The organism is Klugiella xanthotipulae, from assembly GCF_006716695.1.
GTDB lineage: Bacteria > Actinomycetota > Actinomycetes > Actinomycetales > Microbacteriaceae > Klugiella > Klugiella xanthotipulae.
The window spans coordinates 403,012-460,161 of sequence record NZ_VFPN01000001.1 but is presented as its reverse complement, the minus strand read 5'-3'; the positions used below and the strand labels follow the sequence as shown (position 1 = coordinate 460,161).

General features: G+C 63.9%; 52 protein-coding genes and 1 pseudogene (1 of these 53 only partly in view). 29 read left to right on the top strand and 24 right to left on the bottom strand.

The genetic code is table 11. From position 1 onward, the window contains the following. Window positions 1-304 carry the end of a hypothetical protein gene (locus tag FB466_RS02025; protein WP_141915427.1) on the top strand. 488 nt of this gene lie to the left of the window's left edge, so 304 of the gene's 792 nt are visible here — the last part of the coding sequence; its start codon lies beyond the left edge, outside the window; its stop codon occupies window positions 302-304. On the opposite strand, the gene FB466_RS02020 is transcribed toward FB466_RS02025, so the two are convergent. Beyond that, window positions 255-899: a biotin transporter BioY gene (locus FB466_RS02020; RefSeq protein WP_141915425.1), complete on the bottom strand. Its 645-nt coding sequence runs from the start codon at window positions 897-899 to the stop codon at window positions 255-257. The genes FB466_RS02025 and FB466_RS02020 overlap by 50 nt on opposite strands. Window positions 900-1,005: 106 nt before the next feature. Here FB466_RS02020 and FB466_RS02015 point away from each other — a divergent pair, with 106 nt between their 5' ends. After that, window positions 1,006-1,590: a TetR family transcriptional regulator gene (locus FB466_RS02015; RefSeq protein WP_141915423.1), complete on the top strand. Its 585-nt coding sequence runs from the start codon at window positions 1,006-1,008 to the stop codon at window positions 1,588-1,590. 3 nt (window positions 1,591-1,593) lie between these two features. Here the strand turns inward: FB466_RS02015 and FB466_RS02010 are convergent, their stop codons facing one another. Then, the gene (locus FB466_RS02010; RefSeq protein WP_141915422.1) at window positions 1,594-2,271 is read right to left on the bottom strand and encodes a CHAP domain-containing protein; all 678 of its coding nucleotides are present in this window, start codon (window positions 2,269-2,271) and stop codon (window positions 1,594-1,596) included. 343 nt (window positions 2,272-2,614) lie between these two features. On the opposite strand from FB466_RS02010, the gene FB466_RS02005 reads away from it, so the two are divergent. Further along, entirely contained in the window at window positions 2,615-3,010 is a 396-nt protein-coding gene (locus FB466_RS02005) for a hypothetical protein (protein WP_141915420.1), read from the top strand. On the opposite strand, the gene FB466_RS02000 is transcribed toward FB466_RS02005, so the two are convergent. Then, window positions 2,956-4,020: an NAD(P)-dependent alcohol dehydrogenase gene (locus FB466_RS02000; RefSeq protein WP_141915419.1), complete on the bottom strand. Its 1,065-nt coding sequence runs from the start codon at window positions 4,018-4,020 to the stop codon at window positions 2,956-2,958. The two genes, FB466_RS02005 and FB466_RS02000, sit on opposite strands and share 55 nt — an antisense overlap. Between FB466_RS02000 and FB466_RS13580 the strand changes: the two genes are divergently transcribed. Next, window positions 4,011-4,439, top strand: coding sequence for an SRPBCC family protein (locus FB466_RS13580; RefSeq protein ID WP_211344739.1), 429 nt, complete (start codon window positions 4,011-4,013; stop codon window positions 4,437-4,439). The genes FB466_RS02000 and FB466_RS13580 overlap by 10 nt on opposite strands. Here FB466_RS13580 and FB466_RS01990 read toward each other — a convergent pair. From FB466_RS01990 to FB466_RS01980, 3 genes are read right to left on the bottom strand one after another with little or no spacing between them, the layout of a single operon-like run. Further along, on the bottom strand, window positions 4,436-5,338 hold the full coding sequence (locus FB466_RS01990; RefSeq protein ID WP_141915417.1) for a hypothetical protein: 903 nt from the start codon (window positions 5,336-5,338) through the stop codon (window positions 4,436-4,438). The two genes, FB466_RS13580 and FB466_RS01990, sit on opposite strands and share 4 nt — an antisense overlap. Window positions 5,339-5,340: 2 nt before the next feature. Next, a complete protein-coding gene (locus FB466_RS01985; RefSeq protein ID WP_141915415.1) occupies window positions 5,341-6,282 on the bottom strand; it encodes a hypothetical protein in 942 nt (313 codons plus the stop codon). A 60-nt stretch (window positions 6,283-6,342) separates the two neighbouring features. Then, window positions 6,343-7,125: a ZIP family metal transporter gene (locus FB466_RS01980; RefSeq protein ID WP_141915413.1), complete on the bottom strand. Its 783-nt coding sequence runs from the start codon at window positions 7,123-7,125 to the stop codon at window positions 6,343-6,345. A 359-nt stretch (window positions 7,126-7,484) separates the two neighbouring features. On the opposite strand from FB466_RS01980, the gene FB466_RS01975 reads away from it, so the two are divergent. The 13 genes and pseudogenes from FB466_RS01975 to FB466_RS01920 all read left to right on the top strand — a co-directional run bounded on the left by FB466_RS01975 (window position 7,485) and on the right by FB466_RS01920 (window position 23,721). Then, window positions 7,485-7,769, top strand: a complete 285-nt coding sequence (locus tag FB466_RS01975; protein ID WP_141915348.1) for a pyrophosphorylase — start codon at window positions 7,485-7,487, stop codon at window positions 7,767-7,769. Window positions 7,770-7,889: 120 nt separating this feature from the next. Further along, entirely contained in the window at window positions 7,890-13,307 is a 5,418-nt protein-coding gene (locus FB466_RS01970; protein WP_141915411.1) for a DUF6531 domain-containing protein, read from the top strand. Further along, on the top strand, window positions 13,295-13,720 hold the full coding sequence (locus FB466_RS01965) for a DUF6188 family protein (RefSeq protein ID WP_141915410.1): 426 nt from the start codon (window positions 13,295-13,297) through the stop codon (window positions 13,718-13,720). Before FB466_RS01970 ends, FB466_RS01965 begins: the two co-directional genes overlap by 13 nt. Before the next feature lie 636 nt (window positions 13,721-14,356). Continuing rightward, complete coding sequence (locus FB466_RS01960) at window positions 14,357-15,040, top strand: hypothetical protein (protein ID WP_141915408.1); 684 nt, start codon at window positions 14,357-14,359, stop codon at window positions 15,038-15,040. Next, on the top strand, window positions 15,037-15,432 hold the full coding sequence (locus FB466_RS01955) for a DUF6188 family protein (RefSeq protein ID WP_141915406.1): 396 nt from the start codon (window positions 15,037-15,039) through the stop codon (window positions 15,430-15,432). The genes FB466_RS01960 and FB466_RS01955 overlap by 4 nt, the downstream gene beginning before the upstream one ends. A gap of 265 nt (window positions 15,433-15,697) precedes the next feature. Beyond that, a complete protein-coding gene (locus FB466_RS01950; RefSeq protein WP_141915404.1) occupies window positions 15,698-16,144 on the top strand; it encodes a hypothetical protein in 447 nt (148 codons plus the stop codon). Between the two features lie 732 nt (window positions 16,145-16,876). Next, window positions 16,877-17,281, top strand: coding sequence for a hypothetical protein (locus FB466_RS01945; protein WP_141915403.1), 405 nt, complete (start codon window positions 16,877-16,879; stop codon window positions 17,279-17,281). Between the two features lie 322 nt (window positions 17,282-17,603). Continuing rightward, the gene (locus FB466_RS01940) at window positions 17,604-18,053 is read left to right on the top strand and encodes a hypothetical protein (protein ID WP_141915401.1); all 450 of its coding nucleotides are present in this window, start codon (window positions 17,604-17,606) and stop codon (window positions 18,051-18,053) included. A 285-nt stretch (window positions 18,054-18,338) separates the two neighbouring features. Further along, window positions 18,339-18,977: pseudogene (locus tag FB466_RS01935) on the top strand (IS30 family transposase); the annotation flags it as partial. 721 nt (window positions 18,978-19,698) lie between these two features. Beyond that, window positions 19,699-20,097, top strand: a complete 399-nt coding sequence (locus FB466_RS01930) for a DUF6188 family protein (RefSeq protein WP_141915398.1) — start codon at window positions 19,699-19,701, stop codon at window positions 20,095-20,097. 38 nt (window positions 20,098-20,135) lie between these two features. Beyond that, window positions 20,136-20,279: a hypothetical protein gene (locus FB466_RS13355; protein ID WP_170205978.1), complete on the top strand. Its 144-nt coding sequence runs from the start codon at window positions 20,136-20,138 to the stop codon at window positions 20,277-20,279. A 245-nt stretch (window positions 20,280-20,524) separates the two neighbouring features. Beyond that, entirely contained in the window at window positions 20,525-21,991 is a 1,467-nt protein-coding gene (locus tag FB466_RS01925; RefSeq protein ID WP_425460884.1) for a phytoene desaturase family protein, read from the top strand. 203 nt (window positions 21,992-22,194) lie between these two features. After that, complete coding sequence (locus FB466_RS01920) at window positions 22,195-23,721, top strand: amino acid permease (RefSeq protein ID WP_141915394.1); 1,527 nt, start codon at window positions 22,195-22,197, stop codon at window positions 23,719-23,721. Window positions 23,722-23,752: 31 nt separating this feature from the next. Here FB466_RS01920 and mnhG read toward each other — a convergent pair whose 3' ends face one another. The 7 genes from mnhG to FB466_RS01885 form a co-directional block, all read right to left on the bottom strand. Continuing rightward, window positions 23,753-24,154, bottom strand: coding sequence for a monovalent cation/H(+) antiporter subunit G (gene mnhG, locus FB466_RS01915; RefSeq protein WP_141915392.1), 402 nt, complete (start codon window positions 24,152-24,154; stop codon window positions 23,753-23,755). Then, a complete protein-coding gene (locus FB466_RS01910; protein WP_141915390.1) occupies window positions 24,151-24,423 on the bottom strand; it encodes an MrpF/PhaF family protein in 273 nt (90 codons plus the stop codon). The genes mnhG and FB466_RS01910 overlap by 4 nt, the downstream gene beginning before the upstream one ends. Continuing rightward, window positions 24,420-24,983: a Na+/H+ antiporter subunit E gene (locus tag FB466_RS01905; protein WP_141915389.1), complete on the bottom strand. Its 564-nt coding sequence runs from the start codon at window positions 24,981-24,983 to the stop codon at window positions 24,420-24,422. Before FB466_RS01905 ends, FB466_RS01910 begins: the two co-directional genes overlap by 4 nt. Then, complete coding sequence (locus FB466_RS01900; protein ID WP_141915387.1) at window positions 24,980-26,539, bottom strand: Na+/H+ antiporter subunit D; 1,560 nt, start codon at window positions 26,537-26,539, stop codon at window positions 24,980-24,982. Before FB466_RS01900 ends, FB466_RS01905 begins: the two co-directional genes overlap by 4 nt. Beyond that, window positions 26,536-27,048, bottom strand: coding sequence for an NADH-quinone oxidoreductase subunit K (locus tag FB466_RS01895; protein WP_141915386.1), 513 nt, complete (start codon window positions 27,046-27,048; stop codon window positions 26,536-26,538). Before FB466_RS01895 ends, FB466_RS01900 begins: the two co-directional genes overlap by 4 nt. Next, window positions 27,045-29,996: a Na+/H+ antiporter subunit A gene (locus tag FB466_RS01890; protein ID WP_141915384.1), complete on the bottom strand. Its 2,952-nt coding sequence runs from the start codon at window positions 29,994-29,996 to the stop codon at window positions 27,045-27,047. The genes FB466_RS01895 and FB466_RS01890 overlap by 4 nt, the downstream gene beginning before the upstream one ends. A 470-nt stretch (window positions 29,997-30,466) precedes the next feature. Further along, on the bottom strand, window positions 30,467-30,715 hold the full coding sequence (locus FB466_RS01885) for a WhiB family transcriptional regulator (RefSeq protein WP_141915383.1): 249 nt from the start codon (window positions 30,713-30,715) through the stop codon (window positions 30,467-30,469). Between the two features lie 190 nt (window positions 30,716-30,905). Between FB466_RS01885 and FB466_RS01880 the strand changes: the two genes are divergently transcribed. Then, window positions 30,906-31,343, top strand: a complete 438-nt coding sequence (locus tag FB466_RS01880; RefSeq protein WP_141915381.1) for a hypothetical protein — start codon at window positions 30,906-30,908, stop codon at window positions 31,341-31,343. Window positions 31,344-31,465: 122 nt separating this feature from the next. Here the strand turns inward: FB466_RS01880 and bcp are convergent, their stop codons facing one another. The 3 genes from bcp to aroA all read right to left on the bottom strand — a co-directional run bounded on the left by bcp (window position 31,466) and on the right by aroA (window position 34,433). Then, entirely contained in the window at window positions 31,466-31,945 is a 480-nt protein-coding gene (bcp, locus tag FB466_RS01875) for a thioredoxin-dependent thiol peroxidase (protein ID WP_141915380.1), read from the bottom strand. 80 nt (window positions 31,946-32,025) lie between these two features. Next, window positions 32,026-33,072 carry a ribosome small subunit-dependent GTPase A gene (gene rsgA / locus FB466_RS01870; RefSeq protein WP_141915378.1) on the bottom strand — a complete coding sequence of 349 codons (1,047 nt, stop codon included), beginning with the start codon at window positions 33,070-33,072 and terminating at the stop codon, window positions 32,026-32,028. After that, window positions 33,069-34,433 carry a 3-phosphoshikimate 1-carboxyvinyltransferase gene (gene aroA, locus FB466_RS01865; protein WP_141915377.1) on the bottom strand — a complete coding sequence of 455 codons (1,365 nt, stop codon included), beginning with the start codon at window positions 34,431-34,433 and terminating at the stop codon, window positions 33,069-33,071. Before aroA ends, rsgA begins: the two co-directional genes overlap by 4 nt. Window positions 34,434-34,663: 230 nt before the next feature. Here aroA and FB466_RS01860 point away from each other — a divergent pair, with 230 nt between their 5' ends. Next, a complete protein-coding gene (locus FB466_RS01860; protein WP_141916767.1) occupies window positions 34,664-35,281 on the top strand; it encodes a sigma-70 family RNA polymerase sigma factor in 618 nt (205 codons plus the stop codon). After that, window positions 35,278-35,523 (top strand): zf-HC2 domain-containing protein, encoded by a 246-nt coding sequence (locus FB466_RS01855; protein WP_141915375.1) that lies wholly within the window; start codon window positions 35,278-35,280, stop codon window positions 35,521-35,523. The genes FB466_RS01860 and FB466_RS01855 overlap by 4 nt, the downstream gene beginning before the upstream one ends. 49 nt (window positions 35,524-35,572) lie before the next feature. Here the strand turns inward: FB466_RS01855 and FB466_RS01850 are convergent, their stop codons facing one another. Then, a complete protein-coding gene (locus FB466_RS01850) occupies window positions 35,573-39,271 on the bottom strand; it encodes a multifunctional oxoglutarate decarboxylase/oxoglutarate dehydrogenase thiamine pyrophosphate-binding subunit/dihydrolipoyllysine-residue succinyltransferase subunit (RefSeq protein ID WP_211344738.1) in 3,699 nt (1,232 codons plus the stop codon). Between the two features lie 137 nt (window positions 39,272-39,408). On the opposite strand from FB466_RS01850, the gene guaB1 reads away from it, so the two are divergent. From guaB1 to FB466_RS01830, 4 genes are all read left to right on the top strand, one after another. Then, the gene (gene guaB1, locus FB466_RS01845; protein ID WP_141915371.1) at window positions 39,409-40,842 is read left to right on the top strand and encodes a GMP reductase; all 1,434 of its coding nucleotides are present in this window, start codon (window positions 39,409-39,411) and stop codon (window positions 40,840-40,842) included. A gap of 174 nt (window positions 40,843-41,016) precedes the next feature. Beyond that, the gene (locus FB466_RS01840; RefSeq protein ID WP_141915370.1) at window positions 41,017-42,336 is read left to right on the top strand and encodes a hemolysin family protein; all 1,320 of its coding nucleotides are present in this window, start codon (window positions 41,017-41,019) and stop codon (window positions 42,334-42,336) included. Then, window positions 42,329-43,378, top strand: a complete 1,050-nt coding sequence (locus FB466_RS01835) for a hemolysin family protein (protein ID WP_141915368.1) — start codon at window positions 42,329-42,331, stop codon at window positions 43,376-43,378. The genes FB466_RS01840 and FB466_RS01835 overlap by 8 nt, the downstream gene beginning before the upstream one ends. Then, the gene (locus tag FB466_RS01830) at window positions 43,375-44,217 is read left to right on the top strand and encodes an ADP-dependent NAD(P)H-hydrate dehydratase (protein WP_246054496.1); all 843 of its coding nucleotides are present in this window, start codon (window positions 43,375-43,377) and stop codon (window positions 44,215-44,217) included. The genes FB466_RS01835 and FB466_RS01830 overlap by 4 nt, the downstream gene beginning before the upstream one ends. On the opposite strand, the gene FB466_RS01825 is transcribed toward FB466_RS01830, so the two are convergent. From FB466_RS01825 to FB466_RS01810, 4 genes are all read right to left on the bottom strand, one after another. Continuing rightward, window positions 44,218-44,865, bottom strand: coding sequence for a hypothetical protein (locus FB466_RS01825; RefSeq protein ID WP_141915366.1), 648 nt, complete (start codon window positions 44,863-44,865; stop codon window positions 44,218-44,220). Window positions 44,866-45,041: 176 nt separating this feature from the next. Further along, on the bottom strand, window positions 45,042-46,457 hold the full coding sequence (locus FB466_RS01820) for an MFS transporter (protein ID WP_425460894.1): 1,416 nt from the start codon (window positions 46,455-46,457) through the stop codon (window positions 45,042-45,044). A 2-nt stretch (window positions 46,458-46,459) separates the two neighbouring features. Then, window positions 46,460-47,725 carry a homoserine O-acetyltransferase MetX gene (gene metX, locus FB466_RS01815; protein ID WP_141915365.1) on the bottom strand — a complete coding sequence of 422 codons (1,266 nt, stop codon included), beginning with the start codon at window positions 47,723-47,725 and terminating at the stop codon, window positions 46,460-46,462. 107 nt (window positions 47,726-47,832) lie between these two features. Continuing rightward, window positions 47,833-49,161, bottom strand: coding sequence for a bifunctional o-acetylhomoserine/o-acetylserine sulfhydrylase (locus FB466_RS01810; protein ID WP_141915363.1), 1,329 nt, complete (start codon window positions 49,159-49,161; stop codon window positions 47,833-47,835). Between the two features lie 171 nt (window positions 49,162-49,332). Here FB466_RS01810 and FB466_RS01805 point away from each other — a divergent pair, with 171 nt between their 5' ends. The 5 genes from FB466_RS01805 (at window position 49,333) to FB466_RS01785 (ending at window position 53,312) form a co-directional block, all read left to right on the top strand. Further along, window positions 49,333-50,109 carry an SDR family oxidoreductase gene (locus tag FB466_RS01805; protein WP_246054542.1) on the top strand — a complete coding sequence of 259 codons (777 nt, stop codon included), beginning with the start codon at window positions 49,333-49,335 and terminating at the stop codon, window positions 50,107-50,109. A 13-nt stretch (window positions 50,110-50,122) separates the two neighbouring features. After that, window positions 50,123-51,028, top strand: a complete 906-nt coding sequence (locus FB466_RS01800; RefSeq protein ID WP_141915362.1) for a DnaJ domain-containing protein — start codon at window positions 50,123-50,125, stop codon at window positions 51,026-51,028. 218 nt (window positions 51,029-51,246) lie between these two features. Then, window positions 51,247-51,984: a Type 1 glutamine amidotransferase-like domain-containing protein gene (locus FB466_RS01795; RefSeq protein ID WP_141915360.1), complete on the top strand. Its 738-nt coding sequence runs from the start codon at window positions 51,247-51,249 to the stop codon at window positions 51,982-51,984. A 5-nt stretch (window positions 51,985-51,989) separates the two neighbouring features. Further along, on the top strand, window positions 51,990-52,706 hold the full coding sequence (locus FB466_RS01790; RefSeq protein WP_141915358.1) for a uracil-DNA glycosylase: 717 nt from the start codon (window positions 51,990-51,992) through the stop codon (window positions 52,704-52,706). A gap of 9 nt (window positions 52,707-52,715) precedes the next feature. After that, window positions 52,716-53,312 carry a GNAT family N-acetyltransferase gene (locus FB466_RS01785; protein WP_170205977.1) on the top strand — a complete coding sequence of 199 codons (597 nt, stop codon included), beginning with the start codon at window positions 52,716-52,718 and terminating at the stop codon, window positions 53,310-53,312. Here FB466_RS01785 and FB466_RS01780 read toward each other — a convergent pair. The 3 genes from FB466_RS01780 to FB466_RS01770 all read right to left on the bottom strand — a co-directional run bounded on the left by FB466_RS01780 (window position 53,287) and on the right by FB466_RS01770 (window position 57,051). Beyond that, entirely contained in the window at window positions 53,287-54,030 is a 744-nt protein-coding gene (locus FB466_RS01780; protein ID WP_141915356.1) for a hypothetical protein, read from the bottom strand. The genes FB466_RS01785 and FB466_RS01780 overlap by 26 nt on opposite strands. Beyond that, window positions 54,027-54,974 carry an ATP-binding cassette domain-containing protein gene (locus tag FB466_RS01775; protein WP_141915355.1) on the bottom strand — a complete coding sequence of 316 codons (948 nt, stop codon included), beginning with the start codon at window positions 54,972-54,974 and terminating at the stop codon, window positions 54,027-54,029. Before FB466_RS01775 ends, FB466_RS01780 begins: the two co-directional genes overlap by 4 nt. A gap of 103 nt (window positions 54,975-55,077) precedes the next feature. Further along, window positions 55,078-57,051, bottom strand: coding sequence for a serine/threonine-protein kinase (locus FB466_RS01770; RefSeq protein ID WP_141915353.1), 1,974 nt, complete (start codon window positions 57,049-57,051; stop codon window positions 55,078-55,080). Between the last annotated feature and the right edge of the window lie 99 nt (window positions 57,052-57,150).

Sequence of the window (57,150 nt, the reverse complement as noted above, 5' to 3'; positions counted from 1 at the left end):
GGTGGAGTGTGAGCGGCTCGATGTCGTCCGGGAGGGTCGGGAAACCCGCGCGCTGGTGCTGTCGTGTCGGCCAACCGGTGACATTGTGGGTGACTACCCCTGGATGGTGTTGGGGTTGCGGGTGTACCGAGAGGACGGGGACTGGTTTCTTGCCGAGGTGCGGGTGGCCGTGCCCCTGCCCGTCATCCCACGGTTGAGTGCGGGGACCGAATTGGTGGCGTTTTATCGTCGAGAAGAGGAAGCTGATATCGCCGTTATCTTGCCGATTCCCACGGCTGGGGTCGGTATCCGTCTGTACGCGTAGGTGCTGCACCCTGCGCGGAAAACCGGGTGATCGCCTTCCAGGTTGCGGGGAGGAGAGCTGCTGCGGCTGCTGCCTTGATCGCATCTCCCACCAGGAATGGAATGACGCCGATTGCGAGGGCCGCAGCCAGGTCAATGCCCAGGAATGTCACCAGCCAGGCGACTCCGAAGCTGTAGATCGTGGCCGAACCGACGACCGATATTCCCACGGTTCCCCACACGGATCGGTCGGCGTGGCGGCGGGCGAGGGTACCTACCAGGAGGGCGGCCGGGATGTAGCCGATGAGGTAGCCGAACGAGGCAAACGCCCATCCGGAGGCGTGGCCCGCGAAGACGGGTGCACCCAGCATCCCGATGATCAGGTGTAGGCCGAGACTGAGGCTGGCCCGGGTGGGGCCCAGCGCTGCCCCCATCAGGATGACGACACCCGTGGCGAGCGTGAGTGGAACGGGAGTGAAGGGCAGCGGGATGGCCACTTGGCCGAGGATCGAGAGGGCGACGACACCGCCGAGAACAAGGAGTGCGTCTCGCACGCGTGCGCCGGGCAGGGCGTCGGCAAGAAACCGCGGGGCGGGGGACAGGTGGAGGGAGGTCATAGTTGCTCTCGTATGTTCGGGGTGACGGATAGGTGAACATCGTTCAGGTGAACGGTGTTCAGGTTAGTGATAGCCTGGCTCCGCGTCAAGGGAGGCGGACAAAACTATGCGAAATTCTGCGGAGGATGTGGTGAAGACGGCCATCGGCATCCTGGATGAGTATGGCCTGCCCGACCTGTCGATGCGTCGGCTGGCGACCGCTCTGGGCGTGCAGCCGAGCGCGCTGTACTGGCATTTTGAGAGCAAGCAGGCACTGTTAGCGGCGATGGCCACCGAGATTGTGGCCCGCGGTCACCGCCGCCCGCTCGGTGGCGACGCGGCCTGGGACGTGGCCACGCTCGCGGCGGCCAACGAATTGCGTGACTCCCTACTCGCCTACCGGGACGGGGCTGAGCTGGTTGCAACCGCGTACGCCTTCGGGTTGGGCGGGCACGAGGCCCGGGAGCGCCTGGCCGCGGCGATTGCTGGGGGCGGGTTTGACCCGGTGTTTTCGGTGGCAGCGGCCGCGGCTATCCTGCACTTCGTTTTTGGCTACGTCTCCAGCGAGCAGCAGCATATGCAGGCCAGTAGCCTCGGTGCGGCGGGGCTGGCCGCGGCCAGCCCCGGATCGTTCGATATTGGTCTGAGTCTGATTGTGGATGGCATCCGGCAGCGACGGCCCGCAACGGTGCGCCGGGCGGCCGTTCGCTAGCCGCTACGAGGTGGTTGCTCGCGCAACCGCGAGCAACTGCAGGAGAAACTCCCACTGCTCGGCGTTGAGCTCCACATTGGCCTCGTCAACTGCGAGTTTCTTGCTGCGAAGTAGCGTGACGGCTGCGAGGTTGGGGATATCCCAGTAAAACCCGGTTGCGATGCACGCGGCCGCGATGGTTCCCGTTGCGGTATTGCGGTAGAGACGGGGGAGTGACATATCTTCTTCTTTCTGGACGAGGGATAAGGCTGCGGCGGTGAGGGTGGTTTTCGGTCGGAGGTATCCCAGCAGGCCGTTTTTGCTGAGGGTGGTGCGCAGGGTCTTCATGGGCCGACTATCGCCGCCGTTATTCTGTGACAGCGTGATGAGCGAGGCTCCCGCGTCTGCAATCACGACGGCCACGTGTGGGCTGGGCCAGAAGGCCACATCTCCGGGCTGTGCGGTACCCGGCCCGACCCGGGTGAAGTAGTTGCTGAGAATGGCAACGCGCGGAAACTCCGTGTACACCCGGCTGGTGGCTCCGCCGGCGTGACCGGCCGAGATGGGCAGGTCATAGACCCTGTTAATGTAGTCAAGCCAGACATCGTGACACTGGTAAATGTTTCCACCGGGCGGATAACCGTCTCGGTCGATCCACGTGTTCTCCGCCCGGGCAACCCAGACGGTGAAGGAGAGGGCCATGCCGTGTTCCTTTCATGAAAAAAGGCCCGCTCGGTGAGCGGGCCTGGGAGGGGTGAGGTGATGTAGCGTGCGGTTAACTGACGAGAGCCTCCATGCTGTCCCGGGGGACAGCAGAAGAAGCTCGCTAGAACCTTACGACAGATGAGTCGATAAAGGCAACCTTTCTGCTGCGCGCGCCTCCCTGATCTCCTGAGTGTTAAGTTATGTTTTGTCCGTGATTTCACCTTTGGGTCGAGAATTTGTTAGCGTAATGGTGCACTGCGTGACTGTAGGGAGTTGCGCGGGATTGATCCTTCGGCGAAACAGCGTCGGGTGGTCCCCCACGATCTACCGAATTCGTTCGGTGTGTGCACCCCCCACTGAGGCTGAGCATCCCGGCGAAGCCTCTTTTATCCTGCACGGGCGGGCTGCCTACCGGCTGGCGCGTGTAGGCCGGCCCTGCCGACCACATAGGCGGCGGGGCCGGTTATCCGGGTGTGCCTCGACCGATGGCCTGCTCGCGGGTACCCCGACCGTTCCCGGAAGCTACAGCATCACCGTGGCGGCGACCGACACCTTCGGCAACGTTCTGAGCGAGAATTTTCCGGTGGAGACCTCGGCCCCCGCACCCACCATCACCACCGGCACGCTCGCCCTCACGGGCGGCGAGACCGGTGGCCTCCTTCCGGTGGGAGTGGCCGTGCGCTACGAGAGAGATTCCACCGTGGGCATCGTTGCGATGTCGATTACGGCGCGGTAGCGCACCGCGCTCGCGATCACGCGCTCGTAGGCGTCGTTCACCTCGGCGGCCGTGATGATCTCGATGTCGGCAGCGATATCGTGGGCGGCGCAGAAATCCAGCATCTCCTGGGTTTCGCGGATGCCGCCAATAGTGGAGGCGGACAATGAGCGTCGTCGCCGGGCCAGCGAGAACATCCGCACGCTGTCGGGCTGGCTGGGGATGCCGATATTGACGAGGGCACCGTCGAGGCGGAGCAGGCCGAGGTAGGCGTCGATATCGACGTTAGCGGACACGGTGTTGAGGATCAGATCGAAACGCTCCTTCAGCGCGGTGAAGGTTGCCGGGTCGCTCGTGGCATAGTAGTGGTCGGCACCCATGCGCAGGCCGTCCTCCTTTTTGCTGAGCGTCTGGCTGAGAACAGTGACCTCTGCCCCGAGCGCGTGCGCAATCTTGACACCCATATGGCCGAGCCCGCCCATGCCGAGCACGGCGACGCGTTTGCCGGGGCCTGCCTGCCAGTGCATCAGCGGTGAGTAGAGCGTGATCCCCGCGCACAACAGGGGAGCGGCCTGGGCCAGGTCAAGTGACTCCGGGATGCGGAGCACGTAGTTCTCATCGGCCACAATCTGGGTGCTGTAGCCGCCGAACGTGGACTCGCCCGTCTCGCGGTCGCGGCCGTTGTAGGTGGCCGTGTGGCCGTTCAGACAGTACTGCTCCTCGCCGGCGAGGCAGTTCTCGCACTCACGACAGGAATCAACGAAGCAGCCGATACCCACCCGGTCGCCCACCCGATGCGTGGTGACCGCGCTCCCCACCTCGGTGACGATGCCCGCGATCTCGTGGCCGGGCACCATGGGGAAGTGTGAGCCGCCCCATTCGTTGCGCGCCTGGTGGATATCGGAGTGGCAGATGCCGGCAAAAGCGATGTCGATCACCACATCGTGTGGCCGCGGGTCGCGGCGGGTAATCAGGGTGGGGGCGAGAGGCTGGTCGGCGGCGGGGGTGGAGAGCGCGGAAATTGTGGTCATCCCACAAATGTACTCCTGGTGCCCCCGGAGTCCAGTGCCTAAGCTGGGCCTGCACCGACGAAAGAACGCACCCTCACCTGACAATTGCGCTCCCCAAGACCGTTGACCGCGGCCCGCGTCAGGAGGCCCGCCGGATTCACGTACCGGCCCCGGCAGCCGATATTTTTGCGTTGCTGGTGAACCCGCATCGGCACCCGGCCGGGCACCGCTGGCGCTGGGAGCTGGAGCCGCTGCCCGACGGTGGCACCGAGGTGACGGAGGTGTGCGATTTTCGCGGCAACTGGAGTGGGCCCGTGTTGGTCTTTCTGGGGATGTTGCGGGCCAATGGCCGCAATATGGCGGCGACGCTGAGCGGGCTGCGGGATCGGTTTGCGGGGGAGGCGGGGGAGCGTGTCGGCCAACCCGGCGGGACCTCTTAGAGACCCAACAGCCGGGCCTTGGCTGCGCGTAGCTGGTCGTCGCTGAGCCGACCCGCCGTGTGCTGGCGGGTGAGCTGCGAGAGCTGCGCGGCCACCTCCGGGTCGAGCGGGTTCGGCCGGGAACCACGCTGCGCGCTGGGCTGGCCAGCGGGATTCGCCCGCCGGGGAGCATACCCCGGCTCACGCGGAGGATCTGGTTCTGGCTCTGCCGCCTCGATCATGGCGGCGAGGGGCGGCACTGGTCCCGGCTGCACGGCGGCTCGGCCTACCCGGCTCGCGGTTGTGAACAGGGTGCCCCAGCGGGAGGGGCGGATCGGCGGAGTCACTCCCGCGGCATCCTCGTTGAGGGGAAGCTCCCGGATGATGCGCCGGGTTGCGGCCCGCTGGCGCCAACCGCCGATGCGCTGGAATGGCGGGGCCAATCGCATCTCGGTGGGATCGGAGGGGACGGCGGGATCGTATCGCAGCTGCGCAGAAGTGCCCGTCACCGCTCGGGGGACCGGCAGCCGGAGGGATCGGCGAAACCCGTTCGCGTCCAGATAGTGCACGGTGGCCACTGTGCTGGCCGACCCACCCAGGGCCGGTACGGTCACACACTCGTTGAGCCGGGCATCCACCCAGGTGCCGCGGTAGCGCAGGCGGCTGATCACCCCCGTGCGGAGGACCGCCCGGAGGGCTGCCCAGAAGAGCAGCGCGGCCGCGATGGCCAACAACACCCCGATGGCGGCAGCCCCACTCTCGCTGCTCTCCAGCCGACACCGGATAAAACTGTCACTGCATCCCGCTCGGGGCGGCGTCCGGTACAGCAGGTACGCGGCGCACGCGGCCAGGCACAGTGCGCGCGCGGAGAGCGGCAGTCTGCGAAATTGCCGAAACAGGCTGAAGGGGCTGCGGGTCATGCTTATCCGCCCGACGGCTCGCGGGGGGATGCCCGCCCACCCGGTGCAGGGTCATCCGGGTGCTCCTGCCCCTCCCGAAACGCGGCACGGGCACTATTGGCCGCACGCATGGTCTTGGCGAGGCCGCGCATGAGGGGGGAGAGTCGCGGCACGTAAGCCTCTCCTGCCGGTGGCAGGCCAATCGCGGCGCGGGCGGTATCAGCCTCAGCCTTAGCGTGCTCGCTGAAGGTCTGCTCACCGGGCAGCGGCAGGTCGGCGGCGATGGCCCGACGTCGCGCCCGCGCCCGCGGCGGCCACCACAGCCGTGGCGGCTCGGCGACCGTGACAGAACTCGTGGGGGAGGCCGGATCAAAGATCACCCGGGAATCCGCCGCCACCGCCCAGGCGGGCACGGTCGCGCGGGCCAGGTGCCGGGTGCCGTCCGCCGCGCGGAAGTGCACCAGTCCCGTGGTGGTGTCACCGTCGTCAGCGGAGAGTCGCGCATCCGCCCAGGTCCGTGTGGTGCGTAGTCGCAGCCCCAGCCCGGAGCGATGAAACGCCCGCACCCCCGTTTTCACGGCCCAGACGAGGGCAGCGAGCCCGATCAGCCCGGTGACAACGGCGTAGGTGGCGGTCCAGCCAGCGGAGGTGTTGGTATCACACAGTGAGAGCCAGAACCCGGCCGACAGCGGCAGCACGGCCAGGGCGATCAGCGCGGTGGGGGCCGCCGCGCGCAGAAAGCGCAGCCCGCAGGCGGCCGCGACGACCAGCAGCACCAGGCCGCCGATCCCGTAGTAGGCCTGCGGGGCATCCGTGGTGCAGCGGCTGGCCACACACTCCCACTCGATCACCGAGAACGCGTGGCCAAACAAGACGAGGAGAACGGCCGCCCCCAGGCCACTCAGGACGGCCAGGGGGGCCGCCCAGGCGGTGCGGAGGAAGGGCGGTGATACTGAAGTGCTCACGGGCATGTGGGGGAGAACGCTTTCGGGCCGGGATGTCGCAGACGCGACCTCCCCAGGCTACTAGCCCAGCTCGTGCAGCGAAAACGCGGTGAGAAAACCGAGAGTAGCCCACAGCCCGGTGAGCGTCCGCTCCCGTGAAAACGCCTCCGGGATCATGGTGTTGCAGACCATCGCGAGCAGGCCACCCGCGGCCACGGTGGTGATGAGCGAGATCAGCTCGACCGGGCTGTCACGCAGCAGCAGGTAGCCGAGGAAGGCCGCGAGTGTGGAGATCAGAGCGATCCCCGTCCAGAGGCCGAACACGAAGCGGGCGGTGCGGCCCGAATCTTTCAGCTGCGACGTGCTCGATAGGCTCTCGGGCACGTTGCTGATCGCAATCGCGAGCACAATCGGCAGGCTGATCCCGCCCGTCGCGGTCACACTCAGACCCAACACGATGGACTCTGGGATGCCATCAATCAGCGCCCCCGCCGCGATGACGGTTCCACTATTACTGTCCGCCGAACCCGCCGCTCGCCGCTGCGTGATATTGCGGGCCGGGCCCGAGTGTGGCGCGTGCGCCGTGGCCCGGGTAGACCCGCCCCGCCGACTCAGCAACCAATCGGCTCCGACGTAGAGCAGGGCACCCCCCGTGAAACCGATCACGGTGGGCAGGAGCCCGCCATCCGCGGTGGCCTCCTCCACCAGTTCGTAGGCGAGCGCCGAGATGAGCACGCCAGCCCCAAACGCCATCACGCTCGCCACGGCTCCCTTGGGTACATGAACAAACCAGGCGAGCAGGGCTCCCAGGATCAGGGTCACCCCACCCAGGAATCCGCTGAACGCTGCAAAAAAGAGGGCCATAGGGTCAACCTACCCCCACCCGCGAGGGTCGGCGACCTAACCGCGCCGATGGGGTACCGTAGGGGCACCAGCCCCGCGCCTCTCGTCTGTGACGGTCTGCCCGCAGAATCCCCAGGCCATTATTTATTAAAAATAAATAAGCGCGTGAGGGTGATTTTCTCTCGGTATATATTCAGGTTAATTGAGAACTTTAATTCTTTTCCCCAGACCAGGAGCGCAAATTGGGTTTTGTTTTTATAAACATTTCCGCCAGGGTCAAGTATGCGTTTTTGCTTCCATCCTTTCTGTGACTAGTCTGTCCCCCATTGGCTCTTCGAACGTCTTGTTTGCGGGCTTCCCCCGATGTTGGAGGTTTATTGATGTCACGCGTATTGTCTACCGAGCAGGCGAAGACCGCTATCCGTCAGATTCAGTCGATTGTGAATGGTGGTTTTACGGACCAGATTTCGCAGTTGGATGCTCAGGGGCGCATTCTGTCGGACCAGAATGTGTGGGATGGTCCGTTGGCGTCCACGTTCCGCGGCTCGACGTGGCCTGAGACGAAGGCGGCGCTGGATAAGGCGAAGACCGAACTGGAGCAGCTTCGCACGCAGCTGGATAAGATCTCGCAGGATATCTTCAGCGCCGGTGGCGGCGGAGCGTAAGTCTTTCATCGGCCGCGTCTCGTCACTGGCGAGGCGCGGCCACTGTCGTTTTTAGCGGTAATCAGATGGTGTGTGTGGGATTCAATTTCTCGCTGCCCGAATAGTTGAGAGATGTGACGCATGGCAAAGATCGGTGGTAACGACCCCACGGGGTACTCGTATAGTGCAGCGGATTCGCTGAAAACTGCGATCAGTAATCTTGTGAACGCCATTGATAATCAGCGAAGTTCGCGTGCTAGCTACGTGCGGACGGCGCAGCAGGATTTCCGGGGCTACTTTGCAGAGGCGTTCGCCCGAAACTCCGGGGTGGCTTCGCGCAGTGCGTCCGCGCTGGCGGGCGAGTTGCAGACACTCTCCGGATACGTCACCGAGTTGCGCCAGGCCGCGGAGGACGAGGACAAGCGACGCACAGACGCCCGCGCATGGGCCAAGCGTCAGCGGGAGCGGGAAGAGAACTGGTTTGTCGGGGCGGGGCATGAAATCTCTTCGTGGTTCGGGGCGGAGGACGACCCGAAACCGCCGTCCCCGGCACCGGAACCTCACCTCACCTCCACTGCGGTCACCGTTTCTGGCCGCGATATTCCCGCTCAGGGCGGCGGCCGTGGCACCTCGTCTGCGGTCCCTGCCCATCTCCGGTCCTTCCAAACCGGTTGTCACAATCTTGATCAGCAGCTCACCTCCCAGCTCGCCTCGTTTAAAAATGCACTCTCCGACTACGAGACGGGGTGCAACCCGTGTTGGGGAACCCTCAACGCGCAGTCCCTCGCCACGGCGTTTAAGACCTGGCTCGATGCCAATCAAGAGGACTCCGAGTGGGCGGGTGTTGTTGCCGGTGTGTTCGAGGCCGCTGGTGGGGGCTCCGGTGTCATCTCGGTATCGGATGCGTCCCTGTCCGCCGCCCTCGCATCGGCAGGTATCAACACACAGCGCGATGATTTCACCATCGAGCCGTTCTCGGCCGTCGGCACCCCGCCCACAAACGGTTACTCGGATGACCCGGTGAACACCGCAACGGGCAACTTCCTGGAACCCGAAGTTGATCTTCCGTTTATGGGGGCCGCCGCGTCGTTGCAGTTCACCCGCATGTACAACTCTCTTGACCCGCGCCTCGGCGTCTTTGGCGTGGGCTGGGCGTCACTTCTCGACACCCGTCTTGACCTGGATGATGAGGGTGCCGGGTTTGTCATGAGTGACGGCCGCCAGATCCGTTTCCCGCGCCTCGGCGACGGCTGGGGCCGCGGCATTGACGAAAACTACTGGCTCGCCCAGGAGCCACGAGACGCGCTTCCCCTCCGTGGTGATGATGTCGGCCGCCATGCGTTTGTTGTTCGCAACAACTCCGGCGGATGGTGGGCGTTCACACCGGCGGGGGCCTGGCTCGGCTCTGGCAACGGGTCGGGCACGGTCATCCTGGTGTCCCGCGATACCTCCGGGCGCATCACCCGATTGGTGCATGAACGCGGCCGCTCTGTGGAGGTTGAGTATGTCGGCGATCGCGTCGCATACGCCTCTGCGTCGGACGGCCGCAGGGCAGAGTACCTCTACGACGACGCCGAGCGGCTAATCGGGGTGCAGGATGCGGTCGGCACACGACGGTACCGATGGACCGACCAGGGGCTCATTGATCAGGTTACTTCTGCCTCCGGAGTGGTCGAGTGCGAGAACACCTATGACAGCACCGGCCGCGTCATCCGCCAGGTGACCCCGTACGGACGGAGCGTCCGGTTCGCCTACCTACGTGGGCGAGTAACCTCGGTCTCGGATGACGACGGCACCAACGCAAACACCTGGATTGCCGACCGCAAAGGTCGCGTGGTGGGGATCATCGACGCCGAGGGAAACCGGCAGTCGATGGCGTACGACCAACACGGGAACCTGGTCTCGGCCACGGAACGAGACGGCCAGGTTACGGTTCACGCGTTTGATGATCGCGCCCGGAAGATTCGGACGGTAACCCCCGAGGGCGCTGACCTCACCTTCGGCTACGACGACCAGGATCGGGTCACAACGGTCGTGACCGCCTCGGGCGGCACCGTGAACTATACCTACGCGAGGAGCGAGGATCGGAACCCGAGCGTGGTGACCGACCCCGGAGGCGGCCGGACCGAGTTGACGTGGGCGCACGGCCTCCTCCTGCGTACCGTCGATCCTGAGGGCGTCTCGATCACATTCGAGTACGACCCGTTGGGGGACCTCGTCGGCATAACAAACGCCGCCGGTGATACCTCACGCCTCGTGCGGGATCACACCGGACGCGTGGTCGAGGCCGTCACCGCGACGGGGTGCCGCACGCGCTACCGATACGACGACGCGGGGCTGCTGGTGGGCCGCGAAGACCCGGACGGGTCGGTGTGGCGCTTCGAGCACGGCATCGGCGGACGAGTGATCGCCGTCATTGACCCGCTGGGGGCGCGCACCGAACACGGATACGGCCAGCACGGCGAGCTCGTCACCACCGTTGACCCGCTGGGGCGGGCAACGCACAAAGACTTCGACGAGTTCGGCAACGTCTCCGCGGTGACCCTGCCGGACGGCGCGGAGTGGGGTTTTGCCCATGACGCTCTCTCGCGGCTCCGGACAATCACCGATCCCGCTGGGGGCGTGTGGGGGCGTGAGTATGATGTCACCGGCAATCTTGCCGCGACAGTGGACCCGACCGGGGTGCGCACTGACATCCTCCGGTCACGTGCCGACGGCATCCAGACCGTCCGGGGGGCCTTCGAGCAGAACACCATCCACCGGGACGAGTTCGGGCGTCCGACCCGCATCGAGCAGAGCGACGGCTCGGCCGACCTCATGGTCTATGACGCCTGCGGCCGACCCGTCGAGATTCTCAACGCCGACGGCGGCTTGACCCAGATCGAGCGCGACCGCGCGGGCCGCGTCGTGCAGGTTACCACCCCGGCCGGGATGACCGCCCGGTATGAGTATGACGAGTGTGGTCGCCCCGCCGTCGCGATAGACGCTACCGGTGCTCGCACGACCCTCACCTACGACGCTGATTCCCGGGTGATTGCCCGAACCACCGCCACCGGTGAGATCGCCGAGACCGAGTACGACCGGATGGGTCGGGTCACGCTGGAACGCGCGCCCGGCATCGGGGTGTCACGGTACCGCTACGACAAGGCCGGTCGCCTGACGGGGGCGCAGGATACCCGGTACGGCAAGCGCGAATTCCGGTACGATGCCGCCGGCCAGCTCATCGCCGCGGTCAACGGCCTGGGCGGCGTCACCACATACGAGTATGACGAGCGCGGCCGGTTGGTGACGACCATCGACCCGCTCGGTGGTGAGACTCGTCGCACGTACACAGCCGGTGACCAGGTTGCCTCGTCCACTGACCCCCTGGGCCGGGTGACCACCGCCACCTACGATCCGGCCGGCCGGCAGCTCACCCAGACCGACCCCGACGGCAACACGACGGAGTGGGAATACAACGGTGCCGGCCTCGAATCCGGGATGCGCGTCAACGGGCACCTCACCGCCCAGATCGTGCGGGATGCCCGAGCCCGCACCGCGACAATCACCGACCACACCCGCGATAACGCCGGGATCACGCATACCCTCCACTTCAACCGTCTGGATCGCCTCGTCCGCCGCACAACCGATGACGGCGCGGCACAGCGCGAGACAGCGTGGGAATACGATGCCGACGGCAACAGGACCGCGCTGATCGCCCCGGACGGTACGAGGGTGGAGTATCAGCGGGATGCGGCCGGGCGGATCACCCGGATTGTGCACGGCACCTTCGGAGAAGCCCGCCTCGACTACGACAAAATGGGCCGCCTCACCGAGACTCGCACGGGTGACTCGCTGCACACATGGGAATACGAGAACGGGTATCCCGCCCAACACACCCGCACGACAGCGGAGGGCGCAGACGTCACCCGCATCATGCGCGATGCCGAGGGCCGCATCACACAGATAAGCGACCCGGCAACCGCCGTCACGTATTCGTACGATGATGCCTGTCAGTTGGTCGGAGCGGCAACCGCCAACAGCGAATCTACCTGGACCTACGACCAGGCCGGCCGCCTCCACACCGAATCGGTTGCAGGCCACACCCGCTCGTTCGGCCATGACGCTGCCGGTCAACTCCTCGCCGTCACGGACTCGCGTGACGAAACCACCCGGTACGAGTACGACGGACAGGGCCGCCGCGTCAGCTCGGTCACCGGTGAGAGCCGCACAGACTACCAGTGGGATGGGCGCGGCTGGCTCTCGGGTGTTTTGGAGTGTGGTCTGGATGGGACTCGTGAAACTGAACTTTGGGTGAATGCCCTGGGTGAGCTCTCGGAGGTGGGTGGCTCAACGCTCGATTGGGACGCCGCGTCTGGCGTTCCTTCTCTTCTGCGGGTGGATACCACTACTGTATTCACTGGCCCGGCCGGAATTATCGGTATCGGAAACGAATGGGCACCCGCTGGTTGGCGGTCTGCTCGTGTAACGGATGCGAATGACCCCTGGCAGGTGTTCGCTAGCATCGGTGGTGGCGATGCCGCCGGTGGGTTGGGGATGCCCGGCGGGGTTGCGGTTGCTGTTGATGGTGGCCTTGTGGTTGCTGGATTGGAGTGGATGGGTGCACGCGCCTATGACTCGGTATCTCGCGGATTCCTGTCGGTAGATCCGCTCTCGCCCGTTGTTGGGGCGGCATGGGGTGGTAACCCTTACTCTTACGCTGGTAATGATCCTCTTCACGCTACTGATCCGTGGGGGCTCGCGCCGGTTACTGATGAGGAGCTCACGGGGTATGCCGATAGTCTTCAAGGTCCTCTTGCGCAGGCTGCGGGGGCTGCTGGGCACTGGCTCGCGGATAACTGGGAGTATGTTGCTGGTGGTGCTCTGGTCGTTGCTGGTGGTGTTCTTATGGCTACGGGTGTTGGTGGGCCTATCGGTATGGCGCTTGTCGCTGCGGGGGCTGATGCGATTATTCAGAAAGCTACTACAGGTGAGGTTAACTGGGGGCAGGTTGCTGTTAGTGGTGCGTTTGGGCTTGTTGGTGGTGGCCTGGCCACCGCGATTGGGCGTCATGCTGTGGGGAATGCGGCCGAGGGGGCGTTGGAAAGTGTTGCGCAGTATGCGGTTAGTGGGCAGCCTCTTACTGTTGAAGGGTTCCTCAGTACCGCTGCCAGCGGCGCAGCCCTGTCGGCCGCCACCGGTGGTGCCCTCAGTAAGGTTGACGTGCCTACCCCGACCGCGAAACTCGGAGACCAACCACCAACACCAGTTAATGTTGTTCCGTCCAGTGGAAACACGTTTGTCGTCACCCCAAACGGAACGACATATGATATTCCTGCTGGTTGGCCGCTCCGAGAAGCAGACAACGGGAGAGGGCTCGTCGCCCAAAGACCTGGCACTTTAGACGACGTGGACTCAATACGCATAATGGAACCCACATATAGATACCCGAACGGTTACGGTGTGTACTATAATTCGGGCAACCAACCGATCAACCCGAGTACCGGCGGACCGGGGACTCGCGCAGAAACACACGTTCCAGCTGAAAGGATCGGAGAGTATCTAAATTGGCCAAACTAGCCGATATACAACGTTCCCTCACTGGGGTTTTGATTAGCAAGATAGAAGTCGATTTTCGAGTAACTCTCGTATTTCTTGATCATGGCTCCTTGGCCCTATCTTGTCCATTCGAGATACGACTAAAAGACCGTTCGGCACTAACCATTGATCCGGAAGGCCCTAAAACCGATCTCCTCCCCGTTCTTGAGTTTGTAAACGAATCAATTCAGGAAATCATGATAAACCATCAAGGAATTCTCTTAACAGCGTCTAATGGAATGAAAATACGCACTTACTCGGATCCGGACTATGAATCTTGGAAGCTCAGCCTCAATGGGCCTGAGGGGGCTCTAGTCATTGCATTACCTGGAAAAGATTTGGCAATTTGGGGGCCAAGTCCATCACAAAAACTTACAGACACTAAACATCCATGAGGTTCATAAAAATGGGGGGGTCCTACTAAATGAGTGATGGTTTGTTTCGTGAGAGAATTGAGTTAAAACACCTAATTCAATAGAAACAAACCGTCTCATGTACTCTACAACAGGATTCACCCGTGAGGGTATCCAGCAGATCTGTGTCCTCGTGCGGCCCTGTGACCCGATGCCTGCTCGTCAGCGCGGGCGTCGGCAAGCGTTCGGATTGTTCCAGAAGATCGTGATCGTCTTGACGTACCTGCGGCGGAATCGCGGAAACCTACGGTGTCTGCCAGGTCACGATCTCGAACATCATCACCCGCTACGTTCCCGTCCTCGCGGGTATCTTCACGGCCTATACCCCGACCGTGCATGATCTGACCCTGACGAGCAACTCATTCTGGATGGCACCCTGGTGCCCTGCTGGTCCTGGAAAACCCGGCCAGAGAACTACTCAGGGAAACATTCAACCACCGGATTCAACCTCCCAGTCGCCTGCTCGTTGAACGGCGCACTCCGATTGAGGAGCTCACGGGGTATGCCGATAGTCTTCAAGGTCCTCTTGCGCAGGCTGCGGGGGCTGCTGGGCACTGGCTCGCGGATAACTGGGAGTATGTTGCTGGTGGTGCTCTGGTCGTTGCTGGTGGTGTTCTTATGGCTACGGGTGTTGGTGGGCCTATCGGTATGGCGCTTGTCGCTGCGGGGGCTGATGCGATTATTCAGAAAGCTACTACAGGTGAGGTTAACTGGGGGCAGGTTGCTGTTAGTGGTGCGTTTGGGCTTGTTGGTGGTGGCCTGGCCACCGCGATTGGGCGTCATGCTGTGGGGAATGCGGCCGAGGGGGCGTTGGAAAGTGTTGCGCAGTATGCGGTTAGTGGGCAGCCTCTTACTGTTGAAGGGTTCCTCAGTACCGCTGCCAGCGGCGCAGCCCTGTCGGCCGCCACCGGTGGTGCCCTCAGTAAGGTTGACGTGCCTACCCCGACCGCGAAACTCGGAGACCAACCACCAACACCAGTTAATGTTGTTCCGTCCAGTGGAAACACGTTTGTCGTCACCCCAAACGGAACGACATATGATATTCCTGCTGGTTGGCCGCTCCGAGAAGCAGACAACGGGAGAGGGCTCGTCGCCCAACACCCAAACCATCTCGCCGTCGGAAATGGAAAGGAAAACGAAATTCGCATTATGCAACCAGACACCAAAAACCCTGATGGGTACAGCCGCTATTCAAATGTAAACGGACAGTATCTCGACCCCCGTGCCGGAAAACCAAGCAACAACCCAAACACGCATGTCCTTACAACGCACCAAGGCACGTATCTAGGATGGCCACAATGAGCTCAATTGATCTAAATCTTTCGGAAGCTGAAGTTATACAGATTCGGATTGATTATCAAGTCACACTCATATTTTCCGATTCAAGTTCCGTTGTCATCGAATGCCCCTTTTCGCTGCGTGGCGCAACCGGTATTGAAAAAATTGTTGATCCTGCAGGTAAGAAAAATCAACTGGTCGAATTTCTTGAGCTTCACACGAGCAAAGTCTTACGCGGATATGTGTCTGATAGTACCCTCAATCTAGAGTTCTCAAACGGCTCGACCTTGACCTGTCCACCATCACTTGAGTACGAGGCTTGGAGTTATTTTGGTACAGGAAAGGAGCCTGAGCGAATTATCGCAACACCCGGTGGAGAACTGAGCATTTGGAACGCCATGGCAAAGCCAGACTGAGTCTGGACCGCCTACCCCACGAACACACCAGGGAGTCCATCATGAATTTTACTTCAGAGCAAGTATGAGGTTTATTAAACGGATCTAAGGTGAGAATCATGGAACCGTCAGGACCAGCACCACTCCGCGCATCCTTTGAAAACGCAAACGGACAACCTGTTGACGCATTCACCGGTAAGCCCGCTCATGCCCCGAAAGGTTTGGACCCGAACGATAAAAAGGCTTATACCCGAAACCATAACCACATAAACTTGGAGCCGTAGAAATGACCTATAGGGAAGAAGAAAGCATGTTAGATATCGCAACGTCTGAACTGCCCCTTCGCATTACTTTTGCTGCAATAGAACCCGATCCAATTCTCACGTTAAGTGGAAAAAAATGGTCATCTAATTATGTTTGCGACTGGCTTATGCGAGGTCCGGGAATCTACCTCGATCGGTACAATTATAATAACATCGTTACTCCGGATGAAGAACTCCTTACTAGCAAGGATGTGGAATTTCTTCTCGGGCGAGAAATCATCGGAATCACATCCACACCAGACATGATAAATCCGACTTTTCATATTTCCGGAGAGGTGGATCTCACCATATATGCCGAGACCGACATTGACCCGTGGGTACTAAGTCTGCCGGATATAACACTAGTTGGCTCTATGGGTCGAGATGAAAACGGGAATCCCCTGCCGAAACCTCAAGCTGGAGTTCAGTAATTGACCTTACAGCCATGGTATAACGGACCTTAACCCCCAATAGCCTGGCCCTTACTAACACTGGTCATTAGTCGTGAAGGTGACCTAGCGCTATGTCGCTGCGGGGGCTGATGCGATTATTCAGAAAGCTACTACAGGTGAGGTTAACTGGGGGCAGGTTGCTGTTAGTGGTGCGTTTGGGCTTGTTGGTGGTGGCCTGGCCACCGCGATTGGGCGTCATGCTGTGGGGAATGCGGCCGAGGGGGCGTTGGAAAGTGTTGCGCAGTATGCGGTTAGTGGGCAGCCTCTTACTGTTGGAGGGCTCCTCAGTACCGCTGCCAGTGGGGCGGCGGTGTCGGCTGCCACTGGTGGTGCCCTTAGTAAGGTTGATGTGCCTACCCCGACCGCGAAACTCGGGGACCACACACCAACACCCACGCGCGCCGACTTTGTCGTAGGCTCAAACGGAGTCGCGATCCCTACCAGCCGCACACGGCTAGAAGAAGGCTTCATCAACGCAGGACTGCCCAACAGCGCCACGAGATCACCTGGAACCGAGTACATACTGCCGGACGGATCTAAGGTGAGAATCATGGAACCGTCAGGACCAGCACCACTCCGCGCATCCTTTGAAAACGCAAACGGTTACGCCATCGATCCCATTACAGGCAAACCTCCACACCCACCTGCAGGTGTTGCTGGAGCCGCCGCCAGAAATTATATTCGTTCAAGGACTCACATAGAATTGGGATTATGACTCTCTCAGAATTTTCATCGATGACTAAACGAGAAGTTCTCACTAAAGCCTTACCTCTGCGCATCAGTCAGGCAAATTCTGTTCCCGACCCGACACTTTGGATGGCAGGTGCTGATTGGTCATTTTACTTCATATGCCCTTGGCTCCTAAAAGGACCGAACATAAAAATAGACAGATACAATGACAAGCTTGAATCAATCAATGAAAGAGAACTCAATGCCAGCGATCTCTCCTTTCTTATTGGTCGCGATATTTATGAAGTTTCATCTGATGAGAATTTAGTAGATGCTGTATTCTATATTTCTGGCGGAGTGGAACTTGCTATTCATACCGATACAGATTTAGATCCTTGGGTTATAAGAATTCCTGGAATTACTCTAGTGGGTGGAATTACCGCTTAGAGCGAAGATCTCACGCAATAACTCGCCTCGTTGACCGGGGCTCGCTGCTGCGGGGGCTGACGCGATATAAAGGCTTCATCAACGCAGGACTGCCCAACAGCGCCACGAGATCACCTGGAACCGAGTACATACTGCCGGACGGATCTAAGGTGAGAATCATGGAACCGTCAGGACCAGCACCACTCCGCGCATCCTTTGAAAACGCGGGTCGAGACCCTGTCAGTGCGTTTACAGGCAAGCCCGTTCACGCTCCGAGAAATTTTGACAGAACAGAACGAAATCTTTACATCCGAGAACGCACACACCTAAATTTGGAGCCATAATGTCAACATATAGGGAAGATGAAAGCATGCTCGATACTGCGCTATCAGCGCTGCCTCTCCGCATCGGTTATGCAAACATGTCTCCCGACCCCGTCCTGGTACTTAGTGGCGAAGGCTGGGGATCAAACTACATGTGCGACTGGCTCCTCACCGGCCCAAACTGCCACATTGATCGCTACAATGAAACCGGCGTTCTATACACCGAAGAAAACCTACTAACCGGCGAAGACGTGAAATTTCTTCTCGGGCACGAAATCATCGGCATCACATCCACCCCCGACATGATCAACCCCATCTTCCACATCTCCGGCGGGATAGACCTCATCACCTACGCCGACACCGACATCGACCCCTGGGTATTAGGTCTGCCGGGTATAACACTAGTTGGCTCTATGGGCCGAGACGAAAAGGGGAATCCCCTACCGAAACCTCAAGCTGGAGTTCAGTAATTGGGGGCATGCTTGGCGGTTTCAAGGAGCTATCGCAACACCTTCTCCAGGAGGTTATCGTGGCGGTTTCGTGGGATCAACGGTGTATCGCGTACTCAATGCTGCTCTCCGGCACATCGGCGCAAACAACGGCGCGACGGTTCAATGTGAACACCGGTGCGGTTGTCGAATGGGCCAGGCTTGCAAGCATGATCATTCGCATGGGCGCTCGGGGTGGCATCGAACCAGTGGCAGACTCGTACGCCGAGAAGTCTCAGCAGCCTCACGCGTATCGGCGCCTCACACGAAGGCAGAGGCGCGCTTCGGCATGAGTTGACGGTGGTGAAAGCACTCCGAACGGGCCGGAACCGGAGAACACCAGCCTCACGCTTACCTTCTCGTGAGGTGCGTCCTTGGCTCGCGGGAGCTCGGATCACCGATCGTCCAGCCGCAGCTTCTGATCGTGCTGTCCCTGGACACTGGGAAGGAGATCTTGTTGTCGGTCCCGGGAACTCTGGCCTCGTCACACTTGTGGAGCGGGCCACGAGATTCGCGTTGATCGGCCGGCTTCCTGGCACACGTGATTCCAAAACGGTGATCGATATCCTCCAGCAACAAATTACGCAGCTACCGGGCTGGTTGCGGCAGACGCTGACCTGGGATCAAGGGCAAGAAATGTCACGACACCGAGAATTTACCGTCGCGACAGGCTGCCCGGTGTTCTTCTGCGATCCGCATTCCCCCTGGCAGCGGGGATCGAATGAGAACCTCAATGGCCTGATCCGTGATTACTACCCCAAAGGCACCGATTTCAACACCATCAGTGATGCAGAGATTCAGGCCGTGACCGTTCAGCTCAATGACCGTCCGCGCAAGACCCTCGGCTTCCACACGCCACGTGAGAAACTAGACGCACTTATCGGCAGTGTTGCGATGGCTCCTTGAAACCGCCGAAAACCCACAGCCATGGCATAACGGACCTTAACCCCCAATAGCCTGGCCCTTACTAACACTGGTCATTAGTCGTGAAGGTGACCTAGCGCTATGTCGCTGCGGGGGCTGATGCGATTATTCAGAAAGCTACTACAGGTGAGGTTAACTGGGGGCAGGTTGCTGTTAGTGGTGCGTTTGGGCTTGTTGGTGGTGGCCTGGCCACCGCGATTGGGCGTCATGCTGTGGGGAATGCGGCCGAGGGGGCGTTGGAAAGTGTTGCGCAGTATGCGGTTAGTGGGCAGCCTCTTACTGTTGGAGGGTTCCTCAGTACCGCTGCCAGCGGCGCAGCCCTGTCGGCCGCCACCGGTGGTGCCCTCAGTAAGGTTGACGTGCCTACCCCGACCGCGAAACTCGGGGACCAACCACCAACACCAGTTAATGTTGTTCCGTCCAGTGGAAACACGTTTGTCGTCACCCCAAACGGAACGACATATGATATTCCTGCTGGTTGGCCGCTCCGAGAAGCAGACAACGGAAAAGGGCTAGTAGCTCAGCACTCCGGTGCTCTTAAAAACTCAGACTCCATTCGAGTAATGGAACCAACTGGTCTATATCCCAATGGTTATAGCGTTTATTACAACTCCTCGAACCAACCATTAAACCCAAATACCGGAAAGTCTGGATCCCGAGCGGAAACGCACGTACCAGCTGAGAGATCAGGAGAATACCTGGGATGGCCGACCTAGATACCATTCAAAATTCCCTACAGGGTGTTCTAATAAATAAAATCGAACTCGATTTCCGAATCACTCTTGTCTTTGAGGAGTTTGGGTCCTTAGCGCTATCCTGCCCGTTCGAGATAACTTTGACTGACGAAACCGTGAAAATAGTTGACCCAGAGGGCTCAAAGTCAGAGCTCGCTCCCGCCCTTGAAGTCGTCAACACGACGATTAAAGACATTTCAATAAGTAGCGAGGGGGTTGTTCTAAGAACATCCAATGGAATGAAGATTCGCACATACTCCGACCCTCAATTTGAATCTTGGGTGCTCAATTTAGACGGTCCCGAAGGGGTTTTAATTATTGGTTTACCGGACGGGGAAATCGGGATTTGGGGCCCTAATGCCACTTAAGATTTATATACAGGTTGCGATAACTCGACCCTGCCGCTTTGAACGGAAGTCACCTCAGCTCCTTTGTGGGTAACGCTCTCGACCCGCAGGGGCTCGCGCCGGTCACCGATGAGGACCTCACGGGGTACACCGATAGTCTCCAAGGCCCCCTCTCCCAGGCTGCGGGAGCTGCCGGGCACTAGCTCACAGACAACTGGGGGTAGGTCGCCGGTGGTGCCCTCAGCAAAGTTGATGGGCCTACCTCGACCGCAAGACTCGGGAATGAAATACCAACACCACTAGCACCCACACCCGGCGACTTTGTCGGAGGCTCAAACGGAGTCGTAATCCCTACCAGCTACACACGACTAGAAGGACGAAGGTACGTTTACAACCCCACGGGGTACCGTAGAGGGGTGCCGACCCCGCGGGTGTGGCGGAGAGGAGCATGGCCGTGACCGACGCGATTGTGGTGGGTGCCGGGCCCAACGGTCTGGCCGCCGCGGTACTCCTGGCTCGTGCCGGGCTGGGCGTGCACCTGATCGAGGCGGCGGATACTCTCGGTGGCGGGCTGCGCACGAGCGAGTTGACCCTGCCCGGGTTTCTGCACGACGAGTGCTCCGCTGTGCATCCGTTGGCCCTCGCCTCCCCGTTTTTTCGGGCGTTTGAACTTGGCCGCCGCATCGACCTGGTGGTGCCAGAGGTGTCCTACGCCCACCCCCTCGACGGTGCCCCCGCAGCCCTCGCCCTGCGCAGCCTGGAGCAGACCGCCCACCGACTCGACGCCCACCGCGCGGGCGACGGCCGCGCGTGGCAGAACCTGCTCGGTCCCCTCGTGGCCCGGGCGGAGGGTATCGCCCGGGCCACCCTCGACCAGCTACTTCAACTGCCCCGCGACCCGGCCGCCGCCGCGCTCTTTGGCCTGGCCACCCTCGAACAGGGCACCCCGCTGCGCACCCGTCGCCTCGTCGGCCCGGCCCCGGCCGCGCTGCTCGCCGGGGTGACCGCGCACATCCCCGGCCCGCAGCCCTCGCTCATGACGGCCGGTGGTGGCCTCGCACTCGCCGTCACGGGCCACACGGGGGGCTGGCCCGTCGCCGTGGGTGGCTCCGCCTCAATCGCCCGCGCGCTGGCCGAGGATGCGGTGGCCCACGGTGTCACAATCGAGACGGGTCGCCGCGTGCGTCACCTCGACGAACTCGCGGATGCCGACGCTGTCATCCTGGACGTCTCACCCGAGCAGTTCCGCGACCTGGCCGGCGGTCAGCTGCCGCTGCGCTACCGGCGGACGCTCGCCCGGTACCGTCGGGGAGTCGCGGCGTGCAAGGTGGACTTTGCGCTCAGCGGACCCGTGCCATGGTCCGACCCGGAGCTGCACCGTACCGCCACCGTGCATCTGGGCGGCACGCGGGAGCAGATCGCCCGGGCGGAGGGGGAGGCGGCGGCGGGCCGACATCCCGAACACCCCTACGTGCTCGTGACCCAGCCCACCGCCTACGACCCGAGCCGTGCGCCCGCCGGAAAACACACCCTCTGGGCCTACACCCACGTGCCCAACGGGTCCGCCCTTGACGTGTCCGGGCGGATCATCGAACAGATTGAGCGGTTCGCGCCGGGCTTTCGTGAGGTGATTCTCGCCACCTCGGTGCGTACCGGGCGGGACCTGGCCGCGCACAACCTCAACTACGCGGGTGGCGACTTTATGGGTGGTGAGGTGAGCCTCACGCAGATGCTGCGGCGGCCCGTTCTCTCGCCGGTGCCCTGGGCCACCCCGCTGCCGCGCGTCTTCCTGGGCTCGGCCTCCACCCCACCCGGCCCCGCCGTGCACGGACTGGGCGGCTATTACGCCGCCCGCACGGCGCTGAGCCGGGTCTTCGGCATCCATTCGCTGCCGTACCTGGGTGTGCGCGGCTGACTCGCGGCACGGGATGCCAACGGTTAATCACCGTAATTTCTGTGATAAGTGCAACAAACTGGCAACAAAAGGGATATTGTAACCGGTTACAGCGTTGTGCGGCAGCCAGCGTGTGCAAAGGTTGCCTGTCCGAAGTGCTGCGTGCCGCAGGGTGTAACCCGCGGCGAATCGCGGCCAGCTCTCCACTGAAGGATCCCCGCAGCATGAGTCTTTTTCGCACAAAAAGCATCGAAGCGTCCATCGCGGACACGTTTGAGGAGGGCCGCACGCTGAAACGCACCCTCGGCCCCTGGGACCTCGCCATCATGGGGGTCGCAGTTGCGGTGGGGGCCGGTATCTTCTCGGTGGGGGCGAAAGCGGCCGGCTCGTTTGCGGGGCCCTCGGTCATCCTCTCGTTCGTCCTGGCCGCCGCCACCTGCTTTCTCGCCATCATGTGTTATGCCGAGTTCGCCTCAAGCGTTCCGGTTGCGGGTTCCGCCTACACCTTCACCTACGCCACCCTGGGCGAAGTGCTCGCCTGGATTATCGGCTGGGACCTGATCCTCGAAATCCTCACCGCCGCGGCCGTAATCGCCAAATACTGGGGCATCTACCTGAGTAACGTGTTTGAGTACTGGAACTGGGATATCCCGAGCACCATCAGCGTGCTGGGTCTCGAGGTGAGCTGGGGTGCGTTTGTGATCGTGGCGATCTTCACCGCCCTGCTCGTGGCCGGTACCAAGCTCTCGGCGCGTGTCTCGAACGTGTTTACGATCATCAAGGTGGCGATTGTGCTCTTCGTGGTGGTTGTCGGGTTCTTCTACGTGAACCCGGCCAACTACACGCCGTTTATCCCGGACGCCCAGGAGGTCACGGGTAACGCCGCGGCCGTGTGGGAGCAATCGCTCTTCTCGTTCCTGAGCGGTGCGGCCCCCAGCCACTACGGTATCTTCGGGATGCTCGCCGCAGCTTCACTCGTTTTCTTCGCGTTTGTGGGTTTCGACGTGGTGGCCACGAGCGCCGAAGAGGTCAAGGACCCGCAGAAGAACCTGCCGAAGGGGATCTTCCTGGGTCTGGGCATCGTCACGGTACTCTACGTGCTCGTCTCGCTCGTGATCACGGGGATGGTGCCCTACACCGACCTGGCGGATGCCGGCGGGGACGCCTCACTTGACCTGGCCTTCCGCCTGGTGGGGGCCGACTGGGCCGGGCAGATCATCTCGGTGGGCATCCTCGTGGGCCTGACAACCGTCATCATGGTGTTGTTGCTGGGTCTGGCCCGGGTGATTTTTGCGATGAGCCGGGACGGCCTGTTGCCGCGTTTCCTCAGCAAAACCGGTCGGCACACGCACACCCCCATTCGTACCCAGGTGATCTGCGGGGTGATCGTCGCGTTCATCGCGGGGCTGACGGATGTGGGGGTGCTCGAAGAGATGATCAACATTGGCACGCTCTCGGCTTTTGTGCTCGTGAGTCTCGGCATCCTGGTGCTGCGCACGAAGCAGCCACGGCAGCAGGGCGCGTTTCGGGTACCGTTCTCGCCGTATGTGCCGATCCTCTCGGCGGCGCTGTGCCTGTGGCTGATGTTCAACCTGACGACGCTCACGTGGGTTCGGTTTCTCGTCTGGTTGGCGGTCGGGTTTGTGATCTATTTCACCTACAGTCGGCGCAACTCGGTGCTCGGCCGGCAGCAGCGGGCACAGAAAGAAACGGAGCGGGCTGCGCCCGCCGAACCGCCATCCCGGGCCTAGTCGTCGCACCCGGTGGGCCTCGAATGCGGGGCTACGCGGCCGGGGGCGCCGGGGCGTTGTCGCCCGGGTCGTCGTCATCATCCTCGTCCTGGGCGATTCGTACCGAGGCCAACTCGTCGGCGATGAGCAGGTCCCGGCGCACGTTGTCGGCGCGGTACGCCGAGCGGCCCACGAGGTGCGCCGAGATGGGCTGGGTGAGGTACTGGATGACGAGAATCACGATCACCGAGGAGGCCGCCGACCAGGTGAAGTTCTGCAACACCACCGCGATCAGGATGCAGGTGAGCCCCAGAATCTGCGGTTTTGTACCCGCGTGCAGCCGAGAGAGCACATCGGGGAAACGCAGGATACCCACGCCGGCGGCTACCGAGAGGGCCGCCCCGATAACCAGCAGCAGCGCCGTCAGGAGGTCGCGGATGAGATCACTATTCACGGTTCCTCCCGCCGCGAGATGAAACGGGTGATGCTGATCGAGCCGGTCACGCCGAAGAAGGCGAGCACCACCAGAACGGGCAGGGTATCCGCGTGCCGGTTGATCGCCATATCGGCTCCGAGGCTGCAGAGCACAATTGCGAGCAGGACATCGAGGGCCAGGATGCGGTCCAGGGCGGTCGGCCCGATGATCACGCGGGCAATCGCGCAGATCGCCCCGATCACGAGGAAGATCCCCACGATGAGACCGGCGAGGTGCAACAGGCTCATGGCTCGCTCCGTTCCGCCCGGAGCCGGGCCACCTCCGCGCGCGAGCCGAGGGCCATCGTGAGGCGCACCTCCGTGGCCCGCACCGAGCGGCGCACCTTTTCCAGGTCGATGTCGTCGTGAACATCAAGAATATGCAGGTACAGTCGGCGTTCCTCACGGTCGGCCTCGACCACGATCGTTCCCGGCACGAGAGACACGGCCTCGACCGTCCAGGTGAGGATGAGGTCGCTGCGGGTGTGCAGGTCGATTGCGATGATCGCGTTGCTGGGCGTGTAGCGCCAGTTGACGGCGAGCCAGGCCACGTGGATGCTCGCCCGGATCACGTCGATCATCATCCGTAGTGAGAAGAGCAGCAGGTGCCAGAAACTGATCCGGCCGCCGAAGTCCACCGGGGGGAGGTAGAAGACCCGGCCCAGCAAAATGCTGATGAGGCAGCCCGTGATGATCGTGGTCCAGGTGATCTGGTCCCAGAGCAGCATCCAGATCACCACGAGACCCACCTGCGCGAGGAGGGTGCCGAGCAGGCTGGCTGGTTGTCCGGTTGTGCGGGAGGTACTCATCCGTTGCCTCCGCCCAGCACAGCCGTGAGATAGCTCGACGGGTCGAGGAGGTCGGCGGCGGCCCGCCCGGCCAGGTCCATCAGCGGCCCGGCACAAAAAGTGAGGGAAACGGTGAGGCACACCATCACGATGGTGGTGCCCACCATGAGCCGCGGTGTGGTGCTCTGCACCTTGCCGATGGTGGCCTCGTCGGTCTCCTGAAGACTTTCGAGCATGGGGGAGGTGTACCCCTCCAGCTCCGATTTTCCGCGCCAGAACACCATATTCCATACGCGCATAAGTGCGTAGAGGGTTAGGAGGGAGGTAACCGCACCGGCTGCGATGACGACCCAGACGAGCCATCCACCCTGCTCGCTGCCGGCTAAGAATAGTCCCACCTTGCCGATGAACCCCGAGAACGGCGGGATGCCGCCCAGGTTGAGTGCCGGAATAAAGAACAGGATCGAGATGAGCGGCGCGGCCTTGAGCAGCCCGGCCAGCCGGTTAATGGAGGTGGTGCCGCCGATGCGTTCGATCAGGCCGGTGACGAGAAAGAGCGTGGTCTGCACCGTGATGTGGTGCACCACGTAGAAGACCGTCGCGGTGAGCCCGCTCAGGCTCGCGAGTGCGATGCCGAAAATCATGTAGCCGATGTGACTCACGAGCGTAAACGAGAGCAGCCGCTTAATGTCTGCCTGCGCCACCGCCCCCAGGATGCCCACGAGTAGCGTGAGCAGCGCCACCCACAGCAGCACCTGGCTGAGCTGTCCGCCGGGGAAGAGCAGGGTCTCGGTGCGCAGGATCGCGTACACCCCCACCTTGGTGAGGAGACCGGCAAACACGGCCGTGACGGGTGCGGGGGCGGTGGGGTAGGAATCCGGTAGCCAGAACGACACCGGATACACGGCAGCTTTGACCGCGAATCCGATCAGCAGGGCGGCGTGCAGCAGCAGTTGTACGTCGCCGGGCAGCTCGCCGAGCCGCTCGGAGAGCTGCGCCAGGTTGACGGTTCCTGTTGCGCCATAGACGAGTGCGATGGCCCCGAGGAAAAACACGGAGGAGACGAGGCTCACAATGATGTACGTGGTGCCAGCCCGGATGCGCACCCCCGTGCTACCAAGCGTGAGGAGCACGTAGCTGGCCGCGAGGAGCATCTCAAAACCCACGTACAGGTTAAAGAGGTCACCGGCGATGAATACGTTGAACAGTCCGGCCGCGAGGACCAGGTAGCTGGGGTGGAAGATCGAGAGGGGGGTTTCCTGGTCGCCATCCGCGATGCCCTGCCCCACCGAGTACACGAGCACCCCCAGCAGCATGAGTGCCGAGATGACGAGCATGATGGCCGAGAGCCGGTCTACCACGAGTGTGATGCCCCACGGTGCCGCCCAGCCGCCCACCTGCACGGCCAAGGTACCGCCCGCATCGACGATCACGAGCAGGGCGATGCTCACGAGTGTGACGATCGTGAGCATCCCCACGCTCAGCAGTATCTGTAGCCTGCGGTTGCGGCTGACCACCAGGGTGGCCGCGGCACCGAGCAGGGGCAGAATCACAACGAGCGGGACGAGCCAGGTCATGGGCGGTCACCGGCCTCGGGCACGGAGGCTGCGTCTGTCGGGTGCGGGGGAGTGCTCGTTGCGGGTGTGTCATCGTCATCGTCCGAGGCGTCGAGTGCCTCCTGGATAGCCTCGTCATCGTCGTGGGCCTGCTCAAACACCTGGGCGCTGTCCTCGTCGTCCTCATCTTGGTCACTCAGCACCGTGTCACCATCCTCGCCCAGTTGCGCGAGCCACCACGAACGGTAGATGAGGGCGAGGAGAAACGCCGTGATGCCAAAGTTAATCACGATTGCGGTGAGGATGAATACCTGGGGCACCGGGTCGGCTAGACCCGCCGCATCCCCACTATCTGGTGTGATGGGTGCGCTGCCCGGTCGGCCGCTCATCAGGAAGATGAAAATGTTGACCCCGTTGCCCACGAGCAGGAAGCCGAGCAGGATGCGCGTGAGGTTGCGCTCCATCATCACGTAGAGGCCCACAGCGAAAAGCACGCTGGCCAGAACCAGCAGGGTGAGAGATGCGCTCATCGGTTCGCCTCCGCGGGGGAATCGGTGAGCGTGTCGTTTGCCTGCACGCCCTCGTCCAGGTGTCGGTCGATCTCGGCCCCGAGGCTGCGTAGCACGTCGAGGATGAGGCCGACCACCACCAGGTACACGCCGATATCGAAGAGGGTGGTGGTGCCGATGCTGATCTCGCCCACCCAGCCAAGGTCTTGCTGGAACCAGGTAGATTGCAGCACCTCGCCGCCCAGGAACAGCCCGAGCAGTGCGGTACCCGTTGCCAGGAGGATGCCCGTGCCGAGGATCCGGCCGGCATCAATCCCCAACGCTTCACCCAGCTCGTAGCGCCCGCCAGCGAGGTAGCGCGTAACCAGGGCAAGGCCCGCGACCAATCCGCCAGCAAAGCCTCCGCCGGGCATATTGTGACCCACAAAGAGGAGGTAGAGCGAGAGGACGATGGCCGGGTGAAACAGCAACCGGGTGAGCACCTCCACCAGGATGGAGCGGTTACGGGCCGAGAGTGTGCGTCCGGCGATGAGGAAAGCGCCGCGCGTGGGGGCGTCGGGATCGGGCAGGAGGGTGGAGCTGTCGCCGTTGAGCACAGTGGCGCTACGGGTGTCTGGTTCGAGCACAATTGCGCGGCGGTTGCGTAGCTGTCGGGTGGGTCGGGCCTGGGGCAGTTGGGGTGCTCCGCCCGTGCGCTTGTTCACAAAGATGAGACTCGCGATGCCCGTTGCCACGACAACCAGCACCGCGATTTCACCCATCGTGTCCCACGCGCGGATATCAACGAGCATCACATTGACCACGTTGTGACCGTGGGCCTCGAGGGCAAGTTCCGGCATTCGTTCGGAGACGCTCTCGTGTTGGCGTGCGCCCAGGGCGATAAAGCCTGCGATACCCAGGACGCCCCCGGCGGTGGTTGCCACGAGAGCCTTGAACACCTGGTGGCGGGGTCGGTGCCGGGTGATCATATCGCTGGGCAGGCGGCGCAGCACCAGGACAAAAACGACGAGGGTGATTGTCTCGACGAGCGCCTGGGTGAGGGCGAGGTCGGGTGCGCCCTGCACGGCAAATAGTGTCACCATGCCGTAGCCCGTCACTCCCACGAGCAGCACGGCCGCGATGCGCTGGGTGGCTCGGGCAGCGCAGAGGGCCGCAATAATCATGGCGACGGCAATGAAGACCTGGGCGGGGTAGTCCCACAGCGTGACCTCGTTCGGCCAGGTGCGGTTCATGATGGTGGCCGCACCCACGGCCGCGATGAACACGCCCAGGACGGCAGCAATGTAGCCGGGGAGACCGAAACGCTGTACCCGAACCGTGATCGCGTGCGAGAACGAGTCAATGTATCGAATGATCTGCCAGTAGGCACCGCTCGCGTTGATCCACGGCGGCACGGTGGCCTGGAACCGGGTGACCCGGATGCGCTGCCACACCACCACGGCACCCACCATCACCACCAGCGCCGTGAGTACGAGGGCCGGTTCGATCCCGTGCCACAGCGCCAGGTGGTAGTCGCCAGTGCCGAGGGTGTCGGCGTAGGCGCTCAGGGCGTGGTCGAGCCACGGGGAGGCGAGCCCGGCCGCGACCGTGAACAGGGCAAGGATGCCGGGGGCGATCAGGATCACGCCGTTATCCGGGTGGGTGACGGGTGTGGCCGCGGTTTCCCGCTTGACCGCGAACGCGCCCCAGAGGAAGCGTGCCGAGTAGGCGAAGGTGATCACCGAGCCGACAACGATGCCGACCAGGGCGATCCAGCCCCAGGCATCCCCGGATCCGCCCGAGTCGAAGAGGGCCGTGAATGCGGCCTCTTTCGCAACAAAGCCGAAGAACGGTGGCACCCCGGCCATCGAGGCCACCGAGACGAGTGCGATCACTGCGAGTACGGGTTGGCTGCGCCGCAGGCCCGAGAGTCGGCGCAGATCGCGCGTGCCTGTGCGGTGCTCGATGATGCCGACAGTCAGGAAGAGCGCCGCCTTGTAGAGGGTGTGTGCAACCAGTAGGCTCGCCGCGGCGAGGGCCGAATCTCGGCTGCCATAGCCTGCGATGAGGGCGAGGAACCCCAGCTGGCTGATGGTGCCATAGGCCAGCACGAGCTTGAGGTCGTTCTGCCGCAGGGAGCGCCACCCGCCCACGAGCATTGTGATGAGGCCCACGGTGATCAGGGTCTCACGCCAGCCCGGGGTGTCGGCAAAGCCGGGGGCGAGGCGCGCGATCAGGTAGATGCCCGCCTTGACCATGGCCGCCGCGTGCAGGTAGGCGCTGACAGGGGTGGGGGCCTCCATTGCGGCGGGTAGCCAGAAGTGGAATGGCACGAGCGCGCTTTTGCTGCCCGCCCCCACGATCACAAGGATGATCGCGGTGGAGATTATTGGTCCGTGCAGGGGCGTGGCCACGATCACGGCGAGTGAGGTGCTACCCGCCTGGACCACGAGTATGGCCACGCCCACGAGCATCGCGAGCCCGCCGAACGTGGTCACCAGGAGTGCCTGGATGGCCGCACCCCTGCTCTCTTTACGGCTGGTGTAGTGGCCGATGAGCAGGTAGGAGAGCACGCTCGTTGCCTCCCAGAAGATGAACATGACGACCACATCGTCGGAGGTGACCAGCCCATACATGATGCCCGCAAACAGGAGCAAGATGCTGGCGAAGCGGCCGAGGGCGGGCTCGCTCGGCGAGAAATAGCTCGCGCAGTAGAGGAGGACGAGGGCCCCGACCCCCGTGACGATGAGGGCGAGGAGCCAGCTGAGGGCATCGACCCGGAAGGAGAGCGCGATACCGAGCTGGGGAATCCAGGGCACCGACTCGGTGTATTCTCCGCCGGCGATGACCGTGGCGGATTGGGTGAGGGTGTAGACGAAGGCGGCTGCGGGCAGGATTGCCACCACCGAGAAAACGCGAGTCCCCCACCAGCGAGTCAGGAGAGGGGTGGCCAGGGCTAGGGCGGCGAAAGCACAGACGACCAGCAGCATGAGCCTCCTCCCCCCTCGTTTTTATCCCGCGTTCACTCCGGTGCATCCTTTCGAAAAGGATACCGATATCCGGGCCGATCCGAACGTGCCGGGGGCGCGTGGTGGAACAACCGTGTGTATTTCGGGTAGGTGAGGGGATGATGGGGCTCGGGTGCACCCCCTCCGGCGATTCCGAGGCGCGACAAAGCTCCGTGCGGCGTGACCGCACGGAGCTTTGTGACGGATGCCTGGTAGAGGCGTCCGGGCGGCGACATCGCCGCGCGGCACATCACGTTATCCAGGGCAGTGCACAACAGGGTGACGGTGTAGCAGCGCGATAACGCTGCGGAATCGTCATGAGTCACGCGCACGGGTGCAGTGATGATTTCCCCGGGCGATGAGGTTCTTCGTGAGATCAACGCGCTCTCAGTGGTGGAGAGCGACTACCGCCTCTGTGGTCAGGAGGCGAGTGTTGCTGTTGTGATGCTGAACTAGGATGCGCGACGGGCGCGTGCGGCGCGACGCTTGAGGGCGCGGCGCTCATCTTCGCTGAGGCCGCCCCAGACGCCGGAGTCCTGACCGGTCTCGATGGCATACTGTAGACACACTTCGGTGACCGTGCAGCGTGCACAGACCGATTTAGCCTTTTCGATTTGGTCTACCGCCGGGCCGGTGTTCCCCACGGGGAAGAAAAGTTCCGGGTCTGCCGTGAGACAGGCTGCCTGTTCGCGCCAATCCATGCGTGTGCTCCTTGTATATATATGTGTAGGCGCAACGAAAAAACACTCCGAAGAGGAGAGACTGTTTCTCGCGCCATGGGGGGAAAATCTATGGGGGTAACAGAGTCGCACACAACCCCGTGCGCGAAAACTCAACAGGCAATATACTCCCATAGAGTCAGCAGCAAATCAATAGTTTTGAGGTAAATATATGGCCGATCAACTGTCCTCTAATAACCAACACGAAGTGCTGCACGGACGGCCTTTTTCTCTTCTTGTCGCCCTGCTCGCTCTGCAGACCTGTGCACTCGTGGCGGCCAGCGCATGGTATACCTTCGAGCTCTTCACCGCATCCCCCGATTCGCTGGGCCAGGCGCTCTTCCTGTACGCGCTCATCCTGCTCTCAACCCTGTGGGTTGCCGTGACCACGTGGGGTGTTTACCGTGAAACATCGTGGTCGCGCGGCTCTGCCGTCACGATTCAGATTCTCCAGATCGCTATCGCGGTTGGTAGCTTTCAGGGCCTCTACGCGCAGCCTGTCGTGGGTTGGATTCTTCTGGTCTCAGCCGGAACAGCGCTGATCTTACTGCTCCGCGCGGTGCGTGATCGCGGTGCAGCGGATCAGGCTCGGTCGGTACCCGGGGAATAGTTCGTCACCTGTACGAATAAAACCGGAACCGTGGAGAGGAGTGAGGGGCCCCGACCACAAGGTCGGGGCCCCTCACTCCTCTCCACCCGGTACCCAGCTACCGAACGAAGGTGTGGCCGTATCTACGCGCTGAGCCCGAGCTTCTTCCGCAGACTCGCCACATGCCCGGTCGCCTTCACGTTATAGAGCGTGTGGGTGAGGACGCCTGCCTCGTCCAGCACAAACGTGGAGCGGATGACCCCGGTCACCACCTTGCCGTAAAGGTTCTTCTCGCCGTAAGCCCCATAAGCGTGATGGGTTTCCACGCTCGCGTCACTCAGCAGCGGGAACGCGAGACTCTGCTCGTCGGCAAACGAGCGCAGCACCGCCACGGAGTCCTTGGAGATCCCCAGCACCCGGTAGCCGGACGAACCGAGCGAGGCCATGCTGTCACGGAAATCGCAGGCCTGGGTGGTGCATCCGGGCGTCTTCGCTGCGGGGTAAAAGTAGAGGATGACCTTTCCCCCACGCAGCGAACTGAGTGTGACGGGGGTGCCGTCCTGGTCGTCGAGGGTGAAATCGGGTGCGGTGTCGCCGGGGGCGAGACGAACGGAAACTGTCATGCCTCCTATCGTAACCAGGAGGACCCGCCATACGCACTCGCCGGACATCGGGCTGGGCAGCCCTCCGATGGTCTCTGCGTCTAGGTGGCAAACGTTTCGAGGAGTCGGTGTAGTGAGTCGATGCGCGCGGCCCCCACATCTCCCAGGCGCCCCTCCCGCACAGCCTGCGCGATAGCGCAATCGGGGGCATCGGCCCGGTGGGTGCAGCCCCGCGGGCATTCGAGCGCGATCTCGGCCAGGTCTGTGAATGAGCGCACAATGTTGTCGGGGTTGACATGGCCGAGCCCAAATGAACGCACACCGGGCGTATCCACCACCCACCCGGAGCGTTCGCCGTCGCGCAGTCGTAGGCTCACGGTCGAGGAAGAGGTGTGTCGCCCCCGTCCGGTCACGGTGTTGACGACGCCGGTCGCGCGCTCCGCGCTCGGCACCAGGGCATTGATGAGCGTGGACTTTCCCACCCCCGAGTGACCCACAAAGACGGTCTCGTGGCCGAGCAGTTCCGCCGTAATCTCCTCAACCGGGAAGCTGCCCTCCCCGCTCAAAAATGTGGTGACGCTGAGCCCGGCAAAGTTGTGCAGAAACTCACCGGGGTCGGCGAGGTCGGTTTTGGTCACGCACAGTAGCGGGCGGATGCCGGCATCAAACGCCGCCACGAGGTAGCGGTCCACCAGGCGGATGCGCGGCTCCGGGTTGGCCGCCGCGATGACGATCAGCATCTGGTCGGCGTTGGCCACGAGGACCCGCTCAACCGCGTCGGTGTCATCCGCGCTGCGCCGTAGCAGGGTGCGTCGCTCGTCAATGGAAACAATCCGCGCGAGGGTTCCCTCGTGGCCGGAGACGTCGCCCACGAGCCGCACGCGGTCTCCCGTGACCATAGCCTTCTTGCCCAACTCGCGGGCGCGGGTGGCCGTGATCGTGCGCTCGGCATCCGTGTCGGCATCCAGCAGCACCGTGAAGCGCCCGCGGTCAACGCCGAGAATCTGCCCGGGTACTGCATCGCTGTGTCCCGGCCGGATTTTGGTGCGTGGCCGGTTGCCCTTGGGGTTGGGCCGCACCCGGATGCTCGATTCGTCGTAGTCCGCGTAGGGCTCGTCGTCCTCGGTATCGTCCGCCCACCAACTCATGACCGAGACGCGCCCGTGACCATCGCGGTCCACAACTCCGTGAACTGGGGGAGGGTCTTTGCCGTCGTCTGCACATCGTTGATCTCGATACCCGCGACGGCCAGGCCGATCAGCGCGCCGGTTGTCGCCATCCGGTGATCCTGGTAGCTGAGCCAGACGCCGCCGTGCAACTCGGACGGCTCGATGCGCAGCCCATCAGCGAGTTCGGTGACCCGGCCACCCAGGCGGTTGACTTCGGTGGCGAGAGCCGCGAGTCGGTCAGTTTCGTGGTGGCGGATGTGACCGATACCCGTGATCGTGCTGGGCCCGGTGGCGAGGGCGGCCAGACCCACCATCGTGGGGGCCAGCTCCCCGGCCTCGCTCAGGTCAAGATCCGCACCCGTGATGGTTCCTGTCCCGGTAACCGTGAGTACCCCATCGGCGAGCGTTACCGCCGCACCGAAGTGGGGGAGCAGCTGCCGTAACTGGTCGCCTACCTGCGTCGTGTCCTCTGGCCAACCCGGAATGCTCACGGTGCCACCCGTGACGAGCGCCGCCGCGAGGAACGGGGCCGCGTTGGACAGGTCGGGCTCGATATCTCGTGTGGCTCCGGCAATCTCGCCGGGGAGGACCTTCCACTCGCCCTCGGCGGGTCGCTCCACGATAACGCCGCGGGCCTCCAGGGTGCGCACGGTCATGTCGATGTGGGGGATGCTCGGCAGCCGTTCCCCGGTGTGTACGATGTGCGCACCCTCGTCGAAGCGCGCGGCGGCCAGTGCCAGCCCCGAGACGAACTGGCTTGACAGGGAGGCGTCAATGTTTACCCGTCCGCCCGCAACAGAGCCCGTGCCGTGGATGGTGAACGGGAGCTTGCCGCGCCCCTCATCGGTGATATCGACCCCCAGGCCGCGCAGGCCCGTGATGATCGCCGACATGGGGCGCACGCGGGCCGACTCATCACCATCAAATGAGGTGGGTCCGAGGGCGAGTGCCGCAACCGGTGGGACAAAGCGCATGACGGTGCCGGCCAGGCCGCAGTCGATAGAGGTGCTGCCCAGCAGTTCGCCCGGTGTCACCCGCCAATCAGGACCGAATCCGCCGCTACCCGGAACCTCATCAATTGTGGCCCCCAGCAGGCCGAGCGCTTCGACCATGAGCTGACTGTCGCGCGAGTGTAGCGGTGCACGCAGCAGGGAGGGCGACGCTGCGAGTGCCGAGAGTACCAACTCGCGGTTGGTTAACGATTTGGATCCGGGGATACGGACCGTGGCGGTCAGTGGCTCGGTCGGAGTTGGCGCTGGCCAGTTCTGTGGCTCGCCCTCCTCGTCGAACTCGTCGCCGAAGGGGTTGAAGTCTGGCTGGGAATACTTCGAAATCAACATTGGTTGTTAACCCTAGCAAGCATTCTGCGTGTTATAGGCACGCATTGTGCACTCAATTTGTCGGCAAAAACGTTCGAAAGCCCTCCGCGGTATACGTGGATTCTCGACGTCGCGCAGCCCCCATCACGGCGCGCGTCAGCCCGCATCATGTTTAAGGAGTGTGTGTGATACCGGCGACACTGGAGCGCACCGAGACCGATTGGCCCGCGGGCAGCGTAAGCTTGCTCGACATGGCTGAGCAGTCCGAGCGACACGACCGATTTGAGGAACAGGCGCTGCCCTTCCTCGACCAGCTCTATGGTGCCGCGGTGCGCATGACAAAAAATCCGCAGGACGCCCAAGACCTGGTGCAGGAGACGTTCACCAAGGCCTACGCCTCCTTTGGTTCGTACCGAGACGGTACCAACCTCAAGGCGTGGCTGTACCGCATCATGACCAATAGCTACATTAACTCGTACCGCAAACGCCAGCGTGAGCCGTATCTGGGGGCTATCGACGAGCTGGAGGATTGGCAGCTGGGCGATGCACAATCGACCACGGCATCCGGCTCGCGGTCGGCCGAGGCCGAGGCCATTGATCGGATGCCCGAGAGCGTGGTGAAGAACGCCCTCAACGCGATCTCGGAGGATTTTCGGATGGCCGTCTACCTCGCCGATGTGGAGGGTTTCTCGTATCAGGAGATCGCCGACATTATGAAGACGCCCGTGGGGACCGTGATGAGTCGGCTGCACCGTGGCCGCCGACTACTGCGCGACCTGCTGAGCGAGTACGCGGCCGAGCAGGGGCACTCGGTTGTGCCCACGGCGGCAGCACCGGGACAGAAACAGGGAAAGGGAGTCAGCCGATGACTGATTGTGGCTGCGACAAAGCAAAAGAATCGTTGGAGGAGTACCTCCACAATGAGTTGTGTAAAGACGACGCGAGCGATATTCGGGAGCATATCGAGAACTGCCCCGAGTGTTCCGGCGAGCATCGGGTGGGTCTTGTGCTGCGCGAGGCCGTGCAGCGCGCCTGCCAGGAGGCTGCTCCCGAGGATTTGCGCGACCAGGTGCTCGCGCGCATCCGCACGATCCAGGCGGAGCACGCCTAGCCTGCGGCGGGTGTGTGGGCATCGGGACGCCCACACACCCGCCGCAAGGTTAGAGAGTGAGCGCCTGGGCGATCAACTCGGCCTGCTCAGCACCGTGGCGCTTAGCCGAACCCGTTGCGGGTGAGGCGGAGGACGCGCGGGCTACCACCGACAGGCTGCGCCCGTTCAGATAACGGCTCACCTCCAGGCAGATGAACGGCCAGGCACCCTGGTTCTCGGGCTCGTCCTGCATCCAGACCAACTCGGCGTTCGGATACTGCGAGAGCACCGTGTTGAGCTGAGTGACGGGGGCCGGATAGAACTGCTCCACCCGCACGAGGGCGACATCGCTGCGGGGATTCTTCTCCAGCTCGTGCAGCAGGTCGTAGTACGTCTTACCTGCGACGAGCACCACGCGCTTAACCGCGGTCTTGTCCGTGATGCGGACATCGTCGATCACGGGTTCAAACGTACCGGACGTGAAGTCCTCAACCGAGCTCGTGGCCCCGCGCAGGCGCAGCATAGCCTTGGGCGTGAACACGACCAGGGGTCGCCGCGGCCGGGCGTAGGCCTGGCGACGCAGCAGGTGGAAATAGGATGCCGGGGTGGAGGGCCGTGCAACTGTCATGTTGTTCTCCGCGCACAGTTGCAGGTAGCGCTCAATCCGGGCCGACGAGTGATCGGGCCCCTGGCCCTCGTAGCCGTGCGGCAGGAGCATGACAACGGAGCTGTTCTGGCCCCATTTCTGCTCGGCGGAGGAGATGAACTCGTCGATCACCGTCTGGGCACCGTTGGCAAAATCGCCAAACTGGGCCTCCCACAGCACGAGGGCGTCCTCGCGCTCGACCGAGTAGCCGTACTCGTAGGCGAGGGCGGCGTACTCGCTCAGCAGTGAGTCGTAGATCCAGAAGCGGGCCTGATCCTCCGAGAGGTTCATCAGGGGGAGCCATTCCTGGCCGTTTTCGCGGTCGTGGAAGACGGCGTGACGCTGCACGAACGTGCCGCGACGGGCATCCTGGCCGGCGAAGCGCACCGGGGTGCCCTCAACCAGGAGGGAGCCGAGCGCGAGCAACTCGCCAAAGCCCCAGTCGATACCGCCATTGCGGCTCATATCGACGCGCTTGTTGATGAGCTGTTGCAGCTTGGAGTGCACCGTGAAGCCCGCGGGTTTGTTCGCGAAGGTGTCGCCGATCAACTCGACAACCGAGCGTTCGACGGCCGTGACCTCGGGGTGCTCGGAGACATCTGAGGACACATCATCGGTGGGGGAAACCACCGGGATGGCCGAGGTCTGGGCCGCGTGCGTGTCCGCAAAAGCGTATTCGAGGCGATCCTGGAAGTCTTTCTTCGCGTTCTCGTACTCTTCCTCGGTGATATCACCGCGGCCCACGAGGGACTCGGTATAGAGACGACGTACGGAGCGTTTGGCTTCGATCAGGTTGTACATCAGCGGCTGGGTCATCGAGGGATCGTCACCCTCGTTGTGACCGCGACGGCGATAGCACACCAGGTCAATGACGACATCGCGCTTGAACTCCTGGCGGTACTCGTACGCGAGGCGGGCGACGTGCACCACCGACTCGGGGTCGTCCCCGTTGACGTGGAAGACGGGGGCCTGGATCGACTTGGCGATGTCGGAGGAATAGACCGAGGTGCGCGAGTCGCGGGGAAGCGTGGTGAAGCCCACCTGGTTATTGACGATCACGTGGATCGTGCCGCCCGTGCGGTAGCCGCGTAGCTGGGAGAGCTGCATTGTTTCGAACACAACACCCTGACCGGCCATCGCGGCGTCGCCGTGCACGAGCACGGGCAGGGTGGAGAAGGTGCCGATCGGCTTGCGGTCTTGCTTGGCCCGCACAACACCCTCGAGGACACCATTGACGGCCTCCAGATGCGAGGGATTCGCGGCCAGGTAGACGGGAATCTCGCGGCCCTTCGTGCCCTTGAACGTGCCCTCGGTGCCGAGGTGGTACTTGACATCCCCCGACCCGCCGGTCTTGTTCTTGGCCTGGGTGCCCTCAAATTCGCGGAAGATCTGGCCGTAGGTCTTGCCCGCGATATTGGTGAGCACGTTGAGACGGCCGCGGTGGGCCATGCCGATGGCCACACCGTCTAGCTCGTCCTCAGCCGCACCCTGCAGGATCTCATCGAGTAGCGCAATCGTGGATTCGCCGCCCTCAAGACTGAAGCGCTTCTGCCCCACGTACTTGGTTTGCAGGAAGGTCTCGAACGCCTCGGCCTCGTTGAGCTTGGCGAGGATGCGCAACTGCTCGTCGTGGGTGGGTTTGGCGTAGGGCACCTCAACCTTGTTCTGGAACCAGACGCGCTGGGCCGGGTCCTGAATGTGCATGTACTCCACGCCCACCCTGCGGCAGTAGGAATCGCGCAGCACGCCGAGGATATCGCGCAGGGGCATTGCCCGCTTGTTGCCGATTCCGCCGGTGACGAACGGCCGGTCAAGGTCCCAGAACGTCAGGCCGTGCGACTCAATCTCCAGATCGGGATGTGTGCGCTGCACGTACTCGAGCGGGTCGATATCCGCCATGAGATGTCCGCGCACCCGGAAGGCGTTGATGAGTTCCTGCACGCGGGCCGTCTTGTCAACGGCATCCGAGATATCCACGTTGATATCGGGGGCCCACTTGATCGGCTGGTAGGGGATACGTACCGCCGCGAAGATGTCCTCGTAGAAGTTGTACTTGCCGATCAGTCGTTCGTGCACGAGCTTGAGGAATTCGCCCGAACCGGCCCCCTGGATGACACGGTGGTCGTACGTGCTCGTGAGCGTGATGGTTTTGCCGATGGCGAGGGCATTCAGCGTCTTCTGCGACGCGCCCTGGAACTCGGCCGGATACTCCAGCGCCCCGGCTCCGATGATGCAGCCCTGGCCCTTCATCAGGCGGGGGACCGAGTGTACGGTGCCGATTCCACCCGGGTTGGTGAGGGAGACAGTTGTACCGGCGAAGTCGCCGGCGACGAGCTTATTGGCGCGGGCTCGTTTGACCAGGTCTTCGTAGGCGGCGAGATATTCCGCAAAAGACAGTGTGTCAGCACGCTTGATGCTGGGAACCAGGAGTGCGCGACTGCCGTCGGGCTTGGGGATGTCGATGGCGATACCCAGATTGACATGCGCCGGTGAGATAACCGAGGGCTTGCCGTCTACCTCGTCGTAGTAGACGTTCTGGCTGCGGAAGCTGCTGAGCGTCTGGATGAGCGCCCACCCGATCAGGTGGGTAAACGAGACCTTGCCTCCGCGCGAGCGGCCCATGTGGTTGTTAATGACGATGCGGTTGTCGATCAGCAGCTTGGCCGGGATCGTGCGGACGCTCGTGGCGGTGGGGATCGTGAGGCTGGCATCCATATTGGTGGCGAGCGCCTTCGACATGCCCCGCAGCGGGGTCACGGTGTCTTGGGGCTCCTCGGAAACGATCTCAATCGTGCCGGTGACGGGAGCATCAGCCGGGATCGGCTGGGGGCGGGGTGCGGTGTTGGTGGTGCGGGCGACCGGCTGCGATGCCGTGACGGGTGCGGGGGTGGACGTCTCTGTCGAGCCAGCCGCGGGTGACATTGTTACGGGGGTTTCGGGGGCGCGGTGCGCTCCCTGCGGATCAGCGGGGGAATACTTGTCGAGAATAGGCCACCAGGACGAATCGACCGAGTTACGGTCAACGACGTACTGTTTGTACAGCTCCTCGACGAGCCATTCGTTTGCCCCAAAATCGTTTGATGATCCTTCCGAGGTTCCGGTCCCGGTTGTTTGGCTGCTCAAGCCGATCGCCCACTCTCTTGTGTTCTCACAAATCGTTGCGCACGAAAGTGCGTCTTTTCGCATAAATACGGTGTCACTAGCCTAGTGCGAAAAATCTGGACGTCCGTTCCATATGTGGGGGAGGTAGCCTTTTCGTTATGGAGTTTATTGATGAGGGCCCGCAGCACGATCTGACCTACTCGGATGTGTTTCTTGTACCGCGTCGATCCGGGGTGACGAGCCGTCTGTCGGTGGCGCTGAATCCCACCGATGGTACGGCGGCAACCCTGCCCGTTGTATCAGCCAATATGAACTCGGTGACGGGTCCGCGACTGGCCGCGACGCTCGCCCGCCGGGGCGGATTGGGCGTTATCCCGCAGGATATGCCGCTACAGGAATTGGCCGACGCCATCCGCTGGGTAAAAGCCCAGCCCACCCGCTACGACACCGCCATTACGCTGCTGCCGACCGCCTCGGTCGCAGAGGCCCGCGAACTATTACCACCGAGCGTTGAGCACGGTATCGTGATCCAGGATGACGAGTACCGCGGCATCGTGCCGGCCGAGGCGCTCGTGGGGGCCCAGCCGGGCGCTCCCCTCAGCGACCTGCTGCGCGGGCAGTGGGTGGCGCTCGCGACCGAGGATATCCGTGACGGCCGCAGCGCGTTTGACGCCCTGGTTGCCGCCGATGCGCATTTCGCCCCGGTCCTTGACCACGGTCGCATCGTGGGTACGGTTTCGCGTAAATCCGCTCTGCGCAGCACCATCTACACGCCCCACGTGGATGCTGAGGGTCGCCTGGCCGTTGCCGCCGCGGTGGGAATCAACGGCGACATTGAGGGGAAGGCCCGTGCGCTCGCCGAGGCCGGGGTAGATGTGCTGGTGATCGACACGGCGCACGGGCACCAGGACGCCATGATTCGCGCGATTGAGCGCGTGCGTGGGCTCGACCTGGGCATCCCGCTCGTGGCCGGTAATGTGGTGACCGCGGATGCTGTTGACGATCTGGTGGCGGCCGGTGCGGACATCCTCAAGGTGGGTGTTGGCCCCGGGGCAATGTGCACGACGCGGATGATGACGGCCGTGGGCCGTCCGCAGTTCTCGGCCGTACTCGAAACGGCAGACCGGGCTCGCCAGCGCGGCGCGCATGTGTGGGCCGACGGTGGTGTGCGGTACCCGCGCGACGTGGCGCTCGCGCTCGCGGCAGGGGCTGCAAGCGTGATGATCGGCTCGTGGTTCGCGGGCACGATTGAAGCGCCGGGGCGTATTCTGACTGACGACGAGGGCCTGCACTATAAGGAGAGTTGGGGGATGGCCTCGACCAAGGCCGTCGAGGGTCGCTTCGGTCGCCTTGATCCTTTTGAACTGGCCCGCAAGACACTCTTTGCCGAGGGTATTAGCGCGAGCACCATCTACCTGGACCCCACGCGGCCCTCGGTGGAGGACCTGCTCGACATGATTACGGCGGGTGTGCGCAGTTCGTTCACCTATGCGGGTGCGGCTACGCTGGCAGAGTTTCACGAGCGGGCGCGCGTGGGTATCCAATCGGCCGCGGGTTATGAGGAGGGCAAACCGTTGCCGGCCAGCTGGTAGTGAGGTCGGGCCACGGGCGGGGCAGTTATGGCGTGCCGCGGCAGCGGTGCCCCGCTAATTTTCGGTAGCGCCCCAGAGAGAGGCGACTATAATCGGAGGAATTATGGATGACCCTCCCTCTCATAGACCGGTTGCCCCCTTACGCGCGCGCGGTGACGGGTGGTGCGACCGGTGATGATCGACATTCTTCTGATTGGGGTCGGAGTTCTCCTGACCGTGGGCACGGGCTTTTTTGTGGCCTCCGAGTTTGCCCTCGTTAACCTGGACCGTGCCGAGCTGGAAGCCCGCCAGGATCGCGGCGAAAAGGGTCTCGGCACCACGATCTCGGCCCTCAAAATCACCTCAACCCACCTGTCGAGTGCCCAGCTGGGGATCACGCTGACCACCCTGCTCACCGGGTACACGGTGGAGCCTGCGCTGAGTCGCATTCTGGCCGGACCGCTGTCGGCCATCGGCCTCCCGGATGCCGCACTCCGGCCGGTCTCTGCCACGATCGCGATCGTGCTGGCCACTCTGCTCTCGATGATCATCGGCGAGCTGGTGCCCAAGAACCTGGCCCTCGCTAAACCCATCGGTACGGCCCGGGTGGTGGTGCCATTCCAGGTGCTCTTCACGACCGTGTTTCGACCGGCCGTCTCCCTGCTGAACAACAGTGCCAACGGGGTACTGCGACTCGTGGGAATCGAGCCCAAAGAAGAGCTTTCCGGTGCGCGTTCTGCCGAGGAACTGTCCTCCCTCGTGCGGCGCTCCGCCCTCGCGGGGATGCTGGAGGTTGACACGGCCACCCTGCTCAGCCGCACCCTGCGATTTAGCGAGCACACGGCATCCGATGTGATGACGCCCCGGATGCGGCTGGTTGTGGTGCACCGGGAGGACCCTGCCGAGGCCATCCTGGATGCGGCGAGGGCAACCGGGTTCTCCCGCTTTCCCGTGATCGATGCCGACCAGGATGATGTTGTGGGCATTGTGCACGTGAAGCAGGCCATCTCGCTGCCCCGCGAAAAGCGAGGCGAGGTACCGGTCGGTGCCCTCCAGGAGGAGGCGCTGCGTGTTCCCGAGACGATGAAGCTCGACGTGCTTCTCGAAGAACTGCGCGGACGCGGCTTCCAGATGGCCGTCGTCGTGGACGAGTACGGCGGAACCGCCGGGGTAGCCACCCTCGAAGACCTCGTGGAGGAGCTGATTGGCGAGGTTGCCGACGAACATGATCGCGCGCGGGCCGATGTGGTGCAGGGGCTCAACTCCTTTACCTTCCCGGGGGCCCTGCGGCCCGACGAATTGCTTGACCGCACCGGTGTCACGGTGCCCGAGGACGGCCCCTACGAGACCGTCGCGGGATACGTGATGAGTGAACTTGGCCACCTGCCCGTCATCGGCGACGTCGTGGGGCTGCCCGGTGGCGAACTGCGCGTGGAGCGGCTGGACGGTCGGCGCATTGACCGGCTCCGGTTCACCCCGGTGGTTGTGGCCGAGAAGGAGGGCGACGATGAGTGATTGGGCCGGAATAGCCTGGCTGTGCGTGTTACTGCTCGCCAACGCCTTCTTTGTGGGGGCTGAGTTCGCCGTGATTTCGGCTCGGCGCTCGCAGATCGAGCCACTCGCCGAGGGGGGTAAGCGCAGTGCCAAGACGGCCCTTTACGCGATGGAACACGCCACCCTGATGCTGGCCACCAGCCAGCTGGGCATTACGGTCTGTTCGTTGCTGATCCTGAATGTCTCGGAGCCGGCCATCCACCACCTGCTGTCGGTACCGCTCGGCCTGACGGGCTGGTCAGTCGAGGTCGTGAGCGCGATTGCCTTTGTGATTACGCTGCTCTCGGTGTCCTACCTGCACGTGGTCTTTGGCGAGATGATCCCCAAGAATATGTCATTTTCCCTGCCGGATAGGGCCGTGCTTCTGCTGGCCCCGCCGCTGGTGTTCTGTGCCAACATGTTGAGGCCGGTGATCGTGTTCTTGAACGCGACGGCCAACGGTATCCTTCGCCTGTTTCGGATCGAGCCGAAGGATGAGGCCGCGAGCACGTTTACCCTCGACGAGGTGGCGACCATCGTGAACCAGTCCACCCGGGAGGGGGTGCTCAAAGATTCGACGGGTGCGCTGACCGCGGCGTTTGAGTTCACCGAGAAGACGGTTCGTGACACGGCCATCCCCATGGACACTCTCGTGACGCTGCCCGAGGCCACGGCATCCCCCGCCGATGTGGAGGCGGCCGTGACCAAGCACGGTTTCTCGCGCTACGTGCTGGTGGATAACGCGGGCGAGCCCGTGGGCTACGTGCACCTGAAAGATGTGATTGATCTCGATGAAGACGAGTTGCACGACCCGATCCCCACCAAGCGGGTGCGCCGGGTGGTGTCGCTGTTTGAGGATACCGACCTGGAGGACGCTCTGGCCCGCCTCCAGCGCACGGGTGCCCACCTGGCCCGCTCCTTTGATACACGGGGGGAGACCACGGGTGTGCTCTTCCTCGAAGATATCGTGGAGGAACTGGTGGGCGAGGTCCACGATGCCACGAGACGAGGGAGGTTCATATGAACGACCCGATGATTCTTGAGTTTACGCGCGCCGATGCGCGTCGCTGGGTGCGCGAGCCCGGCCCCAGCGATGACAAGTACACACGCGGTGTCCTGGGCGTGGTGACGGGGTCGCACGACTACCCGGGTGCCGCGGTCCTGGGTGTCGAGGCTGCCATTCGAACGGGGGTGGGGATGCTGCGCTACACGGGTCCCGGCCGCGTCTGCGACCTGGTGCTGCACCGACGGCCGGAAGTGGTGACGGTGGCCGGGCGGGTCCAGGCCTGGTTGCTCGGCTCGGGAATGGATGCCCGCACCCGCACGGCCCAGCAGCGCGAGACCCTCGTGGCCGCCGCCTACTCGGGCGTACCGTGTGTGCTCGATGCCGGTGCGCTTGACCTCACCGGGGAGACCTCCGGTCCGGCTGTGATTACCCCGCACGCCCGTGAGCTGGCGCGGTTGCTCTCGTCGCGTGGGGTGCCGGTCACGGAGGAGGAGATCTCTGCCGACCCCTGCTCCTGGGCGGCGCGGGCAGCGCGCGAGCTACAGAGCACGGTGCTGTTGAAGGGACATCAAACGGTTGTGTCGGATGCCGAGGGGCAGTTGCGCGTGCTGCCGCGGGCGACCGGCTGGCTCGCCACGGCCGGGACGGGAGACGTGCTTGCGGGTATCCTGGGCGCGCTGTGTGCCACCAACGCCGAGGTGATCGTGGGCGACCCGCGCACTCTCGCCTCGGTCGCGGCGACCTCCGTGGTCATCCACTCGCGGGCGGCCGAGTTGGCGAGCGCGGGCGGGCCCATTGCGGCCCTGGATATTGCGGGGATGATTGGCCGGGCGGTTGCCGAGCTGGCCGCAGACTAGTCAGTCGGCGTCTGATGTATCGGCCAGTCGCTCGGCGTTGAGGCTGAAATCGACGGTGCCGGACACCACATCTGTGCTCTGCACGGAGAACCCTGCGGATTGCTGGGCGGCGCTGAGGAGATCGTTGGGAACCGTGATCGTGCCCGTAACGGTGCCCGTATCTTCACCGAAGCTGGCGTTGAGCGAGAGATCGGTTGGGCGCTCCACCCCGTCAACGGTGACCAGGCCGTAGGCGATTGCGTTGGTATCACCCGTCGCTGCGTCGCGGCCCAGAAAACAGGACTCGGTGAGCGTGAAGGAGATAGTGGGATACCCGGCCGCGCTGATCTCGATGGAGGCCTGCGTGAGCACATTATCCGTGAGCTCTATATTTCCGGTGGTGGTGCCCTCAACCGCATGATTGTTGGCCGTGTCGGTGCCGTACGTGCTGGTGGCCGTACCCGTGGCCTCGTAGCGCACGGGTACCGGGGCGGTGAGCATATTGTGGCTGTCGGCGATGATCGGCGGGATTTTGCTTGCATCGCTGACCGCGGCATCGCTCCCCGCCTGCGAGGACGAGAGGACCAGAACGGCCGAGCCGAATCCGAGAAGAACCAGGCCAGCCGCGATGATGCTGGAAACCAGCGCGAGGCGCAATCGTGGTGACATTCTGGCTCCTTTCACAGGCGTAGTGCGCTCAAATAGCGTGGGTGTAGCGCGGTGGTGGATGGTGGTGTGACGGCTAATGGAAGGATGGTGTCACAGGCGCGGGGCGCACCGAGCGTAAATTCTTGTCCTCAGCGTAGCTCCGTCAGGTGGGAAGCAGGTGTGAGGTACCTGGAGTTTTACTCGTGTTCAAGTGCCATCCCTCTCCGTTCGGCGAGAGCCAGAGAGCCGAGCATCGCGGCGGCAAAAAACGCCGCAAAAATGGTGAAAAGGAGGGTTGTTCCGCCCCACTCCCGCAGCAGCGGGACGAGCAGCGGGGCCACGATGGAGGCCACCCTGCCGAAACCGGCCGCTCCACCAGCGCCGGTTGCCCGGAGGTCGGTGGGGTAGAGCTCGGGGGTGACGGCGTAGAGGGCACCCCAGGCTCCCAGATTAAAGAAGCTGAGCAGCATCCCGTAGGTGATGATGAGGCCGGGATCGGTCGCGGTACCGAAGAGGGCGGCGGAGACGGCGGAGCCCGCGAGGAATGCCGCGAGGGTGGGTCGGCGGCCCCACGCCTCGATCAGCCAGGCGGAGACGGCGTAGCCCGGCAACTGTGCGAGTGTGATGACGAGGGTATAGCCGAATGAGCGCACCAGGTCGAAACCGGCGGCGACGAGGAGGGAGGGGATCCAAATGAACGCGCCGTAGTAGGCGAAGTTGATGCAGAACCAGACAAGCCAGAGGGCACTCGTCGTGCGGCGGTGCGGGCGGGCCCAGAGGGCGGTGATGCGCTGGGCTGCGGTGCGGGTGGGCAGGGGGCGTGCCGCCGCGGAGGTGAGGCCACCGGATGCACCCACTGTGCCGATAGGGTCGGCAGTGCTCGCAGCGGCGGCCTCCTGCGTCTGCGCGCCGCGCGCTGCTGACCGCTCGAACGAGCGCACGGTGGCCTCGGCCTCGGCAAACCGGCCGCGCGACTCCAGGAAGCGCACTGATTCGGGCAGCCGGAACCGCACCACGGCGGCGAAGATCGCGGGTAGAGCGCCGATCAGCAGGGCGTAGCGCCAGCCGCTGTCCGAGGCGGGCACGATCAGATAGCCGATCACGGCCGCGAGACTCCAGCCCACGGCCCAGAAGGCCTCCAGGATCACGATGATGCGGCCCCGGATGCGCGGTGGCGCAAACTCGCTGACCAGGGTTGAGGCCACCGGCAGTTCGGCTCCGAGGCCCAACCCGATGAACACGCGGAGCGCCACGAGCGAGGCGACCGACCAGGCGAGCGCGGCGAAGCCCGTGGCCACGCCGAAGAGCAGGAGGGTGAGTGCAAATACGGTGCGGCGGCCCACCCGGTCGGCGAGTAACCCGCCCACTCCGGCTCCGATAGCCATCCCGATGAACCCGGCGGAGACGATCCAGGAGGCCTCGGCTGGCGAGAGGCTCCACTGCACGGTGAGTGCCGCCACGACGTAGGAGATGAGCCCAACATCCATCGCGTCGAGGGCCCAGCCCGCACCCGAGCCGAGGAGGAGACGGCGGTGTTGGCGGGTGAGTGGCAGCGCATCCAGACGTTCGGTGCGCGTGGGCAGCGGGGCACCAGGGGCCGATGGGGAGGGCAGGATCACACTGCCCTATTCTGCCGGATATCAGGGCCCCCCGGTGCCCCCGCACGGAGGAGCGCCGGTATGGCGAGCAGCCGGCGCAACTGTGCCCCTACGGCATCCGACTCAATCAGGAAGCCGTCGTGACCAAACTTCGAGTGGATCACGGCGGGTACGTTGCCGTCGATGTTACCGGGCACATGGCGGGCGATGATCTCCTGCCCCTCGAACGGGAATAACCGGTCACTGGGGATTCCGATGACGAGAGTGGGCGCGGCGATCGCCGAGAGAGCATCCGCTGCCCCGCCCCGTCCGCGGCCGATATCGTGCGAGTTCATCGCCTGCACCAGGGTGACGTAGCTATTGGCGTCAAAACGCCGGGTGAATTTGTTGCCGTGGAAGTCGAGGTATGACTCGACCGCGAAGCGCCCGCCGCCGCCCAGCGGGCTGAGTGAGCTCTGCCACGACCGGCCGAAGCGTTCGTTCAACTCGGTGTGGCTGCGGTAGTTGAGCAGTGCCATCCGTCGTGCGAGCGCGAGGCCGTGGTGCGGGCCGTTGCCGTCGCCCGCATCGTAGTAGTTGCCGCCGTGGAAGGCCGGGTCGCTACGGATCGCCTCCAACTGCACCAGGTTAACGCCGATCTGGTCGGCGGTCGTTACGGGGGGCGAGGCGATCACGGCCAACCGGTCGAGCAGATCGCCGTGCTGCACACCCCATTCGAGCGCGTGCATTCCACCCATTGAGCCGCCGATGACGGCCGCCCAGCGGCGGATGCCCAGAGCCCGCATAAACGCCACCTGCGCCGCAACCTGGTCGCGCACCGTCAGGTACGGGAAACGACCGGCCCACTCGGTGCCGTCGGGGTGCAGCGAGGCGGGGCCGGTGCTGCCCTGACAGCCGCCCAGCATATTGGGCGCGATCACGCACCACTCGTCGGTGTTGAGCGCTGAGCCTGCCCCCACAACCTCCTGCCACCAGCCGTCGGTGTGGTGGCCGGGTCCGGCCTGCCCGCTCAGATGGCTGTCGCCCGTGAGCGCGTGCAGCACCAGGATGGCGTTGCTGCCCTCGGCGTTGAGGGTGCCAAAGGTTTCGTACGCGATGCGGGCGTGCGGGATGCTCTCGCCGTTTTCCGTGACGATCTCGCCAATATCGACGAACGACCGCTGGCCAACCGGGTCACCGTCCCGCCAGGCACCCGAGGGGGCCGGTTTACCGATGAGGGAGCGGATCTGGGCGTCCGTGATGAAGTGAGATGGGGCCGAATCCTCGTGTGTTTGCCAATCCATTCCCCCATTGTGTCAAAGTGGGCCGGGAGAGCACCGTTTGTTACGGCGGCGCGGGCCAGACACGCGTGAGGCCCCGCTCGGGTGAGCGGGGCCTCACGCGGCGATCCCTAGTTGGCGGCGCGGGCCGCGGCAACTACCGAGCGGGCCGCGGCAAAACCCCGGTCCAGGTCGGCCTTCAGATCGTCGATGTTTTCGATGCCCACCGAGAGCCGCACCAGGCCGGGGGTGACCCCGGTTGTGAGCTGCTGCTCGGGGGTGAGCTGCGAGTGCGTGGTCGAGGCCGGGTGGATGACGAGGCTGCGCACATCACCGATGTTAGCCAGGTGGCTGAACAGCTCCAGGTTGTCCACGAGCGCGCGACCGGCATCGACACCTCCCTTGAGTTCGAAGCTCAGGACGGCCCCCACACCCTTCGGGGCGTACTTGTTGGCCGCGGCGTACCACGGGCTCGACGGGAGGCCGGAGTAGTTGACGCTCGCGACATCCGGATGGCTATCCAGCCACTCGGCAATCTCCTGCGTATTGAGCACGTGCCGCTCCACCCGCAGCGAGAGGGTCTCAATACCCTGAATGAGCTGCCAGGCGCTCGCCGGGGCGATGGCCGCGCCGAGGTCGCGTAGCAATTGCACGCGGGCCTTGATGATGTACGCGATGCTGTCGCCCAGCGCGCCCGTGTAGCTGACACCGTGGTAGGACGGGTCGGGCTCGGTGAGACCGGGAAATTTCTCGACGTTCTTCGACCAGGCAAATGTGCCGCCGTCCACGATCACGCCGCCAATGGTGGTGCCGTGTCCGCCCAGGAACTTGGTGGCCGAGTGCACCACAATATCCGCGCCAAACTCAAACGGGCGGATCAGGTACGGGGTGGCGATCGTGTTGTCCACGATCAGCGGCAGGTTGTTCTCGTGCGCGACACCCGCAACCTTCTCGATGTCGAGGATGTTGATTTTGGGGTTGCCGATTGTCTCGGCGAAGAACAGCTTGGTGTTGGGCCGCACCGCGCGGCGCCACTCCTCAGCGTCGTCCTGGTTCTCCACAAACGTGGTCTCGATGCCAAGACGGGCCAGCGTGTACTTAAAAAGGTTGTAGGTGCCGCCGTAGATGGAGCTTGACGACACAATGTGGTCGCCGGCCTGGGCAATGTTGAGTACCGCGTAGGTTTCGGCGGCCTGGCCGGAGGCCACGAGCAGGGCACCCGTGCCCCCCTCCAGCGCGGCGACCCGCTGCTCAACAACATCCTGGGTGGGGTTCTGGATTCGGGTGTAGATATTCCCAAACTCGGCCAGGGCAAAGAGGTTCTTGGCGTGGTCCGAGTTCTTGAACACGTACGAGGTGGTCTGGTAGATGGGAGTTGCGCGAGCGCCGGTGGTGGGGTCGGGCTGTGCGCCCGAGTGAACCTGCTTGGTTTCAAACTGCCACGAGGACGAATCGGTCATTTTAGTGCTCCTTGTGATGCTTCACGGATATGTTAAGCCGCGTCTGAGCTTATTGGCTGGCTGGGGGTGGGGCAATACGGCGTGACACACGGGGTAACGCAGCCGAGTGCGCGGAATCTCCGGGATGCGTACGGCAAGATAGTGGAACAGGAATCGGCGAGCGGAAGGCGCATTGTGACAGCACGGCAGGTGGTAGTGACCGGGGCAAGTTCGGGCATCGGGGAGGCAACGGTGCGGCTGTTCCGCGAGCGGGGCTGGTCCGTGATCGGCGTTGCCCGCCGCGCCGACCGCCTGGCTCGGCTCGCGGCGGAGACCGGTGCCCACGTGATCGTGGCTGACCTGACGCGAGAGGAGGACATCCGGCGAATGACCGAGGGCATCATCGCCCTCGGCGGGGCCACGGCACTCATTAACAATGCCGGTGGTGCGATTGGGGCCGACCGCATCGAGGAGGGCTCGGCGGACGATTGGCGCCGGATGTTCGAGATCAACGTGATCGCCGTGCGCAACGTAATTTCCGCGCTGCTGCCCGTGCTGCGCGACGGGGCCAGGGAGCACGGCAGCGCCGACATTCTCAACGTGACCTCAACCGCCGCCTACTTCCCCTACCAGGGCGGGGGCGGGTACAACGCCACCAAGTTTGCGGCCCGCGCCCTCACCGGCGTGCTGCGTTTGGAGCTGGGCGGCGAACCGATCCGGGTGTTGGAGGTTGCCCCCGGAATGGTGCACACCCCCGAGTTCTCGCTCAATCGCTTTGGCGGCGACGCGGCCCGGGCCGAGGCCGTGTACGACAATGTGCCCGCCCCGCTGGTGGCCGCCGATATTGCCGAGGCTATCGTGCACGCCGTGGAGCTGCCCGCCCACGTGAGCACCGACGTTATTATCGTGAAGCCGGTCGCCCAGTCGAGCATCTACCAGGTGCATCGCGGCGAGCTGACCCCCCGCTAGCGTCGCTACTCCCATGACGGACAGCATCGCCGCCCCCACCCCCTACGAGGTCTTGGGCGTGCCCGCCTCCGTTTCTCCGAGCGACTTGCGCGTGGCGTATCGCCGGATGCTGCGCCTCACCCACCCCGATACCGGCGGCGACCCGGCGCAGTTCCTCGCGGTTCAATCCGCGTGGGAACGGGTGGGAGACGAGGAGGCGCGCGCCGCCTACGACCGCGGCTACACCCTCCCCGGCTCGGGAGATGCCGCCGGTTGTGCCCGGCGCGCCCCGGGCGGCGGCTCGGCCCTGCGGGCCCGCTCGTTTGGCGTTGCTGGCGGACTGGCCCGCGACGAGTACGCGCGGCTCGTGGCGGACTGGGGCGGTGCGGCCGGGCGTAACCCCCTTGACCCCGCCGTGGTGCGCTCGGCCCCACCCGAGCTGCGCGCCGTGCTGGCGATGGCTCTCGCCCAGGAGGAAACGGAGCAGCTGGTCCTGCACCTGGGCATGGGCTACATCGCCTGGCACGAGGTCGCCGTGACCGGTGCCGAGCCGCTCAATCATGTGGTGCTGGGGCCCTCTGGGCTCTACGGCCTGCGCTCGGCGGATTGGGGGCGCGGTGTGAGCGTGGTGCGTGGGGACGTGGCGGGGGAGGGGATCTCGGTAGACGAGCATCCGCTCGCCGACCTAGCCCGCCAATGCGGGCTGCTGGGTCGCTCGCTGGGCGTGCGTTTTACCGCCCCCGTGCTCGTGGTGCCGGATGCGGCGCTCGCCGAACCCATCGTGATGATAACCCACGGCCCGCGGGCGGGTGCGATTGTGGTGCGGCGTTCGCTGCTGCCGCGCGTGCTGCGCGACGGTGTCCACGGTGCCGAGCGGGTGAGTATCGGGCGGGTATACGATCTACGCACGCGGCTTCTGGCGGGGCTGCGGACGCTGTAGCGGACTCGGTTTTATTAAAGAACCATTTCGGTATATTGTGGGAATTGTCCCTCGGTTCTCCTCGAATTCAGCTGCCGCGTGCGGGGGACCGGCGTAACCGCGGCACCTCCGGCCGGGGCATTCCCGTTTACTAGCGTGCGGGGATGCCCCATTTTTATGCGGGTAGGGGCGGCGGTCGCCAGACTCACTCGTGCGTGGGTAGCCGCTAGGCTGAGCCGGTGAGTATTTTTCTGGCGGGCCAGGGCGAATCTGGCGAGAATCCCGCGGTTATTGCCGGTTTCCTGGGCGAGGCGCAGCGGTTGGCCACGTCCGCGGGGCGCACCCGCCCGCGGATTGCCGTCGTAGTCGTTGCCGACGAGCACTCCACCTACGGCACCCCCGCGGAGCGCGTGGCCGGGATTACCGAGTTGCTGAGCGCCCACGGAGCCGCCGATGTGGTGCCCGTCACGGCCCCCGAGGGCGGGGTTGTGGAGGCGTCACTCTGCGCCCATAACGACGGCATCCTGGTGGCCGGCGGGCATACCCCCTCCTACGCGGCGGCCCTCGGGGCCAGCGCCACCGTCATCCGTGACCTGGTTTCCGGGGGTGCGCCCTACCTGGGCTTCTCTGCCGGAGCCGCGATTGTGGCCGAACGCGCTCTCGTTGGCGGCTGGTTGATTGGCGGGGTGCCGGTGGCCCCCGAGGCGGCGAGTGAAAACCGTGCCGAGGTCAGCATCGTCGAGGGCCTGGGCCTGATCGACCTCACCGTGGATGTGCACGCGGCGCAGTGGGGCACCCTCACGCGGGTGATCGCCGCGGTCGAGGCCGGTCTGATTACCGAGGGTATTGCGATTGACGAGAACACCGCGCTCGTGGTTGGCCAGGGGGCCCTCCGCGTGGTCGGCTCGGGCAGCGTCTGGCGGGTGCGGGCGAGTGAGGCCGGTGTGCTCGTGTCGAGCCTGGGCGCGACGGAGTAGCCGCCATGCCAATGACCCTCACCGAGATGGCCGATGCCCACCTGATTGCCCCCGATTGGGCTGAGGCCCTGCAACCGGTTGCCGCGCAGATTGCCCTGATGGGCGAGTTCCTGCGCCACGAACGCGCCGAGGGCCGCGATTATCTGCCCGAGGGCAACAGCATCTTGCGAGCCTTCAGCTACCCGCTCAGCGAGGTGCGCGTGCTGATCGTGGGCCAGGACCCTTACCCCACGCCCGGGCATCCGATGGGCCTGTCGTTTGCGGTAACCCGCGATGTGCGCCCGGTGCCACGAAGCCTGAACAACATCTATCGCGAGCTGCGCGATGATCTCGGATACGAGCCCGTCTCGCACGGCGATCTCACCGAGTGGTCTGAGTCGGGGGTTATGCTCCTCAACCGCGTGCTCACGGTGCGCCCCGGTGCCCCGGCCTCGCACCGCGGTAAAGGGTGGGAGGCCGTCACCGAGCACGCCATCCGCGTGCTGGTGCAGCGCCCCCAGCCGCTCGTCGCGATCCTGTGGGGCCGCGACGCCGCCTCGCTGAAGCCCCTGCTGGGTGACACCCCGTACATCGAGAGCGCCCACCCGTCGCCGCTGTCGGCCTCGCGCGGATTCTTCGGGTCGAAGCCGTTCAGCCGGGCTAATGCCGCGCTCGAGAGCCGGGGCGGTGTGCCCGTGAAATGGATGTTAACAGACACGGCCAGGGGCGCATCCGGGTCATAGAATAATCGAATGTTGGAAGAGGAATACCACAAGCCCCGCGTGCTGCCCCGCCACCTGCGGTCGGCACCCGATTCCGAGGGGGAGTTTAGCTATGTGCTGCGCGAGGCCACCCCGGCAGACCTGCCCCACGTGCGGGAGATCTACAACTACTACGTGACCAACAGCACGGTCACCTTTGATGAGGAGCCCATGTCGCTCGCGGCCTGGACGACCAAGTTTGCGCTGCTGGAACGTCTCGGCTTCCCCTTTATTGTGGCGGAGGCTCCGAGCGGCCAATTGCACGGCTACGCGCTCGTGCAGCCGTGGAAAGACAAGACCGCCTACCGGTTTACCGTGGAAAATTCGGTTTACCTGGCCCCGGCCTCCACCGGGAAGGGGCTGGGTCGGGTGCTCATGGTGGAGTTGATCGAGAGGTCGCGGGATGCCGGCCTCAAACAGATGATCGCCGTGATCGCCGACCGGGGGGCCGAGGGCTCGCTCAGGATTCACCGTGCCCTCGGATTTGAGGAGACCGGACGAATGGGCAAGGTGGGCTACAAGTTTGAGCGTTGGTTGGGGATCATCACGATGCAGCTGAGCCTCAAGAAGTGGCGGCGCCCCGAGTAGTGTGTCGGGGTCGCGTCTCACGGAGGGCACTGCCGGTCAGGATTCGGCGGGTGAGGAGCGCGGCGACCACGACCAGGCCCACGGTGAGGATGCCGTAGGCGGCACTCGCCGCCCACCCGCTTCCCGCGTGCCACAGCATACTGACGCCGACCGGTGCCAGCGCGGGGATGACCGCGAGACACTGCCATCGCGGTGCCCAGCGGTACAGGATCGTGCCGATCAGGGTACCGCTCGCCCCCGCGGCGAGGAACGCGCCACCGGTGCTGAGAATGGCGCTGGCGAGGGTCTCGGGCTCGCCCAGGTATCCGACGAGGTGGCCGCCGGAGGCGACGTTGCGTCCGCCCGCGACCAGCCGCTCGACAACCAGGAGCACGGCAAAAACGGCGGTGTTGGCCAGGGCGATCAGGTGGGTGGCCCGGGTGAGGGCCCGGGCGGTGAGGAGCCGGGTTGCGCCGACCGTGACGTATTGCGCGGGGGAGGTGAGGGCCACCGTAACCCCCAGTGCGGCGGAGAGCCACCAGCCGGGTTCGCGGATGAAGGCCACGAGGGAGGTGGCCACCCCGTTGGCGGGGGCGACGCTGAGGCTGATCCAGATCATCCCGAGGATCATGAGCAGCCAGAACACCGTCAGAACGGGTGTGAGGCTGTGCAGGATACGGTGGGTGACGGCGCGGGTGGCCGCCCGGGAGTGCGGGGTCGCTGGGGGAGTGGCGCTCATCGGTCGCCCTCCCTCGGGGTGAATGGTGTCGCCGGGGCGGCCACCGCGGTGGGGGAGAGGTCCGTGCGTCGGTCGGTCAGGTGGCCGAGGAGGTCACCCGGGGCGAGCGGTGCTCGGGTGAGCCCGAGCGTGTCGGCCCGCAGGGCGGTTTCGACGCTCACCGGCCCCAGGACGGTGAGGCTCGCTCGCCCGCCCGCAGAGGTGCGGGCCAGCACCGCCGAGCTGGGGGTGCTGGCATCCAGCTCGGTCACGGCGAGGCGGGTGCCGGAGAAGACCGTGGCCAGTGCGGAGAAGGTGGTCAGGGGCGCACTCAGCGCCACGCGGTTCTGCCGCAGCACCGTCACCTGCTCGACGAGCTCCGTCGATTCGTCCCATTCCCGGGCGGCCAGCACGATGGTGCGCGGATGTTCGGCCTGTTCGGCCCGCAGCGCCGCGTAAAACGCCATTCGGGTGGGTGCGGACATGGCCGCGGTCACCTCGTCGAAGAGGGTGAGGGGTGCTCGGCTCGCGAGCGCCAGCAGTGCGGCGGCTGTGCGCCGCTGCGTGAGGGAGAGGCGCATGGGTTTCTTGCGGGGGTCAATCGAAAACTCGGCGCACAGGCGGTGGGCCAGAGCGGCATCCGCGGTGGGTCGCAGCAGAGCCATGAGTTGAATGCTCGCCGCGAGGCTTTCTTCGCGCAGCAGTGTTCCGGTGCCGCGCGCGAGTTGGATGCCGCGGGTGAGTTGTGGATGCTCAAACGGGTCTTCGCCGTCAACCGCAACGCTGCCCGCGGTGGGTCGTCGCTGCCCGGCGAGCACCGTGAGTAGCGTGCTTTTTCCGCTGCCCGCGCGGCCGAGCACGGCGTGGACGCGGTCGGGGGCGAGCGTGAGGGAGACATCCGTGAGGCCGACGATCCCTCGGCGGGTGACGCCGAGCGAGTCTGTGCTGGCCTCGAAGCCGGTCATGGAGGCCTCCTAGCCGTCAGGGGGTACCCCGGTCGGGTGCTCCCCCATAACCGTAACCGGTTGTTCCCGGTCAGGTGTGATGCGAGTGAAACGGCTGTGGGGTTTACTCCCGGGTTGTGATGCTGAACGGTGAGCTTTGGAGGTCGGTGAAGTTACCCACCTGGGCAAACAGGGTGCATGTGGGGGTGATCGACAGGGCCGTCACGACCAGGCCGTCGGAGGAGATGGCGACTGTACCCGAACAATTGTCTGAGAACCGTATCCCCTTTTCTCCGCCCGCGATATTTTGGAGCATCTGCGAGGGAGTGCCGGATGATGGGCTCTGATAGAGCGGATTGAGCTCGTCGGGGCCGCTCGGCCAGACGGGGACAAGGGTGATGGGGAGGGGGGTTTGGCTGGTGGTGCGCGGCGGAGTGACAACGTTGATGCTTTGGAGTCGCTGAGCGGGGTAGGCCGGGGAGGTCACTGCGGGATCGTTGAGTGCCTCCGCGGTTGCTGTTGCGGCCCCGGCGAGCCACTCGTTGAGTCCGGCCGCATCGACCGTCTCTGCGGGCAGCGTGGCGGTGACGGTGACCGTGCCATTGGCGGGAATTGTGATGTCCGTGAGTTCCCAGCCGCAGTGGGTCGTCATCCCCGTTGTGGAGGACTGGTGCTTCGCCGCCGATACCTGCTCCCAGCTGACGGCCGGGCACGCCGTGCTTTTCCCGACGGCAGGGATGACCTCCAGCAGGGAGCCCGACAGGGGTGCCTTCTGAGCCGAGTAGGTGATGTCGAGGGAGACCGTCTGCTCCGTGGCGTCGTAGCGTGCGGTCCGTGCAACGCCGAGCCCGGTTGGTAGCGTGGGGTCTTGTTGCTGGGCGGTGGCGCTCTCCGTTGCGCCTGCCGGGGGTTTTTCGGTCCCGCCGGGGAACAGCCAGACGACGCCGACGATCAGAACGCCGATCAGGAGCACCCCGGCCCCGCCCAGCACTATCGCGCGATTGGTCAGCCAGGAGGGGCGGCGGCTCACCTTCTCCGTTGTGGGCTCCTCAGTGGGAGAACGGAGAGGAGCCTCCCGCCGGGGGAGTGGCCGCAGGACTGTTCGTTGCCCCGATTCGCCCAGCTCCGGGTGTGCCGCGGAGAGCGTGGAGGCTGGCTCGGCGGAGTGCTCCGGTGTCGCGAGAAGGTCGCTGCGCAGAACGGTTGCGTGGCGCTCCTCCTCGACGAATTCCTGCACGGTCTCACCCACGGGCAGCGCGGGCAGCGACGAGTTTTCTCTGGCGAGTCGGCGGGCGGTGGCGGCCGCTTCTGCGGCGCTCGGCCGGTTGCGCGGATTTTTGTCCAGGAGCTTAGTGAGGAAGTCCCACATCGCGGGGGGTACATCCAGGCGCGGGGGAGCCACCGTGACGTGCCGGTAGGCAATCGTGAAGTCGGTACCCGGGCCGGCGAACGGGGTTCGCCCCGCGATCAACTCGTAGAGCAGGATGCCCGCAGAGTAGACATCTGCGGCGCTGGTGGACTGTCCGTGGCTGATGAGTTCGGGGGCCATGTACTGCGGGGTGCCGAGGATGCCCGTTGTCTGTCGGTTCCGCTCACTCACCACCGAGGCGATGCCGAAGTCGGTGACCCGCACGGTACCTGATTGGCCGGGGTGCCAATGTTCTGCGAGGAGGACGTTGTCCGGTTTGATATCTCGGTGAACGACCCCGGCGGCGTGTGCGCTCGCGAGTGCCTCAAACACCTGAGCGCCCAGGGTTAGGGCATCGGCGGCGGGCAGAGAACGGGCGTTGTCGAGCAGGTCGCGGAGCGAACCTCCGGGAACGTAGTCCATAACAATGGCGAGGGTGCTGCCCTCAACCACGAGGTCGCGCACCGTGACGATGTTGGAGTGGCGCAGCCCGAGGAGAACGGAGCGCTCACGAATGAATCGCTCGACAAGTGCGGGGTCGTTCGCGTGTTCTGCCTTGAGGATCTTTGCGGCGAAGTGAGCGCCGGCGGATGTCGAGGTGGCGAGCCAGACATCTCCCGCGGCACCGGAGCCGATTCGCTCAACGAGGCGGTACGAAGCGCCCAGGGCATCGCCTTGGTGGGACTGCACGATGTTTTCTCCATCTCAACTGTGTTGGGCCGACTCGTTTTTCCCGGTTTCAGAGGCCGGTTTCGGGGTGAATTTTGCCCTGAATAATCCTACGCTGAG

What these genes read in the sequence shown, in the direction of transcription:
- FB466_RS01835 (WP_141915368.1), top strand. Translation starts at nt 42,329, where the DNA reads ATGAGTGATTGGGCCGGAATAGCCTGGCTGTGCGTGTTACTGCTCGCC.
- FB466_RS01830 (WP_246054496.1), top strand. Translation starts at nt 43,375, where the DNA reads ATGAACGACCCGATGATTCTTGAGTTTACGCGCGCCGATGCGCGTCGC.
- FB466_RS01925 (WP_425460884.1), top strand. Translation starts at nt 20,525, where the DNA reads ATGGCCGTGACCGACGCGATTGTGGTGGGTGCCGGGCCCAACGGTCTG.
- rsgA (WP_141915378.1), bottom strand. Translation starts at nt 33,072, where the DNA reads ATGAGTTGGTGGGCGGACGATACCGAGGACGACGAGCCCTACGCGGAC.
- FB466_RS01825 (WP_141915366.1), bottom strand. Translation starts at nt 44,865, where the DNA reads ATGTCACCACGATTGCGCCTCGCGCTGGTTTCCAGCATCATCGCGGCT.
- FB466_RS01775 (WP_141915355.1), bottom strand. Translation starts at nt 54,974, where the DNA reads ATGACCGGCTTCGAGGCCAGCACAGACTCGCTCGGCGTCACCCGCCGA.
- FB466_RS01855 (WP_141915375.1), top strand. Translation starts at nt 35,278, where the DNA reads ATGACTGATTGTGGCTGCGACAAAGCAAAAGAATCGTTGGAGGAGTAC.
- FB466_RS01880 (WP_141915381.1), top strand. Translation starts at nt 30,906, where the DNA reads ATGGCCGATCAACTGTCCTCTAATAACCAACACGAAGTGCTGCACGGA.
- FB466_RS02015 (WP_141915423.1), top strand. Translation starts at nt 1,006, where the DNA reads ATGCGAAATTCTGCGGAGGATGTGGTGAAGACGGCCATCGGCATCCTG.
- bcp (WP_141915380.1), bottom strand. Translation starts at nt 31,945, where the DNA reads ATGACAGTTTCCGTTCGTCTCGCCCCCGGCGACACCGCACCCGATTTC.
- FB466_RS01860 (WP_141916767.1), top strand. Translation starts at nt 34,664, where the DNA reads ATGGCTGAGCAGTCCGAGCGACACGACCGATTTGAGGAACAGGCGCTG.
- FB466_RS01790 (WP_141915358.1), top strand. Translation starts at nt 51,990, where the DNA reads ATGCCAATGACCCTCACCGAGATGGCCGATGCCCACCTGATTGCCCCC.
- FB466_RS02000 (WP_141915419.1), bottom strand. Translation starts at nt 4,020, where the DNA reads ATGACCACAATTTCCGCGCTCTCCACCCCCGCCGCCGACCAGCCTCTC.
- FB466_RS01800 (WP_141915362.1), top strand. Translation starts at nt 50,123, where the DNA reads ATGACGGACAGCATCGCCGCCCCCACCCCCTACGAGGTCTTGGGCGTG.
- FB466_RS01990 (WP_141915417.1), bottom strand. Translation starts at nt 5,338, where the DNA reads ATGACCCGCAGCCCCTTCAGCCTGTTTCGGCAATTTCGCAGACTGCCG.
- FB466_RS01980 (WP_141915413.1), bottom strand. Translation starts at nt 7,125, where the DNA reads ATGGCCCTCTTTTTTGCAGCGTTCAGCGGATTCCTGGGTGGGGTGACC.
- FB466_RS01890 (WP_141915384.1), bottom strand. Translation starts at nt 29,996, where the DNA reads ATGCTGCTGGTCGTCTGTGCTTTCGCCGCCCTAGCCCTGGCCACCCCT.
- FB466_RS01900 (WP_141915387.1), bottom strand. Translation starts at nt 26,539, where the DNA reads ATGACCTGGCTCGTCCCGCTCGTTGTGATTCTGCCCCTGCTCGGTGCC.
- FB466_RS01780 (WP_141915356.1), bottom strand. Translation starts at nt 54,030, where the DNA reads ATGAGCGCCACTCCCCCAGCGACCCCGCACTCCCGGGCGGCCACCCGC.
- FB466_RS01945 (WP_141915403.1), top strand. Translation starts at nt 16,877, where the DNA reads ATGACTCTCTCAGAATTTTCATCGATGACTAAACGAGAAGTTCTCACT.
- FB466_RS01885 (WP_141915383.1), bottom strand. Translation starts at nt 30,715, where the DNA reads ATGGATTGGCGCGAACAGGCAGCCTGTCTCACGGCAGACCCGGAACTT.
- FB466_RS01940 (WP_141915401.1), top strand. Translation starts at nt 17,604, where the DNA reads ATGTCAACATATAGGGAAGATGAAAGCATGCTCGATACTGCGCTATCA.
- FB466_RS01920 (WP_141915394.1), top strand. Translation starts at nt 22,195, where the DNA reads ATGAGTCTTTTTCGCACAAAAAGCATCGAAGCGTCCATCGCGGACACG.
- FB466_RS02020 (WP_141915425.1), bottom strand. Translation starts at nt 899, where the DNA reads ATGACCTCCCTCCACCTGTCCCCCGCCCCGCGGTTTCTTGCCGACGCC.
- FB466_RS01785 (WP_170205977.1), top strand. Translation starts at nt 52,716, where the DNA reads ATGTTGGAAGAGGAATACCACAAGCCCCGCGTGCTGCCCCGCCACCTG.
- FB466_RS01840 (WP_141915370.1), top strand. Translation starts at nt 41,017, where the DNA reads ATGATCGACATTCTTCTGATTGGGGTCGGAGTTCTCCTGACCGTGGGC.
- FB466_RS01960 (WP_141915408.1), top strand. Translation starts at nt 14,357, where the DNA reads ATGGCTACGGGTGTTGGTGGGCCTATCGGTATGGCGCTTGTCGCTGCG.
- FB466_RS01975 (WP_141915348.1), top strand. Translation starts at nt 7,485, where the DNA reads ATGTCACGCGTATTGTCTACCGAGCAGGCGAAGACCGCTATCCGTCAG.
- FB466_RS01905 (WP_141915389.1), bottom strand. Translation starts at nt 24,983, where the DNA reads ATGAGTACCTCCCGCACAACCGGACAACCAGCCAGCCTGCTCGGCACC.
- FB466_RS01895 (WP_141915386.1), bottom strand. Translation starts at nt 27,048, where the DNA reads ATGAGCGCATCTCTCACCCTGCTGGTTCTGGCCAGCGTGCTTTTCGCT.
- FB466_RS01910 (WP_141915390.1), bottom strand. Translation starts at nt 24,423, where the DNA reads ATGAGCCTGTTGCACCTCGCCGGTCTCATCGTGGGGATCTTCCTCGTG.
- metX (WP_141915365.1), bottom strand. Translation starts at nt 47,725, where the DNA reads ATGGATTGGCAAACACACGAGGATTCGGCCCCATCTCACTTCATCACG.
- FB466_RS02010 (WP_141915422.1), bottom strand. Translation starts at nt 2,271, where the DNA reads ATGGCCCTCTCCTTCACCGTCTGGGTTGCCCGGGCGGAGAACACGTGG.
- aroA (WP_141915377.1), bottom strand. Translation starts at nt 34,433, where the DNA reads ATGTTGATTTCGAAGTATTCCCAGCCAGACTTCAACCCCTTCGGCGAC.
- FB466_RS01970 (WP_141915411.1), top strand. Translation starts at nt 7,890, where the DNA reads ATGGCAAAGATCGGTGGTAACGACCCCACGGGGTACTCGTATAGTGCA.
- FB466_RS01810 (WP_141915363.1), bottom strand. Translation starts at nt 49,161, where the DNA reads ATGACCGATTCGTCCTCGTGGCAGTTTGAAACCAAGCAGGTTCACTCG.
- FB466_RS01955 (WP_141915406.1), top strand. Translation starts at nt 15,037, where the DNA reads ATGAGCTCAATTGATCTAAATCTTTCGGAAGCTGAAGTTATACAGATT.
- guaB1 (WP_141915371.1), top strand. Translation starts at nt 39,409, where the DNA reads ATGGAGTTTATTGATGAGGGCCCGCAGCACGATCTGACCTACTCGGAT.
- FB466_RS01950 (WP_141915404.1), top strand. Translation starts at nt 15,698, where the DNA reads ATGACCTATAGGGAAGAAGAAAGCATGTTAGATATCGCAACGTCTGAA.
- FB466_RS01930 (WP_141915398.1), top strand. Translation starts at nt 19,699, where the DNA reads ATGGCCGACCTAGATACCATTCAAAATTCCCTACAGGGTGTTCTAATA.